At 59.0% G+C, this 50,362-nt stretch carries 45 protein-coding genes and 13 pseudogenes; 35 read left to right on the forward strand and 23 right to left on the reverse strand.

The window, feature by feature from the left end; genetic code table 11:
* Positions 1 to 93 precede the first annotated feature (93 nt).
* Positions 94 to 189 (reverse strand): annotated as a pseudogene (locus FHX05_RS30815) (integrase); the annotation flags it as partial.
* A gap of 262 nt (positions 190 to 451) precedes the next feature.
* A complete protein-coding gene (locus FHX05_RS30820; protein ID WP_183775009.1) occupies positions 452 to 577 on the reverse strand; it encodes an MOFRL family protein in 126 nt (41 codons plus the stop codon).
* 76 nt (positions 578 to 653) lie between these two features.
* Between FHX05_RS30820 and FHX05_RS30590 the strand changes: the two are divergent.
* A pseudogene (locus FHX05_RS30590) lies at positions 654 to 713 on the forward strand (hypothetical protein); the annotation flags it as partial.
* A gap of 60 nt (positions 714 to 773) precedes the next feature.
* On the opposite strand, the gene FHX05_RS30825 reads toward FHX05_RS30590, so the two are convergent.
* The 6 genes from FHX05_RS30825 to FHX05_RS28050 all read right to left on the reverse strand — a co-directional run bounded on the left by FHX05_RS30825 (position 774) and on the right by FHX05_RS28050 (position 7,379).
* Complete coding sequence (locus FHX05_RS30825) at positions 774 to 896, reverse strand: hypothetical protein (protein ID WP_281411900.1); 123 nt, start codon at positions 894 to 896, stop codon at positions 774 to 776.
* A gap of 74 nt (positions 897 to 970) precedes the next feature.
* Positions 971 to 1,951 carry an ABC transporter ATP-binding protein gene (locus FHX05_RS28030; RefSeq protein WP_183875984.1) on the reverse strand — a complete coding sequence of 327 codons (981 nt, stop codon included), beginning with the start codon at positions 1,949 to 1,951 and terminating at the stop codon, positions 971 to 973.
* Between the two features lie 4 nt (positions 1,952 to 1,955).
* Positions 1,956 to 2,780, reverse strand: a complete 825-nt coding sequence (locus FHX05_RS28035) for a carbohydrate ABC transporter permease (protein ID WP_007694516.1) — start codon at positions 2,778 to 2,780, stop codon at positions 1,956 to 1,958.
* On the reverse strand, positions 2,777 to 3,640 hold the full coding sequence (locus FHX05_RS28040; protein WP_183875986.1) for a sugar ABC transporter permease: 864 nt from the start codon (positions 3,638 to 3,640) through the stop codon (positions 2,777 to 2,779). Before FHX05_RS28040 ends, FHX05_RS28035 begins: the two co-directional genes overlap by 4 nt.
* Before the next feature lie 59 nt (positions 3,641 to 3,699).
* Positions 3,700 to 4,974 carry an extracellular solute-binding protein gene (locus FHX05_RS28045; RefSeq protein ID WP_183875988.1) on the reverse strand — a complete coding sequence of 425 codons (1,275 nt, stop codon included), beginning with the start codon at positions 4,972 to 4,974 and terminating at the stop codon, positions 3,700 to 3,702.
* A 68-nt stretch (positions 4,975 to 5,042) separates the two neighbouring features.
* On the reverse strand, positions 5,043 to 7,379 hold the full coding sequence (locus tag FHX05_RS28050) for an alpha-L-rhamnosidase (RefSeq protein ID WP_183875990.1): 2,337 nt from the start codon (positions 7,377 to 7,379) through the stop codon (positions 5,043 to 5,045).
* Between the two features lie 147 nt (positions 7,380 to 7,526).
* Here FHX05_RS28050 and FHX05_RS28055 point away from each other — a divergent pair, with 147 nt between their 5' ends.
* From FHX05_RS28055 to FHX05_RS28075, 7 genes and pseudogenes are all read left to right on the forward strand, one after another.
* Positions 7,527 to 8,552: a LacI family DNA-binding transcriptional regulator gene (locus tag FHX05_RS28055; protein ID WP_183875992.1), complete on the forward strand. Its 1,026-nt coding sequence runs from the start codon at positions 7,527 to 7,529 to the stop codon at positions 8,550 to 8,552.
* A 307-nt stretch (positions 8,553 to 8,859) separates the two neighbouring features.
* Positions 8,860 to 9,220 (forward strand): annotated as a pseudogene (locus tag FHX05_RS28065) (DDE-type integrase/transposase/recombinase); the annotation flags it as partial.
* A gap of 1 nt (position 9,221) precedes the next feature.
* Complete coding sequence (locus FHX05_RS30595; protein ID WP_246699139.1) at positions 9,222 to 9,401, forward strand: hypothetical protein; 180 nt, start codon at positions 9,222 to 9,224, stop codon at positions 9,399 to 9,401.
* A gap of 273 nt (positions 9,402 to 9,674) precedes the next feature.
* Positions 9,675 to 10,250, forward strand: coding sequence for a DUF899 family protein (locus FHX05_RS28070; RefSeq protein ID WP_348648353.1), 576 nt, complete (start codon positions 9,675 to 9,677; stop codon positions 10,248 to 10,250).
* A gap of 149 nt (positions 10,251 to 10,399) precedes the next feature.
* A pseudogene (locus FHX05_RS30600) lies at positions 10,400 to 10,523 on the forward strand (type II toxin-antitoxin system ParD family antitoxin); the annotation flags it as partial.
* Positions 10,520 to 10,653, forward strand: a pseudogene (locus tag FHX05_RS30605) (type II toxin-antitoxin system RelE/ParE family toxin); the annotation flags it as partial. The pseudogenes FHX05_RS30600 and FHX05_RS30605, both read left to right, overlap by 4 nt.
* A gap of 328 nt (positions 10,654 to 10,981) precedes the next feature.
* Complete coding sequence (locus tag FHX05_RS28075; protein WP_183875994.1) at positions 10,982 to 11,269, forward strand: hypothetical protein; 288 nt, start codon at positions 10,982 to 10,984, stop codon at positions 11,267 to 11,269.
* A gap of 269 nt (positions 11,270 to 11,538) precedes the next feature.
* Here the strand turns inward: FHX05_RS28075 and FHX05_RS28080 are convergent, their stop codons facing one another.
* The 8 genes and pseudogenes from FHX05_RS28080 to FHX05_RS28115 form a co-directional block, all read right to left on the reverse strand.
* Positions 11,539 to 12,510 (reverse strand): alpha/beta hydrolase, encoded by a 972-nt coding sequence (locus FHX05_RS28080; RefSeq protein WP_183875996.1) that lies wholly within the window; start codon positions 12,508 to 12,510, stop codon positions 11,539 to 11,541.
* Between the two features lie 345 nt (positions 12,511 to 12,855).
* Positions 12,856 to 13,746 (reverse strand): LysR family transcriptional regulator, encoded by an 891-nt coding sequence (locus FHX05_RS28085; RefSeq protein WP_183875998.1) that lies wholly within the window; start codon positions 13,744 to 13,746, stop codon positions 12,856 to 12,858.
* Between the two features lie 55 nt (positions 13,747 to 13,801).
* Positions 13,802 to 14,134 carry a hypothetical protein gene (locus FHX05_RS28090; RefSeq protein WP_183876000.1) on the reverse strand — a complete coding sequence of 111 codons (333 nt, stop codon included), beginning with the start codon at positions 14,132 to 14,134 and terminating at the stop codon, positions 13,802 to 13,804.
* Positions 14,135 to 14,157: 23 nt separating this feature from the next.
* Positions 14,158 to 14,622 carry a DUF1348 family protein gene (locus FHX05_RS28095; RefSeq protein WP_183876002.1) on the reverse strand — a complete coding sequence of 155 codons (465 nt, stop codon included), beginning with the start codon at positions 14,620 to 14,622 and terminating at the stop codon, positions 14,158 to 14,160.
* 75 nt (positions 14,623 to 14,697) lie between these two features.
* A pseudogene (locus FHX05_RS28100) lies at positions 14,698 to 15,245 on the reverse strand (peroxidase-related enzyme).
* 126 nt (positions 15,246 to 15,371) lie between these two features.
* Positions 15,372 to 17,429, reverse strand: a complete 2,058-nt coding sequence (locus tag FHX05_RS28105) for a pyridoxamine 5'-phosphate oxidase family protein (protein ID WP_183876004.1) — start codon at positions 17,427 to 17,429, stop codon at positions 15,372 to 15,374.
* Positions 17,430 to 17,487: 58 nt separating this feature from the next.
* The gene (locus FHX05_RS28110; protein WP_183876006.1) at positions 17,488 to 18,099 is read right to left on the reverse strand and encodes a glutathione S-transferase; all 612 of its coding nucleotides are present in this window, start codon (positions 18,097 to 18,099) and stop codon (positions 17,488 to 17,490) included.
* 175 nt (positions 18,100 to 18,274) lie between these two features.
* A complete protein-coding gene (locus FHX05_RS28115; protein ID WP_112415732.1) occupies positions 18,275 to 19,195 on the reverse strand; it encodes a LysR family transcriptional regulator in 921 nt (306 codons plus the stop codon).
* 99 nt (positions 19,196 to 19,294) lie between these two features.
* Between FHX05_RS28115 and FHX05_RS28120 the strand changes: the two genes are divergently transcribed.
* The 5 genes and pseudogenes from FHX05_RS28120 to FHX05_RS30610 all read left to right on the forward strand — a co-directional run bounded on the left by FHX05_RS28120 (position 19,295) and on the right by FHX05_RS30610 (position 23,063).
* Positions 19,295 to 20,710: an aldehyde dehydrogenase family protein gene (locus FHX05_RS28120; protein ID WP_183876008.1), complete on the forward strand. Its 1,416-nt coding sequence runs from the start codon at positions 19,295 to 19,297 to the stop codon at positions 20,708 to 20,710.
* Positions 20,711 to 21,087: 377 nt separating this feature from the next.
* Complete coding sequence (locus FHX05_RS28125) at positions 21,088 to 21,351, forward strand: hypothetical protein (RefSeq protein WP_183876010.1); 264 nt, start codon at positions 21,088 to 21,090, stop codon at positions 21,349 to 21,351.
* Positions 21,352 to 21,596: 245 nt separating this feature from the next.
* Positions 21,597 to 22,250: an alpha/beta fold hydrolase gene (locus FHX05_RS28130; protein ID WP_183876011.1), complete on the forward strand. Its 654-nt coding sequence runs from the start codon at positions 21,597 to 21,599 to the stop codon at positions 22,248 to 22,250.
* Between the two features lie 236 nt (positions 22,251 to 22,486).
* Positions 22,487 to 22,685: pseudogene (locus tag FHX05_RS28135) on the forward strand (type II toxin-antitoxin system VapB family antitoxin).
* Positions 22,682 to 23,063: pseudogene (locus FHX05_RS30610) on the forward strand (type II toxin-antitoxin system VapC family toxin). Before FHX05_RS28135 ends, FHX05_RS30610 begins: the two co-directional pseudogenes overlap by 4 nt.
* Before the next feature lie 268 nt (positions 23,064 to 23,331).
* On the opposite strand, the gene FHX05_RS28145 reads toward FHX05_RS30610, so the two are convergent.
* From FHX05_RS28145 to FHX05_RS28155, 3 genes are all read right to left on the reverse strand, one after another.
* On the reverse strand, positions 23,332 to 24,003 hold the full coding sequence (locus FHX05_RS28145) for a GNAT family protein (RefSeq protein ID WP_112400619.1): 672 nt from the start codon (positions 24,001 to 24,003) through the stop codon (positions 23,332 to 23,334).
* 188 nt (positions 24,004 to 24,191) lie between these two features.
* Entirely contained in the window at positions 24,192 to 24,983 is a 792-nt protein-coding gene (locus tag FHX05_RS28150; RefSeq protein ID WP_112411143.1) for an aldolase, read from the reverse strand.
* A 17-nt stretch (positions 24,984 to 25,000) separates the two neighbouring features.
* Positions 25,001 to 25,702: a haloacid dehalogenase type II gene (locus FHX05_RS28155; RefSeq protein WP_112414929.1), complete on the reverse strand. Its 702-nt coding sequence runs from the start codon at positions 25,700 to 25,702 to the stop codon at positions 25,001 to 25,003.
* A gap of 89 nt (positions 25,703 to 25,791) precedes the next feature.
* Between FHX05_RS28155 and FHX05_RS28160 the strand changes: the two genes are divergently transcribed.
* From FHX05_RS28160 to FHX05_RS28170, 3 genes and pseudogenes are all read left to right on the forward strand, one after another.
* Positions 25,792 to 26,667, forward strand: coding sequence for a LysR substrate-binding domain-containing protein (locus FHX05_RS28160; protein ID WP_183876013.1), 876 nt, complete (start codon positions 25,792 to 25,794; stop codon positions 26,665 to 26,667).
* 368 nt (positions 26,668 to 27,035) lie between these two features.
* A pseudogene (locus FHX05_RS30615) lies at positions 27,036 to 27,242 on the forward strand (chromate resistance protein ChrB domain-containing protein); the annotation flags it as partial.
* Between the two features lie 19 nt (positions 27,243 to 27,261).
* A pseudogene (locus FHX05_RS28170) lies at positions 27,262 to 27,606 on the forward strand (chromate transporter); the annotation flags it as partial.
* 138 nt (positions 27,607 to 27,744) lie between these two features.
* Here the strand turns inward: FHX05_RS28170 and FHX05_RS28175 are convergent.
* Positions 27,745 to 28,467 (reverse strand): SDR family oxidoreductase, encoded by a 723-nt coding sequence (locus tag FHX05_RS28175; protein WP_183876015.1) that lies wholly within the window; start codon positions 28,465 to 28,467, stop codon positions 27,745 to 27,747.
* 74 nt (positions 28,468 to 28,541) lie between these two features.
* Here FHX05_RS28175 and FHX05_RS28180 point away from each other — a divergent pair, with 74 nt between their 5' ends.
* From FHX05_RS28180 to cysG, 12 genes and pseudogenes are all read left to right on the forward strand, one after another.
* Positions 28,542 to 29,528: an AraC family transcriptional regulator gene (locus FHX05_RS28180; RefSeq protein ID WP_246699137.1), complete on the forward strand. Its 987-nt coding sequence runs from the start codon at positions 28,542 to 28,544 to the stop codon at positions 29,526 to 29,528.
* Positions 29,529 to 29,558: 30 nt separating this feature from the next.
* Complete coding sequence (locus FHX05_RS28185; protein ID WP_183876017.1) at positions 29,559 to 29,864, forward strand: hypothetical protein; 306 nt, start codon at positions 29,559 to 29,561, stop codon at positions 29,862 to 29,864.
* 515 nt (positions 29,865 to 30,379) lie between these two features.
* Positions 30,380 to 30,682 (forward strand): hypothetical protein, encoded by a 303-nt coding sequence (locus tag FHX05_RS28190; protein WP_112401155.1) that lies wholly within the window; start codon positions 30,380 to 30,382, stop codon positions 30,680 to 30,682.
* Between the two features lie 8 nt (positions 30,683 to 30,690).
* Positions 30,691 to 31,278 (forward strand): ANTAR domain-containing response regulator, encoded by a 588-nt coding sequence (locus tag FHX05_RS28195; RefSeq protein WP_112339246.1) that lies wholly within the window; start codon positions 30,691 to 30,693, stop codon positions 31,276 to 31,278.
* Between the two features lie 35 nt (positions 31,279 to 31,313).
* The gene (locus FHX05_RS28200; RefSeq protein WP_183876020.1) at positions 31,314 to 32,588 is read left to right on the forward strand and encodes a CmpA/NrtA family ABC transporter substrate-binding protein; all 1,275 of its coding nucleotides are present in this window, start codon (positions 31,314 to 31,316) and stop codon (positions 32,586 to 32,588) included.
* A gap of 369 nt (positions 32,589 to 32,957) precedes the next feature.
* Positions 32,958 to 34,256: a CmpA/NrtA family ABC transporter substrate-binding protein gene (locus FHX05_RS28205; RefSeq protein ID WP_183876022.1), complete on the forward strand. Its 1,299-nt coding sequence runs from the start codon at positions 32,958 to 32,960 to the stop codon at positions 34,254 to 34,256.
* Entirely contained in the window at positions 34,256 to 35,149 is an 894-nt protein-coding gene (ntrB, locus tag FHX05_RS28210) for a nitrate ABC transporter permease (protein WP_112611040.1), read from the forward strand. The genes FHX05_RS28205 and ntrB overlap by 1 nt, the downstream gene beginning before the upstream one ends.
* Positions 35,150 to 35,159: 10 nt before the next feature.
* Positions 35,160 to 35,957 (forward strand): ABC transporter ATP-binding protein, encoded by a 798-nt coding sequence (locus FHX05_RS28215; RefSeq protein WP_183876024.1) that lies wholly within the window; start codon positions 35,160 to 35,162, stop codon positions 35,955 to 35,957.
* Between the two features lie 4 nt (positions 35,958 to 35,961).
* Positions 35,962 to 38,412, forward strand: a complete 2,451-nt coding sequence (gene nirB / locus FHX05_RS28220; protein WP_183876026.1) for a nitrite reductase large subunit NirB — start codon at positions 35,962 to 35,964, stop codon at positions 38,410 to 38,412.
* 4 nt (positions 38,413 to 38,416) lie between these two features.
* Positions 38,417 to 38,752 carry a nitrite reductase small subunit NirD gene (gene nirD, locus FHX05_RS28225; protein ID WP_183876028.1) on the forward strand — a complete coding sequence of 112 codons (336 nt, stop codon included), beginning with the start codon at positions 38,417 to 38,419 and terminating at the stop codon, positions 38,750 to 38,752.
* Between the two features lie 249 nt (positions 38,753 to 39,001).
* Positions 39,002 to 41,656 carry a nitrate reductase gene (locus tag FHX05_RS28230; RefSeq protein WP_183876030.1) on the forward strand — a complete coding sequence of 885 codons (2,655 nt, stop codon included), beginning with the start codon at positions 39,002 to 39,004 and terminating at the stop codon, positions 41,654 to 41,656.
* Positions 41,628 to 43,150: pseudogene (gene cysG, locus FHX05_RS28235) on the forward strand (siroheme synthase CysG). The gene FHX05_RS28230 and the pseudogene cysG overlap by 29 nt, the downstream one beginning before the upstream one ends.
* Here cysG and FHX05_RS28240 read toward each other — a convergent pair.
* From FHX05_RS28240 to FHX05_RS28250, 3 genes and pseudogenes are all read right to left on the reverse strand, one after another.
* Positions 43,123 to 43,620: pseudogene (locus FHX05_RS28240) on the reverse strand (CBS domain-containing protein); the annotation flags it as partial. The pseudogenes cysG and FHX05_RS28240 overlap by 28 nt on opposite strands.
* Positions 43,611 to 44,009 (reverse strand): annotated as a pseudogene (locus FHX05_RS28245) (IS6 family transposase); the annotation flags it as partial. The pseudogenes FHX05_RS28245 and FHX05_RS28240, both read right to left, overlap by 10 nt.
* A 148-nt stretch (positions 44,010 to 44,157) precedes the next feature.
* Positions 44,158 to 44,361: a hypothetical protein gene (locus FHX05_RS28250; RefSeq protein ID WP_183876034.1), complete on the reverse strand. Its 204-nt coding sequence runs from the start codon at positions 44,359 to 44,361 to the stop codon at positions 44,158 to 44,160.
* A 254-nt stretch (positions 44,362 to 44,615) separates the two neighbouring features.
* On the opposite strand from FHX05_RS28250, the gene FHX05_RS28255 reads away from it, so the two are divergent.
* From FHX05_RS28255 to FHX05_RS28285, 7 genes are all read left to right on the forward strand, one after another.
* On the forward strand, positions 44,616 to 46,400 hold the full coding sequence (locus FHX05_RS28255) for a thiamine pyrophosphate-requiring protein (RefSeq protein WP_183876036.1): 1,785 nt from the start codon (positions 44,616 to 44,618) through the stop codon (positions 46,398 to 46,400).
* Positions 46,401 to 46,595: 195 nt separating this feature from the next.
* Positions 46,596 to 47,669: a DNA topoisomerase IB gene (locus tag FHX05_RS28260; protein ID WP_112611634.1), complete on the forward strand. Its 1,074-nt coding sequence runs from the start codon at positions 46,596 to 46,598 to the stop codon at positions 47,667 to 47,669.
* Positions 47,670 to 47,746: 77 nt separating this feature from the next.
* On the forward strand, positions 47,747 to 48,604 hold the full coding sequence (locus FHX05_RS28265; protein WP_183876039.1) for an SDR family oxidoreductase: 858 nt from the start codon (positions 47,747 to 47,749) through the stop codon (positions 48,602 to 48,604).
* Positions 48,605 to 48,653: 49 nt separating this feature from the next.
* Positions 48,654 to 48,896 (forward strand): hypothetical protein, encoded by a 243-nt coding sequence (locus FHX05_RS28270; protein WP_183876041.1) that lies wholly within the window; start codon positions 48,654 to 48,656, stop codon positions 48,894 to 48,896.
* Between the two features lie 12 nt (positions 48,897 to 48,908).
* Positions 48,909 to 49,091, forward strand: a complete 183-nt coding sequence (locus FHX05_RS28275) for a hypothetical protein (protein WP_112611630.1) — start codon at positions 48,909 to 48,911, stop codon at positions 49,089 to 49,091.
* Between the two features lie 10 nt (positions 49,092 to 49,101).
* The gene (locus FHX05_RS28280) at positions 49,102 to 49,299 is read left to right on the forward strand and encodes a hypothetical protein (protein ID WP_112611628.1); all 198 of its coding nucleotides are present in this window, start codon (positions 49,102 to 49,104) and stop codon (positions 49,297 to 49,299) included.
* A gap of 81 nt (positions 49,300 to 49,380) precedes the next feature.
* A complete protein-coding gene (locus tag FHX05_RS28285) occupies positions 49,381 to 49,803 on the forward strand; it encodes a metal-dependent phosphohydrolase (protein WP_348648352.1) in 423 nt (140 codons plus the stop codon).
* The last annotated feature ends 559 nt before the right edge of the window (positions 49,804 to 50,362 follow it).

Below are 50,362 nucleotides of genomic sequence, written 5' to 3' on the forward strand. Positions count from 1 at the left end.
CAGCCTACATCATCGCATGGTCATGCTGGAGACGCGCCCATCAGGCTGCCGCTCGACAAGCTCACCTGAAAACCAAAATGCAACTGTAATGGTAGTCGGATAACCCAATTGGCGGATCGTCGCCTTAACCCGCTTGTCGAGCTTGATATAAAGCTCGACCGCGCGAACTCTGTCCGCATGGGAATACATGAACTACCTCCTGGTGGTCCAAGTTTTCGTCCGCATCCCCTCAACAATCTCGCTGTGACATGCGGCCTTACGACCCTTGAAATCGATCAGATCGAGTGCGGCATCGAGACTGACGAACTCAAAGTTCGTCGGATCAGCACAGCTCTCAATGTCGACTGGATGAACTTCGTCTGACTCCTTGTTCGCAAATCGCTCTGCGGGGCCTCATTTCAACAATGCGGCCTTGTTGCGACCTCACTGCCTGGCGGCTCCCGGCGCTTTATCAGCAGACTAGGATCGCCTTAAAGTCGTTGGCGTTCGTCTTTGTGGGCCCCGTGACGACTGAATCTCCTAAATTTTGAAAGAAGCCGTGAGCGTCGTTTCGGCTAAGCGCTTCAAATGGGTTCATTTACAAAACCCAAGCACGTTCAATCGTATTAGGAATCGCTTACGGTAGGCTTACGCTTTCCCATGAAACAATCATCATGACGCGGCTTGTCCTCGGCGAATCCGAACGTTTCCCAGAGATTGCAACGGCGTTTTATGTACGGGCCATTCAAAAGACCAGCAAGACAATGCAAGATTGGCTGCAGACACGTATCGCCTCACGAGAAATCGCGACCGGAATGCTCCGGGAAATGACGGTGATGGAACCTCAGCGCGCTGTCATGCTTGGCCAGGTAGAAGACATAGCCGATGGCGAGATCGTCGCGCGCGCGCCTGCGCACAGCTTTTCCTGGAAGGCACGAGGGCGCGATAACGAAACGGGGTGCCCTTCAGCGCTACTTAGCCTCGCGATCAATCACACGAAGCTGTGCTCCTTGCCTGCGACGGGTGAAGCGAACAACATTTTACCGACGGAGATCGGGCGATCACCATCGGTACGCACCACCAGCGACGGCAGTCCCGAAACATCGAGGTGAAGAATGGTGTCGGCGCCGAGCCGTTCGATATGCTTCACCACGCCCTGCCATTTACCCTGCATGGTGGAGAGTACGATATGCTCGGGACGGATACCATAAGTTCTACATCCCTCGCGTTCGGCGATTTCACCTTCGAAGAGGTTCATCTTGGGCGAGCCTATAAAGCCGGCGACGAATGGCGTTGCCGGATGGTTGTAAAGCGTCATCGGCGCACCGATCTGCTCGATCCTCCCGCCGTTCAGCACAACGATCTTGTCCGCCATGGTCATGGCCTCGACCTGGTCATGGGTCACATAGATCATCGTCGCGCCGAGCTTGGCATGCAATTCCGTGAGCTCGAAGCGCATCTGCGAACGCAAGGAAGCGTCGAGATTGGAAAGCGGCTCGTCGAACAGAAACACTTTCGGATTACGGATGATTGCCCGGCCGATGGCGACGCGCTGCCTTTGACCGCCGGAGAGTGCCTTGGGCTTGCGGTCGAGCAGATGCGAGAGTTGTAGAATATCGGCCGTCTGCTTCACCTTTTCCTCGATCTCAGCCTTCGGGCGCCTGGCAAGCGAGAGACCAAAGCCGATATTCTCGCGTACCGTCAGGTGCGGATAAAGCGCATACGACTGGAACACCATTGCGATACCGCGCGCGGATGGCTCTGCTCCGGTGACTTCCTTTCCATCGATGAAGATCTGACCGGCGCTCGATGTCTCAAGCCCCGAAATCATCCGCAGGAGCGTCGATTTTCCGCAGCCCGAGGGGCCAACGAACACGCAGAATTCGCCCGCCTCCACCGTAAGATCCACGCCCTTCATCACCTCCAGGCTACCAAAACTCTTTCCGATATTGCTGAGAACGACGCTAGACATGCGCTTATCCTTTCACGGCGCCGGCCGTCATGCCCGCCACGATCTGACGATTGAAGAATATGAAAACGATGAGTGGCGGAATGGTCACCAAAAGGATGTTCATGAACAAGAGATTGAACTGCGTCTGGAACTGGCTCTGGAAATTGTAGAGCGTCAGCTGCACGGTGACGTTTTCCCGGCCGGGGAGATAGTAAAGCGGATTGGTGAAATCGTTGAAGATGGCGATGGACTGGACCACGATGACCGTCACCGTCACCGGTTTCAGCAGCGGCAGGATGACCCGGAAAAAGATCTGTAGCGGTTTGGCGCCGTCGATGATCGCCGCTTCATCTAGATCCCTCGGGATAGTGGCGATGAAACTCCTGAACAGCAGGATGGAAAAGGCAAGGCCGTAGGCGATCTGGATGAGGATCATACCGGAGATGGTCTTGAACAGTCCCAGCGATTGCAGCACCCAGATGGTCGGGACCACCGCCGGCGGGATCATCAGGCCGGCGAGAACGCAAGCGTAAATCAGCTTGTTCCAAGCCGAAGAGCGGCGTTGGAGCACATAACCGACCATTGCGCCGAAGAGGACGAGCAGAGCGACGGAAGCGACCGTGATGACGGTGGAATTGAAATAGGCGAGCAACAGCATGTAGTTGCGGGCTTCGACCACTTCCATGAGATTGCCCCAAAGCCGCCACTCCGCCGGCAGGGTGAAGGTAAGCCTTGCGGCATCCTGCTTGGTCTTGGCGGCCGTGATGAAGATGAACAGAAAGGGCAGAATGAAGATCACCGCAGAGGCTGCAAGTGCGGTCACGCCGGTATAGAGCTGTCGACGCGTCACAGATCCACCTCCTTGCGATTGAACCATGCGGTAAGCGGCAACACGATCAGCCCTATAAGGATGAAGAGGATGACGTTGCCAGCGGTGGACAGCCCGTAGAATCCCGCCTGGTATTGCTTGTAGATGACGCTCGCGAGCACGTCGGAGGAAAAGCCGGGGCCGCCACGCGTCATCGCCCAGATCAGATCGAAGCTGCGCAGCCCGCCGATCAGCGACAACGTCACGACTGTGATGGTGGCCGGCTTTACCAGCGGAACCGTGACCCGGAAGAACATCTGCCGACGGGTAGCGCCGTCGATGCGGGCGGCTTCGTAATAATCGGGGCTGATGGAGGCAAGCCCGGCGATATAGATGACGGTGGCAAGCCCGATGCCTTTCCACAGATCGACGAGGACGATGGAATAGAGCGCTAGCGCTGGATCCGTCAACCAGCCGGGGCCATGAATGCCAAGGCGTGCCAAGGCGACGTTGATGAGTCCGCGCGTAGGATGCATGAGCACGGAGAACGTGATGCCGACGCCGATGGTCGACACCAGCACCGGAAAGAAAACCACGGTTCGCAGAAAGCCCTGTGCCCATATGCCCGAGGTCAACAGCACGGCAAGAAGTAGGCCAAGCACGGTCTTCGTACCGGAGGTCAGGACCGCGTAGATGATGGTATTGACGAGGCCCTGGATCAGGAACGGCTCGCGGAAGAACTGGCGATAGTTCTCCACGCCAATGAACTCTGCATTGAAAAGGTCCCATCGGGTTAAACTGAACCAGAGGGACGCGAACGTCGGCACCATGAACAGCACGATGAAGATCACGGCCGCTGGCAGTACAAACCAATAGGGATAGGGTGATTTTCGCGTGGTCATGGAGGCTCCTTGAGCACTCCTCGCCCGGACGACGACCGAGCGGGAGATGGGCTGGGAGGTTACCAATTGGGCAGACCGAGCTGCTTGGCCTGCTTTTCGACATCCCGGTCGTAAAGGGCAGCCGCGTCCTTGGCCGAACGAATGCCTGAGCCGACTTCCACGGTGATTTGCTCGAGCGACGGCCCTTTCACCGGCGACAGGAATTCCAACGCCGGCGCGGTGCGGCCGTCGGTCTCGAAATAGGGCAGCATATCGGCGACAACAGGCGGGATATCTTTCGGCAATTCGCAGCCCTTGACCAGATAGGGACCGGATGGAACGGCTTTCGCCATGATATCGCAGGCCTCCTTGCTGCCGACCCAATCGAGGAATTTCTTGGCCTCTTCAAGATGCTCGGCCTTGGCGGGAATATAGAGAGCTGCCGGCATCCATATCGTCAGCCCGTTTTTCTGGGCATCCGTGCCGGGTTCCGCGAAGAAGCCGATATCCCGGAGATGGTCGGGCAGGTTCTGCTGCACATTGCCGATACCGAAGGTCAGCATCGGGTAATGGGCCGCCTCGCCAGTTGCGACCATGCGCATGCCGTCATCCAACGTAGCAGCACCGAAATCGGCGTTGAAGAGACCGGCTTTCGCCACCTCTTCGAGATGCTCGAAGCCACGCACGGCCACCGGTGTCGTCGCATATTTCGCCTTATTCGCTGTGTAGTCGGCCGCAAAGTTCGGCGCGTCGGCTTGCAGGTTGTAGTAGTCGGCAAGAATGAAGAGCTGCGAGGTCCAGGTATCGCCGTAGGTCTGTACAACAGCCACCTTGCCGGCGGCCTTGAGCTTCGCATTGTTCGCCATGAACTCCGCCCAGGTTTTGGGTGGCGTGAGGCCTAGATCTGCGTAGATCTTTCGGTTGTAGAAAATTCCGCCGCCCATGGCCGGGCCGAATGGTATTCCGCGCACATGTCCATCGGCGCTGGTGACGACCTTCTTGAAGCTGTCCAGAATGCCGGCCTGCGAAGGCAGATCGGAAAGATCCGCGAGTGTCTGCTCGGGCTTCAGTGCCCGGAACAACGAACCGGTATTGTACTGGAAGATGTCGGCCATCTCACCGGTCGCCAGCCGTGTCTTGATGATATTGTCGCCTTCGGAACCGCCGACCCGCTGCTCCACATCGAAGCTCACATCGGGATGCTTTGCCGTATAGGCCTTGGAAAGCGCGCCGAACGAGGCGCTGGTTTCCGGGTTGGTGTCGATCACGATGCTGAGCTTCACATCGGCATGGGCGACACCGGCTGCAAGCACGCTGATGGCTGCGGCCAGAATGCTGCACGTCGTCATTCTCATGGTCGTCTCCTCCTCTGAAAGACCGGAATGATTGGGCTGCTCGCGCCTGCGAACCGCAGGCGCCTTCATCACATGACGAAAGTGATCGTATGCTCTCCCCTTCCGAGCCTGATCTGCTGCCCGGAAGCGACTGCAATCCCGTCTGCCGCCAGAGATTTACGACCCGTGCCCCCCTCCAGCCGCGCCGTCACCCCCTCCGGCAGCGTCAGCCGGCATGTCACTTCCCCCCTCTCGTCTATGCTCCAGCCTGCCTGTATGCGTCCGAAACGGGTATCGTGCCAGGCCGATACCGACGACAGGCCGGGCAGGATCGCCGGGTCGAAAGCGATCTCCTCGAAGCCAGGCTTGTCTTCGAGCGGCCTGATGCCGGCAACATCCTCGAACAGCCATTGGCACACGGCGCCGTAAGCATAGTGGTTGTAGCTGTTCATCTCGGGATCGTAGATCGTGCCGTCCTCCGCCAGTGCGTCCCAGCGTTCCCAGATCGAGGTCGCCCCGCGCTCCACCTGATAGAGCCAGCCGGGAACCTTGCGATTGAGGAACGTCTTTTCCGCCAGATCAAGCATGCCGAGGCGCGTCATCGCCGGCAGCAGAGCGGGTGTTCCGATGAAGCCGGTCCCGATGACGCCATCGGTCTCCTCCACAACCTGCCGGAAGTAGCCTCGCGCTGCAGCCTCGTACTCCTGCGGAACCAGGCCATAGAGGAACGCCAGAGACCATGATGTCTGGTCGTTATGGGCTATGCGGCCAGACGGGGCGAAGAATTCATGGCTGAAGGCCGTCCTAATATCTTCGGTGCGGGTATCGAGGCGCGCGGCCTCGTCATGCTTGCCGAGAATGCGAGCTATCTTTGCTGTCAGCTGCGTCGAGATGAAATGATAGAGCGTGGCAGCGCAATCGTCGGCGACGGTCGGGCGGGGCTTGCGATTGTCGCCGACCGGCTGCAGCCAGTCGCCGAAGGTGAAGCCTCGTTCGCCCCATACCGCCGGCGGGCGAATGATCGGCCCGTCGGAAATACCCCAGAGGTAGTCAAGCCAGCGCAACATGGCCGGGAAGCATTCCTGCAGGACCGAGACATCGCCATAATGCAGGTAGAGCTGCCAGGGTATGATGACGATGGCGTCACCCCAGCCGGTGGAACCTGCCCAATCGCCGCGGCTGTCGATCGGATGCAGACGCGTGGGATCGGGCGAGAAATGCGGAACCGCGCCATTCGCGCGCTGGTCATGCATTACGTCGCGCAGGTATTTGGTGAGAAAAGTCCGGCTGTCGGCCAACCAGCAGGCAGCACCGGCAAACACCTGCGCGTCGCCGGTCCAGCCCAATCGCTCATCACGCTGCGGGCAATCCGTCGGCACCTCGATGAAATTGGAGCGTTGCGACCAGATGGTGTTCTCGACCAACCGGTTCACCGCATCGACGCCGCAGGTGAAGCCTGCAGCCCTGACCGGCACGGATGTCACCGGGATCATGGTGATGGAAATGAGCTCCGCCTTTCCCGTCACGGTCACCCGCGCATAGCGGAAGCCCATGAAGGTGAAGAGCGGCGCATAGACTTCCTCGCCCTCACCCTTCAGCGTATAGACGAGCTCGGCGCGGGCGCTTCGGTAGTTGCGATTGTCGAAGAGGCGGCCGGGACCGAGCACTTCGGAATGCTCGACGCGAACGCGGGCCCCCGCTTCGCCCTTGACGCAGATACGGATATAAGCGCCCGCGTTCTGCCCGAAATCATAGACGATCCCTCCATCGCTCTCAGCCCAGCTTTCAATGGATGGGAGAGCATCGAGTTCCTTGACCGCCCCGGTCTCGTGGGGCACGAGAAGTGTCTTGTCAAAGGCCAGAACCTCGACGCCGTCGCTGTCTTCCACCTCGATACGGGCGTCATAGTCCTCACCGAAATAGATACCGTTGCGGACTATAGGCGTATAGCCGCTCTTCCAGCTTTCATCGGTCTTCACAAGGATCGGTCCGCCCGCACTCAACTCGGCGATCGCGCCGACCCGGTCGCCCCAACAATCATAGATCGGACTGGCTGCCCACATGAGCTGGCTCCTGTACCAACCATCGCCAAGCCAGATCTCGATGCGGTTCTCTCCCGGCTGCAGCAGATCCGTGACCTGATAGATTTGATAAGCGATGCGGTCGTCATAGCAGGTCCAGCCCGGCGTCAGCAGATCATCGCCAACCCGGCGACCGTTGATGAACGCGCGATAAAGGCCGAGCGCTGAGATGCGCAAGGTCGCTCCGGAAGGCACATGCTCCAGCGAAAAGCGACGCGAAACGAAAGTTCCGGCAGTTCCCTGTCCCGCATCACAGACGGGCGCAATCATGAATGCGGAAAACGCGAAACTAGAATCGATAAGGTCTTCGGCCACGGCGACGCCGTGGCGCTGGACAATGCTCATAATGCAACCTCCCCTGGCCACCTTATCCTCCAGCGGCCGAAAAACGAATTTGTGTGTATCGTTCTATGTATATCATTCTACATTGCCGTTTGCCACGCAAGAGTTTCATGCGTATAATTTGAAAAAATTGATGAGCGTGAATTTTAGATGAAATATCAAATCGTTAACACACCCAAAGAGCGAATTACGATCCGCCATGTCGCTGAGGACGCCGGGGTGTCGGTGGCGGCCGTATCCAAAGTTCTTCGCAATGCCTATGGCGTCAGCGACCTTCTGCGACAGAAGGTGGAAACCTCGATCGAGAAGCTGAACTACCGCCCATCCGTGGCGGCGCGCGCCATGCGAGGCCGCACTAATACGATCGGCGTCCTGGTGGTCGAATTATCGAACCCGTTTCTTGCCGGCGTGATCGAGGCGGCTAACGCCACTTTTTCGCACAGCAACTATAAGGCGCTGGTTGGGATCGGTCGCTCCAAGAGCCCGATCGAAGCCTCGATGATCGAATCCATGATCGATAACCGCATGGACGGTGTGCTCATCATTGCTCCCCGTATCCCCCGCAAGATGGTCGAACGCTATTCCCAGCAGATCCCGATCGTGGCAATCGCCCATCACGAGCCGCATGCTTTGACCTACGACACGGCCAATTCCGATGACCACAAGGGGGCGGCGCTCGCTGTCGAAACCCTTCTTAGCCGCGGGTATGAGGATATTGCCATGCTGAGCTATACGTTATCGGACCCACGCCCATCGGAGGTCGCCGCCCAGCGAGAAATTGGCTATCGCGAGCGAATGGAACAGGCGGGGTTGGAAGCCAAGGCCCGGATCATACGACTACCGGCGCCGGGTGCCGACAGGAGTGAAGGCATCGCGGACTTCCTGCGCGCGAAGGATCGGCCCCGCGCTGTTTTCGTCTGGTCAGACCTGGACGCGGTGCCGCTGCTGAACGCTGCGCGCATGAGCGGTATCCGCGTGCCGGAGGATCTCGCCATCATCGGATATGACAACTCCCCACCGGCGGCCATTCCACTGGTCGGACTGACCAGCATCGACCAAAATCCTCCCCGGCTTGGCGGAACTGCAGGACAAATGCTGCTCAGCCGGATCGATGGCCGAGAGGAGGCTCAGCACATTCTGATCGAACCCGCCGTGGCGATACGGGATAGTATTTGACTAGCTTACGTCTCCGCGACGATCCGGGGCACGATCCGTAGTTGGTCCTTGCACCTTCGCAGTGACAAGGCTCTCGATGATCTGGCACAGATGTTCAACTCGTACATCCGCGGCTGGATCAATTGCTATGGTCGGTTCTGTCCTTCAGCTCTCCAACCTACGCTCTGGAGCATCGAACGATACTTGGTTCGATGAGCTTCGGGAAAGTACAAGTCCTTGCGTAGGCACAAGCGGCGATCCCGACATTGGCTTTTACGCATCGCGCAGCGCCAACCTCGGTTGTTCGCCCATTGGCCTCTGCTTCATGGATACGGTCGAACAATGGGAGCCGGATGATGCGAGAGTATCACGTCCGGTTCTGAGAGAGCGTGGGGGTGAAACTCCCCCGCGCCACTCGCCTCATGATGGCCATCCGCGGGCGAACACATTGGCTTTGGCGCGCGGTTGACCAGGATGGTTATGGTCTCGATGAGATCGTTCAAACCCGCAGGAACACAAAGGTCGCCAAGCGGTTGCTGGTCCGGCTGCTGAAGAAACAAGGTCTCGCACCCACGCGCATCATTACCGACAAACTGCGCTCATATGGTGCGGCCAAGCGCGACGTCATACCAGCCGTCGAGCACCGATCCCACAAGGGATTGAACAATCGAGCGGAGAACTCGCATCTGAATGGGTGGAGGAGGGCTGACGTCGATCTGCTCGTTCACCGGCATGCTACGCGAGAACAAGCTCCAGACGGTCTGGCACGTCGTGACCAGCGCGAAAGCCGGTCATTCGGGCCAAATTGAGAAGCTGGGATGGGCTCATTCTGTCCAGACGAACGCCGATACCTTCGAGCCGGTCGCCTAACAGAGCTCGTCGACGACAGGAAGTCGTGGGTGTGAAATAGTCCGCCATCCTGCCCCGTTGCGCGTTTCCGACTCGATTGAGCAGATCGACTAGATTAATAATCGTGTCCACCTCTCCTCCTAATCTGCTCGCATAATCGAAAGATCAAACTGAGAACTGGAGACAGGCATGCTTGCGGAGCAAATTTCCTCGGCGATAAGTCAGAGCTTCAAACTCTCAACCGTCCTACGATTGCTGTGCGAGTGACAGGCGCTCGAGAGATCGCTTTTTCACATTTTAAAAACACAAACCCAAAGCCCGGCATATCCCCCCGACGCAAGAGGAAGCTTTCTCTCACTCGGAAAGTCTGAGCGCACCGATGACGAGGTCGGTCTCGCGGACATGTTCGGTCATCACGATACGCTGGTGACGTACTTCTGGATGTTCGGCCCGCAGCGCGAACGGCCCTGCCCCATGTGCACGAACTTCCTTGGCGGAGCGAACGGCAACGGCGCCGATGTCAAGCAGCGGGTTGCTTTCAAGATCATCGGTCGCAGCCCGGTGGCACGGCAACGCGCCTTCGCCATCGAACGCGGCTGGCGCGACCTGGACTTCGTCCAGACCGTCGGCGACGACTACGCCCGTGACCTAGGCCTGCTGAATGACAACGGATCTGAAAACCCCGGATTCACCGTCTACCAGAAGGATGGGAAAGATGTCCGCGTCTTTTACAATGGCGAGATGCCGACCGCAGCGGCGGACCCGGGCCAGGATCCAAGGGGAGCGGTCGACATCGCGCCACTCTGGAACATTCTTGACATGACGCCTGCCGGGCGCGGTGCGGACTGGTACCCGAAGCTCAGTTACTGAGCACGATCATTGTAGTCGTCGGTCTGGACGTGATGAGTCAGAGGTCATGCGGAGCGACAGCGGCACCAACTCCTCCTTTCAACCTTGGCGAGCTGCATACCGGTCCTGAGGGCGAGGTCTCCGTAGGCTGTAGCTTGCCGCGCGCTGGTGCTTCAATCATGCGCGGCATTGCCGATGGGGATTACTGGCCGAACGAAGCCGGCGAGCGATGTCTTCGATCGGCTTGAGGCCAAATACAACGCGATGGCTGACAAGGCCGAAAAATCGGCATGATCCTCGAGTTGTCCTACGAGGCGGAAAACGACCTTGAGCAAATCGCCGATTATATCGCGAGGGACAATCCCCCGCGCGCTCCGTCATTCATCGAGAGCTGCGCAGCAAGTGCGAGGATCTCGTCGATAGTGGTTATCATTCATCATCGACCAGGCTCTCGAACGCGCCGAGACGTCGTCGTTCTCATTGGCTCAGCCACTACCGCTTCTCGCCACGCAATCTCTAAGGGCTCTAGCTATCTGAGCTCCACGTTTGGAAGGTCTCGGGTTTGACGCCATCCGTCAGTGCCTTCTCGAGCAGCGGTCTGAAGGTTTCTTTGACGAAGGCTTCCATTGTCGTAGGCAGCGCGGGACGATCATCGCGGAACTTTACACGCCCGTCGTCAAGAGCCGCCGAAGTGTTCTTGTCATAGACCCACCGATCGAGCGTTCCGAACCTCTCCCGGAATACAGTTTCATATGTTCGGGCGGGAAAACGGCTGCCCCTCAGCTGCGCTATTGCCCGAAATCGGAAGACAGCCAGAAACGACCCGTGAGGCTTATGAGGTTGAATTGGGCAAGTATACCGCTCTTCTGGCATCGAAGCTTCCCGCTTCGCCTTCATTCTCAGCCCATGACAGGGCGATAGCGATTTTTGGAATGATGGTCGGCATTCTCCAGATTGCCCGGGTTATGTCCGACCCATCAAAAGCGTCAGCCCTGTTGGAAGATGGTGTCCAAGCTGCGCTCGCTCTGGCAAAAGCATAATGCGGGCAACGCCTGCCCGTTCGTTTAGCAACTGCTGGGAGGATCGTGCGGCATGAAGGGAGCTCGACCGCTGGGCTTCGACTTACTTTAGCTAGGTATCTGATTCACATGCTTATTGCCTGACACAAGACTGTATTATGGTAAAACAGTTACCTGCGGTTCCAGAGCCGACGGGGCAGGCTTTTTGAACAGCTATCTTTGGCGGGCATTGAAGGCTACTATCGGGCTTCCTGCAACCAGTTCGGCAGTTGCAGGAAGCCTGTGCTTATTCATTTCGCGATATTGCGATCGAGGAAACTCCGGATCAGCGGTGCCATCTCGTCCAGCTTGTCTTCAAGCGCAAAGTGGCCTGTATCAAGGAGATGGAACTCTGCTTCGGGAAGATCGCGAAGATAGGGATGCGCGCCCTCTTCCGGGAAGATCTTGTCGTTCTTGCCCCAGACGATCAGCGTCGGCGGCTTGCGGTCGCGGAAGAACGCCTGGAACTGCGGATAGAGCGGCAGGTTGGTGCGGTAGTCGTAGAACAGGTCGAGCTGGATATCCTTGTTCCCCGGTCGGTCGAGCAGCGCTTGGTCGTGAATCCAATTGTCGGGGCTGATGCGGGTCAGATCCTTGACGCCATCGGTATACTGGAATTTGGTCGTCTCAGGTGCGACGAGCACGGAGAGTGCCGCCCGGTCCTTCTTCGTTCCTGACTTCCAGTAGGCGCGGATCGGGTTCCAGAAATCGCGGATGCCTTCGTCATAGGCATTGCCGTTCTGGACAATCAGTCCCGTGACGCGATCCGGATGCTTGAGCGCCAGCCGGTAGCCGACAGGTGCGCCATAATCCATGACATACATCGAATACTTGGCGGCGCCGAGCTTGGTCAGCAACGTATCGACGATATCGGCATAGTGGCCGAAGGAATATTCGAACTTGGTGTGATCGGGTGCGTCGCTCTGACCGAAACCCGGATAGTCAGGGGCGATGACGCGGTAGCGGTCAGCGAGCAGCGGGATCAGGTTGCGGAACATGTGAGACGATGTCGGAAAGCCGTGAAGCAGGACGACGACAGGGCCGTCGGCGGGGCCTGCTTCCCGATAAAACACGTTCACGCCATCGATCTTTACGGAGCGATAGAGGATCGTCGCAGGTACTTGCTGCGCGATCGCAGGTGTTTCGGCGAAGACTATGCTTGCGGGGGCGGTAACAAAGATGCTGGCGGATGCGAGAAGCAGGGCGGCAAGAGTGCGAGACATTGTGGTTCTCCTCAGGACTGGTTGCGGGCGGCTTGTTGCCTGCAACAACCATCGCTCTTTCGGCGTGGAAAAAGAATGTTCGTATTGGACAAGGGATTATTACGTCTGGTGATATGAGTGGCCGGATAGAGCGGCCGTTTGGATGAACCGTGACAGTTGCGTCGGCGTTTGTGAACGTCCCTTCCGCCAGATCGCAGCCAACGCGATCGGCTTGCCCATGCAACAATTGCGCTTAGTAACAACCGGGCTCTTGTGTCTGCTTCAACGTTGATCCAGCACAAATCGGCGGTGAGACCGAGCATTCAGCTCAGTTGGATTTGGGTCTATTTCCGGTGACTTAAAGGGCTAATTGAGAAGCCTATTCTCACGGAGGCTGGCCGAAGCCATATCAACAAACGTTCGAACCTTCGCAGGAGCATGCCGGCCCTCGGGATGCAGTATGTGAATGGGCATGGGCGGCTCTTCGTACTCGCCGAGCACGATCTGTAACTCTCCCGCCATCAATGCGGGTCCAATTTGGTAATGAAGCACTCTTGTGAGGCCCCATCCCTCGCGTGCTGAATGTATGACAGCTTCGTTGGTATTGCATTGCAGAACCGGCTCAACCGTCACACGCTGATCATCGGCAAACCGCCACTCAGGCGATGCCCAAGCTGCAGTCGATGCAGCAATGCGGTGGTATTTGAGATCGGCCGGCGATTTCGGAACACCGTAGCGTTCGAAGTATTTGGGCGAGCCACACATCACGCGACGAACAGTTCCCACCTTGATAGCGGTAAGGCCTGAATCCGGGAGATGACCAATGCGAATGGCCACATCAATGCCTTCATCCACGATGTTAACTGGCCGATCGACGAAAAGCGTTTTCGCCTTCACCGTGGAGTATGTGTCGAGATAGCGCGTCACGATCGGAAGCACGTACATCTGACCAAATAAAACTGATGCTGTGATGTAGAGAGTTCCTGTCGGAGTGGCGTACGAACCACGGGCCGCCGCTTCCGCCTCTGCTATATCTGCCAGGATCCGGCGGCAATCGTCAAAATAACGCGCTCCGGCCTCGGTCATCTTCACTGAGCGAGTTGTTCGGACAAAGAGACGAGCCCCGATCAGGTCTTCCAAAGACGCGACTGCACGAGTGACAGCCGGGGCGCTCATGAACATCTGGCGAGCGGTATCTGCGAAACTTTCGGTTTCAGCAACCTTCACGAAAATCCGCATTGCCTGCCAACGGTCCATCCACTCCCCCAAAGCACTCGGTTTTCCAATACTTTAAGTGCTCGAAACCGAAGCCTCAAGGGGCATCACGCCAAATATCAAGGTTGATTGGGTTAGCGCGGATGGCTTGCGCAATGCGTTCTATTTCCGCACAGGCTTCTACGGAAAGGCCAGCGTATAATGCGCGCTGGCGGCTTTCCTGGCAGGCATCCAGCGCAAGCGAGATCGCCACCGAGATCTTGAAATCGAAGCTGGAACCGCGCCTTGCAACGTCCATCTCAGCGCCGGTCATGCCGAGGGCACGACCGGCTTCCTCCTGCTTCGCGAGTAAGGGCTGGCCCGCACTGGTTCCGGCAAGAGCAAGCTCTATTGAAAGCCTCACCCGTGGATCAATTGACAAGCCAACCATTTTCAATCTCCCCGATGTGCGGGCTAAAATCCAAAGTCGCTCAACCCCGGCTGGTCGTCCGGCCGGCGGCCCAGCGGCCAACGGAACTTGCGATCGGCTTCGGCGATCGGGTGTTCGTTGATGCTTGCATGGCGCTCCCGCATCAGGCCATCCTCGGCAAATTCCCAGTTCTCGTTGCCATAGGCGCGGAACCACTGGCCGCTGTCGTCGCGATATTCATAGGCATATCGGACGGCGATATGGTTACCGGTGAAGGCCCACAATTCCTTGATCAGGCGATAGTCGAGCTCCTTGTTCCACTTGCGGGTCAAGAAGGCCTCGGCCTCGGCACGGTTCTTTGCGAACTCGGCGCGGTTGCGCCAACGTGTATCGAGCGTATAGGCAAGCGCCACCTTGGCGGGGTCGCGGCTATTCCAGCCGTCTTCTGCCAGACGGACCTTTTCGATTGCGCTCTGTTCAGTGAATGGGGGAAGCGGGGGACGGGACATGTTCAAGTTCCTCTGAGGTTAATGTTTGACTTGGGGCGGGAGGCGGTACGTCTTGCACCGCCTCCAGGCCAATCGTCAGGCAGCCGTGCGATCAATGCGGGGGAAGTCGATCTCGGTATCGAGGGCCTCGTTCACGTAGTTCGTGAAGGTGTTGAGGGCGACATGGGCGATGATCTCGACGATCTCAGCGTCGCTGTAGCCGGTATCACGGGCCTTGGTGATTTCGGCTACAGCGACGGAACCGCGAGCCACTGTCAGTGCCCGGGTGAATTCGACTCGGCAGCTGCCTTGGGATCGTTCGACGTGCCGTTGCGGTTGGCAGCGATTTCACTCTCGTCGAGCTTGGCAAACTTCGTGCCGGTGAAGGTGTGGGCCGAGAGGCAGTAATCACAGCCGTTGGCTTCAGCCATGGCGAGCGCGATGCGTTCGCGGGTGGCCGACGGCAGCTTGCCTTTGCCGAGTGCGCCCTGGAGCGATGTCAGACCCGTCAATGCGGCGGGGCTGTTGGACACCAGCCTGAAGATGTTCGGAACGGAACCGATCTGCTTCTGGATGGTATCGAGGATCGGACGGGAGGCTTCGGGTGCTTCGTCGATGGTTGCCGGGATAGGAATGCGTGACATTGTATTCTCCTTTTTTGGTTGAGAGAGATGTCGCTCTCTTGAGATTGAATATGACCCCGCGGCGCCGATCGCTGAAGATCGAAAGGGAACAAGGGCCTGTTACGCTGGACGGCAGCAATCGCGATGTCATAGGGCGAGCTGCAGACCGCCTTCCTGGTCGGCAGGAACGGCGCAGCACAGAAGCACTTCGTCGGCGTCGATCTTCGCGGTGGGCTGCTTGACGTAAGCGACGGCACCCTTGATGAGCTTCGTCCGACACGTCCCGCAGTTTCCTTCCCGACAACTGAACTCGGGCTCGAGGCCGCGTGCCTCGGCAAGTTCCAGAAGGGTGCCGGAACCAGGGGTCCACCGCGCTTCTTTCAGGGAATTCGTGAATATGACCGGCACAGGCTTTTCCGACGGCTGCGTGGTGGAAGACACAGCTGCCGGTGTGGGCTGCCCTGTGCGAATGAGCGACGACGGACCGAAGGCTTCCGCATGGATACGATCGTCAGCAATGTTGAAACCCCGCAGCCCGTCATAAAGACCTTGGGTAAACTGGGCAGGTCCGCAGAGATAGAAATCATAGTCGTTGAAGGGAAGAAACCGCGTCAGCATGGCCGTGTCGATCCGCCCGGCCGCGTCGAAGTCGCTACCCTCTTCAGCATCCGTGGTGTCACTGAGGATCCTGACCAAGCGCACGACGCCCTTTGTCGCACCGACAAGGTCGGCGATCTCCTTGTCAAACGGTCGATCGGCCTTGGAGCGAGCCGCGTAGAACAACGTGACCGGACGGACACGTTGCTTGCGGAGCCCCTCGTAAACGATATGATGGAGCATCGCGAGCAGCGGCGTGATGCCGACGCCGCCTGCCAGAAGAACCGCTGGGCGTGACGAGCGGGCATCGATGCTAAAGTCGCCGGCCGGCGCGCGCGCCTCGATGACATCGCCGACGGCAATAGTATCGTGCAGGAATTGCGACACCTGGCCGTCTCGCTTGACGCTGATGCGGTAGATACCGTCGGACGGCGCGACCGAGAGCGTGTAGGTGCGAATGACCGACTTTCCTTCGCCGGGCAGCTTGATGCGTATGGGGAGATGCTGACCCGCGTTGTGAGGGAGTAGCCCCGCGTCATCGCCAGGCTGCAGATGGAAAGATTTGATCGTCGCGCTTTCATCGACAATGGCGGTAACGGTCATTGGCCGCCAGCTTTTGGCAATCTCTGTAGCGAGAAGACGGTCCGCCGCTTGCTGCCAGCTCCCCGTCATCAGGGAACTCGGCGACCAGCCGTCTTTCTGAAAAGCCCATCTCGAAGCCAGTGCATTGCGGCGACGAACGAGACGTGTCGGCTTGAATGTCCAAAAGCGCTCAGCGCCCTGGAAGGCGGCGATCTCGGGCGAGTCGAAAATGACTTCGGCTTTCCCCATCATCTGCAGCATATCGCCGGTGTTGAAATCCACGAACAGAAGTCCTGCCTTTCCGTTCATCAGGATGTTGCCAAGCGTCGCGAAGAAGAGATTTCCGTCGAAATCGGGGATTGTCAGGACCCCATCGTCACCGATGCGAACAAACCCGGCGTTCCCGCCGCGATGTGAGACGTCCACCTGGCGCCGGTCTTCGCGATCGACGTAGGAGGCAACGAAAAACGCGTCAGCTTCTCGAATAATCGTGCGTGCCTGATCATCAAGTGCAGGCAGTTCCTCAACCTCACCTTTAAACAAGGTTCCCGGCTGGCGTTCGAACGCGAAGTCGCGCAGCTGAATGTAGCGCGGGCAATTTCCGAAGCTCTGGTCAACATCGACGCGGAAACCGCCATCGATCGTCGAGACAAAACCATTCATGCGGTTGCGGCGACGCGTGTGCATCTCGATACCGAGAAGACCAATCGGCAAGCCGTCGGCCAGTCCTTCGCTTGCTGGGTCGCTCGGATCTCGGGTCGCGGCAATGTCCAAAACGACGGGAGAGGGTGACGACATGAAACCAGGCTGGCCTTCGACAAAAGTCGCCCAGGCTTCGCCAGATTGATCGACGCTGCCAAGAACGATGAAAGGCAATTGGGCGTAGAAGTCCCGGTGCTGGTCGGGCATGAAATCGCGAACGACACGCTGGCCGACCGAGGCCATGCGTTCCTTTACGCCGAGCTTTTCCTGGATAAAGGTCTCGCCTTCATGCCACGTCGGCAGTTTCGTAAGGTTCATAGACATCGGCGTTCTCCAGAGAAGGAAGCGGGGGCGTGCGAGGCGTCGCACGCCCTATCGAGGCTTAGGCGGCAAGGCCAACGGGCGTTTTCACGAAGTCGACGAAGCCTGGAAGTTGTTCGACGCGGGCAAGGAGGGCATTGACGGACGGATAGGCGCTAAGGTCGACATTGCCTTCCGGCGCGCGCGCGACATAGCTGTAGATCGCGACGTCGGCGATCGTCGGGCGATTGCCCACCAGCCATTCACGCCCTTGCAGCTGGCTCTCGATCCTGCCGAGGATGGTATGGGCACGCCCGATCACCTCTTCCGGATTGAACTTGGCGCCGAACACCGTGACCAGACGCGCAGCTGCCGGACCGTATGCGATCTCACCGGCTGCAACAGAGAGCCACCGCTGAACGTCGGCCGCTCCTTTTGCATCTTCAGGAAGCCATGCCGTCTGACCTGCCTTCTTGGCGACGTAGACTAGGATCGCGTTGGAATCCGAAATGAAGACATCGCCATCCGCCAGCACCGGCACTTGGCCGAAGGGGTTCATCTTGAGGAAGTCGGGCTGCTTGTGGGCGCCAGCTTGCAAATCGACCTCGACCAGCTCGTGGGGAAGCCCGATCAGGGAAAGGAAAAGCCGGGCGCGGTGAGAGTGACCGGACAGCGGATGGTGATAGAGTTTCATGTGATCGCTCCTGCTTGAAGGCCGGGTTCGTTCCCGATCCGTGGGCACAGGATGCAATGCGCGATCGCGCGGCTGAATACTCATGTTTGACATTGGACTGTTACGCTGCATGAAACAGTGCCGTAACCGCCGAGAATAACAGGTGAGCTTCCCATCTGCACGGTTGAGCAATCCTCTAAATTGAAGAACGGCTCTCAACGTTCAGGTTTGCCCTCAAAGCCTTGATCAAGTCGATGAACCGGCGCAGCTTTGCCGGGATATTGCGCCTTCCGGGATAGTAGAGACATAACCCCGGATATGGCGGGGTCCAATCGGAGAGGACCTGCTCCAGCCTTCCGGCGGCCACATCGTCGGCGATCTGCCATTCGTTCAGATAGGCAAGTCCGGCTCCATCGCGGGCCGCCCGGAGCATCAGATCGCTGTCATCAAGCGTGAGCTTGCCCGGAACGTCGAGCGCGAAAGCCTCTCCCCTTCGCTCGAACTCCCAGCGGTAGATCGCGCCGCTCGCCATTCGGGCGCGGATACAATGGTGATCGTGAAGGTCAGCCGGAACCTGTGGCTTTCCATAGCGTCGGAAGTATTCGACCGATCCGACGATGGCAGGGCGGATGCTGTCGTCGATCGGGACAACCACCATGTCAGGGGGAACGGCCTCCCGGATCCTTATTCCGGCATCGAAGCCCTTTGCGTTGACGTCGACCAGCGCGCCCTCGGTGACGATCTCCACCGACATCAGCGGGTTCCGGCGCATGTATTCCAGGATCAGCGGCGTCAGGATCATCCGCGTTGCGCCGAGCGAGGTGTTGATGCGCAAGGTGCCCGTCGCTTCTGCCCGATGTTCATCGACATGCTCGACGGCGCTACGGATCGCCTCCAGCGCCGGACCGACGCTTGCTACGAACTGTTCGCCTGCTGCTGAAAGGACCACGCTCCGCGTCGAGCGATTGAACAGTCTGACACCCATGCGGGTCTCCAGCGTGGCGATCTGCTGGCTGAGGGATGATGAGGAAATTCCCAGTTCTCGAGCCGCCGCCCGAAACCCACCTTGGGAAGAAACGGCGAGAACCGCCTCGAGTTCAGCAAGCGAGCCACGCATCATTGTCCGTAATTTCCTATCAGCCTGAGCACTTTTGGCCAACTTATCAGGACAATCCCGAAATGCCAGATATGCCTCAACAGCCAAAAGGAGTTAGAAATGTACGACATCGACAAAATCTACATCGACGGGCAGTTCGTCACGCCTCGCGCGACAGAGACGGCCGATCTCCACAATCCGTCAACGGAGGAGAAGATCGGCACGGCCAGACTGGGCAGCGTCGAAGATGCGCGAGAGGCGGTTGCGGCGGCGAAACGTGCTTTCCCCGCGTTTTCGCGCACCACGAAAGCTGAGCGCATCGACATGCTAAAGCGGTTGAACGCTGCCGTCGCCGCGCGCGTCTCCGATCTGACGGAAGCTATGGCGCTTGAGTACGGTGCTCCGCAGACCTTCACGCGGTTCGCCATTCGCCATGCCGCCTCAAGCTTCCTGACCATGGCGAAGGTTCTAGAGAACTATGACTTCGAGCGCCGTATAGGTCGAGCGCGCGTGGTCATGCAGCCGGTCGGTGTCGCCGCCGCCATCACGCCGTGGAACAGTAACATCGGCTTCATCACCTCGAAGCTCGCAACTGCCATCGCCGCCGGCTCGACCATCGTCATCAAACCGAGCGAGATGAGCGCGATGCAAACGCAGGTCCTGGCCGAATGCCTGCATGGAGCGGGGTTGCCGAAAGGTGTGTTCAACATTGTCAACGGGCTCGGCAATGTCGTCGGCGCGGAACTCAGCCGGCATCCGGATATCGCGAAGGTGACCTTCACCGGATCCACCGCGGTCGGCAGGGAAATCCTGCGTAGCGCGGCCGACACCTTCAAGCGCGTCACGCTGGAGCTTGGCGGCAAGGGTCCGAACATCATTCTCGACGACGCCGATCTGGATGTGGCCATCCCCGCCGTACTGCGGATGGGCTTCATCAACAGCGGCCAGTCCTGCATCGCCGGCACCCGCGTTCTGGTTCCGAACCGTCGGCTAGATGAAGTGCTGGCCAGGCTGAAGCAGGAGACTGAGAGGTTCAAGGTCGGCGCTCCCGATGATCCGGACGCGATGATCGGACCGATGGTCAGTCAGAAGCAGTACGACCGCGTCCAGTCCTATATCGGGCTGGGGACACGAGAGGGCGCCAGCCTCCTGACGGGCGGTCTCGGACGGCCTACCGGACTGGATCGTGGCTGGTTCGCGAAGCCGACCATATTTACCGGCGTCAACAACCAGATGCGCATCGCGCGCGAGGAGATATTCGGGCCGGTGCTGTCGGTCATTGGCTATCGTGACGACGACGAAGCCGTGTCCATCGCCAACGATACTTCCTACGGACTTCAGTCCTATCTGCATGGCAGCGCCGCCTCGCGCATGCAAGCACTTGCGGATCGATTGGACAGCGGTCGTGTTGTCATCAATGCTGCGCCCCATGAGCCGCTTGCTCCCTTCGGTGGCTTCAAGCAGTCGGGCATCGGCCGCGAGTATGGCGTGTTCGGCCTAGAGGCGTTTCTGGAGCCAAAGGCTATCATCGCTTGAGGATAGCCACGACGAGCGGAGCTCGAACTCCGCGCGTCACCCGCTCTCCTATCTTACGAATCTTGGACCTGCTCTTAAAAGGATCTGAACTTGCGCCGCCCACTCTGGTAGGTAAGCATTTGATTGTACTTGTCAAAGCTGGTTAGAGACGCGGCGCCGCCGCCAGCAACGGGCCTCTGGGCTTTGAGAACATTCAGGACTACTGGGCAGGTGACGCAAAACCAACACCTGCCCAATTGCCGGGTATTCAACTGCGTGGCGCGGTAAAGCTCGCAAGTCATGGTGAATATTTGATTACAGCCACTCGATCGTCGTCTTCCCTTTGACATTGGCCATGGCGGCTCCCATCTCTCTGCCGCTTGTTTTCGGGAGAGACAATGAGAGACTTTGTGAATGCGACGTTCGGGTCCGTTGAACTCGACATCATCAGCCAGGCACTCGAGGAGTGGCGAACTTCAATCGGTATCGACCGTGCCGCCCCGGAATACGAAATCGCGGCCGCCACCGTTGTCACCTTGTTCAGGGAAGGCAACCGCACGCTTCCGGAACTTCAGGCTGCAATTTCGGCCCACCAATGGCTTTCTCGGGATGCCGTGGAAATGGCGAAGGTCTCCGTGCATTCCGCAGGTAAGGCCTCATAGGTCGACTAGGTCACTACTTCAAATGTGCAGGACCGTTTGAGGGAACGGTGCGACTACGTTCGCAGGTCTTTCAAAAGTGCTTTCCTTCTGGAACGTCGAAGAGACTACGGAAATGCGCGACGGATACGGGAGATGGCTGTTAGGGACAAGACGGCACCTGCTGCTGTTGTGGATCGCGGCCGGCTCTCTTACAGCGGCTCCCGCATCGGTATGACAGTGGTATCACGAACGAAGAGAAAATCTGAATGCCCGATGACTTTCTCGTTACCGGCCCTGAAGACGCCAAGATCACGATCGTTCTCGCTCATGGAGCGGGCGGTGCAATGGACACGATGTGGATGGAAAACATGTCGTCCGCATTTGCCGATCAGGGCCTGCGGGTCGTCCGGTTCGAGTTCGATTACATGGCAGCACGACGTTCCACCGGAAAACGGTCGCCGCCCCCACGCGCCGAACTCCTGAAGCAGGAATATGAAGCTGTGATCGATGGACTCGGTGCGCGAGGAACCCTCGTCATCGCGGGCAAATCCATGGGCGGTCGCGTGGCCAGCATGATCGCGGATGACCTCTACGATACTGGAAAGATCTCCGGACTGCTCTGCCTGGGTTACCCGTTCCATCCCATCGGAAAACCTGACGGCTTGCGGACAGACCATCTCGCGGAAATGAAGACCCCGACCCTCATCTGCCAGGGCACACGTGATCTATTCGGATCGCGAGAGGAGGTTTCGGGCTACACGCTTTCCAAAATGATCGAAATTCTCTGGCTAGAGGATGGAGATCACGACTTTCGGCCTAGAAAGGCCGTCTCCGGTCTCACGATCGCCGAACATGTCACCGTCGTCGCCGATCACGTCACCAGATGGGCGGCTTCATTGCGTACGCCGGGGTCGCGGTGAAGAGTGCACTGTTAATCCTTTGGGCCGGCGGGCTCGAAGTCGTTCCGTTAAGCTACGGGCGCGGCCAAAAGCGCTTGATGTGAAGGGATACGAATTGCGGCTCCAGCGGTTTTTCAACAAACTGATGTGTTATCTACTTCCGTTACAGGACTGCTTCCAACAATGGGAACGAAAACCAGGCGTAGATTTTATCACCAAATGGTGCTGATAATCGCAGCCAATAAGGGAGCTGATCAATGCGATCGACTATCAACCTCGATGACACGCTTATCGAAAGGGCTAGGTCCTTAACCGGCACTAAAGAAACCGCAGTTCTCGTCCGTCAAGCGTTAGACACTCGTTCGTGTGGAGTCCGGAAAGCGCCTGATCGCGCTCGGAGGAACCATGCCTGATGCCGAGGCAGCGCCGCGCCGCCGGAGCGCAGCGGCCAAGTGATACTGGCCGACACCTCGATCTGGATCGATCATTTCCGCCATGCCGATGCCGAGCTCCGCAGGATTGTTGAGGACGATCGCCACTTTGCCACCCGTGTGTGATTGGTGAGTTGGCGCTTGGCAGCCGTCGCGATCGCGGCAGCGTAATAGCTTTTCTGTCGGCTCAACGCGTAGCGGTCGTGGCCACACACGACGAAGTCATGGCGATGATCGATCGCCATGGCATTTTCAGCACGGGCATTGGCTACACGGATGCCCATTTGCTCGCATCGGTCCTTCTTGACAAGCGAGCGCTCTATGGACCAGAGACAAGCGCCTGCGGGTAGCGGCCGAAAAGGTGGGCGCCGCACTGCACCTACGAGCCAGCATGCCCAACTGAATGCTGAAATGGTACTCCTTCAGGGTCTCGGACAAGTTTTGGATATCTCGCCTTGAACGGATTCGAATCAGTGATTCCGAATAGCAAGAATGTGGACGCCCGACGTCGCAGGCGATGAAGGACTGCCGGTGGCATCGGGTCAAGATCCGATATTTGTGCTTTGTTGCAATTCGGCGAGCAGAACTCGCCTGCCCGGTTATTACTCCGATATGAAATGGGTCAGCTTCGAAACGCTCCCTGAAACATAATGCGCATCGGGAACTCGCCCCTAGAGTTGAAATGCCTGGCGAAGCGTTATTCTTTGCCCGCCGTCCTGTTCAAAATTTTCGGGATCTAGCCATTTGAGATACCCCTCGCGCAACGTTTCCCATTCAGAGTCGATGATTGAAAACCAAGCTGTGTCGCGATTCTCGCCTTTGACGATCATGTTCTGTCGAAATATGCCTTCAAATTTGTATCCAAATCGTTCGGCGGCCTTTCGAGACGGAGCATTTCGCGAATTGCAGCGCCACTGATAACGACGGTATCCCAGCTGAAAGACATAGTCCGCAAACAGAAAGAAAGCTTCTGTAGCGAGGCGCGTGCCGGCCATTCCCGGGCCCCATAAAATATGCCCGATCTCTGCACAGCCATGCGCGGTGCTAATATCCATCAAAGCTTGCCGCCCCACCACCCGGCCGGTAGCCTTATCAAGGACGACGAAAAAGAGTGGGTCGATAGATGCCGCCTTTTCTGCTAACCACCCCTGAAAGGCGTTCCTATCTTCCGGCACTTTGTCTGGAAGCCAGCGATGGAGCCGTTCAGCATCAGGCCCACAGACGGCCTCGAACAAATGGTCACCATGTTTGTCGGCATTCAGCGGCTCGAGACGCACATAGCGCCCATCGATAGCTACTCTTTCCGGAGCAGGCACACCATGCCAGTTTGTTAGGTCAGTCATTGTTTGAACCTCCAAACGCGGACCGGCTCTATCCACAAGCATTACGGCCGCATACTTTCGTTTTCTTCTTAAGATTGCGAGTAGCATGCCGGCACTTGCTCTTGAACCGCATCCTCGAAGCGCCAGACACTGAAACGATCAGATCGGCTTGAGGAATTTGCATCTGCCGGACGGCTTGAATTGACCAATCACTCTCGGTAGCCCGGCTCCTGCCTGTCAAGAACTCGGCGAATGCTTTCGAGATGCATGCGCGCGCTTTCCGGATCGCCTTCCCGCATCTGGCGGGCGGTGGCCGTGGCTATGTCGGCGGATACCGCGAGCAGGCGGCGGCCGGTGCTCATGGCTTTTAGTTGTACCTCTGCCGCACGCTCCAGGTAGTAGAGGTCGTCCCATGCCTCGGCAATGTTCGGGGCGCAGACCATGACGCCGTGGTTCTTCATGAACAGGATGTCGTTATCGCCGAGCGTTGCAGCAATCCTGTCACCTTCGCGCTCGTCCAGTGCGAGACCATTGTAGTGCTCGTCGACACCGGTGCGGCCATAGAATTTCAGAGCCGTCTGACCGGCCCACACCAGCGGTTCGCCCTCGACCATGCTGAGCGCCGTGGCGTTCGGCATATGGGTATGGAAGGCGGCGCCGACGCGGGGCAGCATCTTGTGCAGGCGTGCGTGAATGAAGAAGGCGGTTGCCTCCGGCACGCCGTCACCGGCAACGACATTTCCTTCAAAATCACAGATCAGCAGCGATGAGGCCGTGGCTTCCTGAAAAGCCCAGCCCAGTCGGTTGACCAGGAAGAGGTCCGGATGCCCGGGCACAACGGCCGAGAAATGGTTGCAGATACCCTCTTCGAGCCCTAGCCTGGCCGCTGTGCGCAGACAGGCCGCGAGATCTCGCCGCGCATTCCAGATCTCCTCGGTGTCGAGCGAAGCGTTTCGCAGGATGGCCGGCCTTGCGCCGGCAATGTTCAATTCATGGGCCATCTGTGTTTTTCTCCGCATTACATCCAGCCGGCGGCCTTCAGCACGCCGGGCACATGATCGAGTGCGGCAACCACCGCGCCCGGTCGATAATCGTCGAGCGGCTTGCGGCCGGTTCCACGATCCACCCAGATCGTACGAAATCCGAGTTCGCGTGCCGCCGCAAGGTCGAGATGCGGGCTGGCGCAGACATGCACCAGATCATCGATCCCGGTCCCAAGACCGTCCCAGGCATGATGGAAGATCTGCGACGACGGCTTGTAGGCGCCGGCCTGTTCAGCCGTAATAACTCGATCGATGTGGCCACCCAGCTGGGCGACATTGCCGGCAATGATGCCATCGTCGGTATTCGAGATGATCGCGAGGCGAAAGCCGGCACCCTTCAACCGACCAAGCGTCTCGACCACTTCTGGAAACGGTGGCATCCGGCTGATCGAACTGGTTAGGATATCGGCGTCGCCAGGATCGAAGCGCAGGGCGAACTCAGCCATTGCCCGCTCGAGCGCCTTCGCACTCACCGTCTTGAACGACCGGTGCGGCCGCTTCTCCTCCAGCTGGTGCTCGTGGCGATCATAGACGCCGATGAAGGCAACCGGATCGATCGTGCCGCCCTTTCTAGACAGGATTTTATCAACGGCGGCCAGCAGCCCTTCATCCCATTGAATGAGAGTGCCATAGCAGTCGAAGGTCAGCCAGTTAGGGCGTTTTCCGTTAAAGGTCATGTCAGGGTATCTCCTTTACCACTTGATTTTGACAAGGATCACCTTCATTGAGAAATTAAATGTTCTAATGTCATAAAGTTGGTATTCGAATGAGCGATATCGTCGATCTTGACCTGTTACGGACCTTTATGGCTGTGGTTGACTGCGGCAGCTTCACCCGGGCCGGCGCACGCGTGCATCTGACACAATCGACCGTCAGCCAGCAGATCAAGAAACTGGAGGCGAATGTCGGCCATGTGCTGCTCGTACGCAACAAATCGACCGGCAGTGTACAGACCACCGAGCAAGGCGAGCTTCTACTCGGCTACGCACGCCGGTTGCTGGCCACGGCAGCCGAGGCGATGGACATCATGCGCAAGCCCATGGCACCGAAGACAGTGCGCCTCGGTGTCCCCGAAGATTTCGCCGGTCGACGGCTTATCGATCTGCTCTCCAGTTTCTCCGTTGCGTCGCCGCAGATCCGGCTCGACACGACGAGTGGCTGGAGCGTCGAGTTGCGCAGACTGCTCGATGCAGGCGAGATCGATCTAGCATTGATCAAGCGAGAGGCCGGCGACGGCGCCTGCCTGGTGAGCTGGAAAGAGGAGCTGGTCTGGGTTGGTGGCGGCAGCTGCAAGGTTGATCCCGATCCGGTGTCGCTTGCGGTCTTTCCGGTCGGCTGCATCTACCGCGAGCGCGCGATCCGCGCGATCGAAGCGCAGGGTCGCCGCTGGCGGATCGCCTACACAAGCCAGGGCCTGATGGGCGTTCAGGCGGCCGTCGCCTCCGGGCTGGGGGTCAGCCTGCTTCCGTCAAATGCGTTGCTACCGGAACACCGCAAGCTGTCGCCGGCGGATGGCTTCCGAGCTGAGCGTGGATCCGAAATGGCCCTGGTTAAGGGTCGCATGCGGCTTTCGAGGGAAGCCAAGCTCCTTGCAGAGTTTCTTTCCGAGCGACTTACCCCGGCGGCCGCAGAATTGGCATGAGGCGGACAGATTAAGCGGAGCCGCTTTGCAGTCCTGGGCGCAACTCGCTGCCACGCTGGCCGAAACTCTGGGGTCAGCGACATCCCGCAGTTCGCGGTCACTTATGCCTCCCGCTTCGGGACGACTGGCAGGGGTTCCGCCCGTGCCATTATAAGTGAAGACATTAGCCAGGATAGGTTCGGCCATTTTGCTTTCCGGCCTTCCCTGTCGTTCTGTCGAAAGGCTCAATTTGGGACGCCTCAACCCTTCATCCGGTCTTCAAGCGGCGTCGCTCCCCCTTCCACAAGCAGACCGGTGTATTTGACACCATTCTGCCGGTGCGTACGGATCTCGACATAGGCCGGGGCTGTCGTACCACTCCGGCCTCTCTTCTGCGCCTCGCGACGATCGTCCGAGGCGCGGATACGGGACGACCGGAGCTTGCCCCGGAAGTGGCAGGGCTGCTTGCAGCGTCGCTCGGGTTGTCCCGGATGTTCAGCGACGACCTCGAGCAGTTGGAGGCGGGCCTGACGCTCTACGACGCTTTCTATCGCTGGTGTCGCGACGCCACCGGGGAGACCCACAACTGGCCGAACGCCGAGGCGGGCCAGCGATATGGCAACCGTGGAAAAGGAAGAAACCGCCGCGCGCGAAGCGGTCGAACACAGTCTGCCGTTCTCGGAGGCCTTGAAGGTCTGGGCGCGGATGGCCGCGCTGAGCTTCGGCGGACCTGCCGGCCAGATCACGGTCATGCATAGGATCATCGTCGAGGAGAAGCGTTGGATCGGCGAGGAACGCTTCCTCCATGCCCTGTTCTTCGGCCTGAAGTCTGCCGCTCTTGCCATCGTTCTCGGGGCGGTTCTCCGCATTGGCAGCCGCTCCCTGAAAAACAAAGTCATGATCGGACTGACCGCGGCCGCATTTGTCGCCCTGTCGCTCTTCCAGTCGCCGTTTCCTCTGGCAGCGTGCCCCCCACGTTTTTTCCGCTCCCGCTGGCACCGCGGCAGATATGGCCGTTGGCACGGCGCGGCGCACGTCTCCTCTCCGGGTTTCGCGCCATCCATAGAGGGGCGATGCTCCCCTTCTGAGGCGACGTGTCTACACAAGGGTTCCGCCTCCGTCCGCAACCACTGATTGTCCAGTCGTATAGTCGCTCCGCAGGAACGAGAGGTAGGCTTCGGCCACGTCGGCAGGTGTTCCTACACGGCCGACGGGGAGCTTCGCCGCAGTCTCGCGGAATATGTGCTCGCGCGCGTCCGAGGGGATGCCAGACCAGAGATCCGTGACGACCATGCCCGGGAGCACCGCGTTAACCCGGATCGGCGCTAGCTCGATCGCCAGTGCACGCGTCAGGGACTCGATCGCTCCGCAGATGCTCGCCGCGAAGGCAAACCCTGCGGGTGGGCGCCTAGCCGATGTTCCGCTTGTTAGAACAATTGATCCGCCGCTTCGGATGTACGGCCGGGCCACCTGGATAGCGGCAACCGCGCCCCAATAGCGCAATTCGAAGAAACCGCGTGCGATCGTGAGATCGGTGTCGGCGACACGCGGACCAAACGGAAGCGGCTCCCCAGCCGTATAGACCAGATGATCGAATGCGCCAATTTCCTCAAAGAGCGCCCTTACGGCGTCGGTCGATCTGAGATCGACAGCTCTGCCCGTGGCCGTGCCTTGGGGTAGCCTGGCCACAGCATCGGTGACGCCCTTCTCCTGGCTGGAGACGATAACGACGCTGGCCCCTTCTCGCACGGCCTGCTCGGCCACGGCAAAGCCGATGCCTCGGGATCCACCGAGAACGACGACACGCTTTTCCTGCAACATCGATAAACTCCTTGATGAGATGCGCAGCAGGCCGATCTGAGCCTGCCGGTTGCCAAACACTTGATTGCCGGCCAATGATAGATCGCGCTTCTGCACGGTCGATAGCTGACAAGCCGGAAGAGTTTATCTATCGTCCAAATATGGACCCGCTTCTCGATCTCATCAACTTGCTTCGACCGCGCGCCACTCTCTGGGGAGGCATTGATGGCGTTGGGCGGTGGGGGGTTTCTTTCCGACCGAGAAACGACCTGCTGTTCTGCTGGCTCGAGCAAGGCGAATGCCTATTGACGCAGCCGTCCCCCCTGCCGCCGATCCGGCTGGCCCCAAGCGATTTCCTTCTCATCCGCGCGACGGTTCCGTTCGCTCTCACCACGGACGCGGCCATCGAGCCGATGGACAGCGAGACGGTAACCGCGGCCACGAACGATCCGAGGATTAGAATAGGTTCAGGTGGCGGCCCGATCAGCACTTTGCACGCCGGCAAGTTTGTCTTTGACTCTGCCAACGAGGAGCTACTCGTCGAGTTGCTGCCATCGCTGGTCCACATCCCGGCAGGTCAGACATCATCGTCGCGCGTTCGCGCTCTGTTGACCATGAACGAGGACGAGTCCCGCTGTCCGAGACCGGGAGGAGATTACGTCGTGGGGCGATTGATGGAACTGGTTCTTGTGGAAATCCTGCGGTCCGGCGCTACCGGGGAGATCAGCCAGCAGCGCCGAGGGCTCGTGGCCGGTCTCCGCGATCCGGTGACGGCGCGCGCGCTCTCGGCCATGCATGCCGACATAGCACACGACTGGACGGTTTCCGCCTTGGCTCGTCTCTGTGGCGTATCACGATCCAAGTTCGCGACGCGATTTCGCAAAACAGTGGGACTAGCGCCTATAGAATACCTTCAACGCTGGCGGATCGCGCGCGCAAAGGATGAGCTGCGCCTTGGATCGAAGAGCGTTGGTGAGATTGCTCTAGCTGTGGGATTCCAATCTTCAAGCGCCTTCAGCACAGCCTTCACGCGAATTGTCGGATCTTCGCCGAGGCATTTCGCGAGCTCTTTGCGGGCCTAACGCAAACCGGCGCGGCTCGGTGAAGCGCGCTTGAGCGCCGTCGCCGCGGAGGGTGCCGTCAGACGATGGCTCCGCCGGCAGGACGCAGACCAGCATCGGGCGGCGCGGCCGGCCGAGATCGTCGCGGCCAATGCCGCGCAATCCGCCCTTGATGGCGTTTTCCTGCACCACGTTCCAGACCGTCCACAGATCGTCGGCGCGGTCGTCACGATCGCGGGGGAACCAGCAACTGTTCGGCCTTGGCGTCGTCGTTTCGCCTTCGCTGTCACCAGATCGGAGAACATGGGCCGCATCCGCGAGAATATCGGCCTCATCATGGTTCAGCCGCAAGGTTGACTAGTCCTGTGGAGCAACAAGGGTCGCTCCGCTTCGCCAAGAATGCGATAGGTGCTCTCGATGACCTTGTGCTGCACGTCACCGGAATGGCGTACCTTGATGGCATTGATGGTGCTGGTCCGAGGTCGGTGCTTCCGCCACGAAGGCAGGCTTCGTCACCCAGGCACCTCTGGGAGAGGTTCGCGCGCATGAGGGAGATCGTGGACCACGCAGTGAGCATGTGGAGTTGAGCCAACTTCAGGGCCGATCGATCAGGCTTGAGCGAAGCAGAAACGACCGAAAGCCGAAGCAGCCACCGTTCGCGACTTTAGAGACCTCCTATAGGCTGGCACCTGCCCCCGTAACGGCTAAGTGCGCCTATCCCGGATTGCCCAGCATTCCGCGTTGGATGCCTATCAAACAGGCACTCACTTCGAGTCTCCATCGGCCACGACGGGATGATCCCCTGAATTTCCAATGCGTTAGCTCATGGCACGCCAATTGCTTGGCACAGTGAGTTCAAAAAGGGATCTCAGGTGGGACCGTTTCTGCCGTTCTTGTGCATTGCCATCGGCTTCAGCTGGGCGGATTGCTCGTCGATCTTCGTCTCGGGGCCGGAGAAGTCGCGCATCCGCCTCGCGCTCGTGACGGTTTCGACCAGCATATTCCTCTGCGCGATCGGCTTGTCATTCGCCGATCACAGCCTCCTCGCCGGCGCAGTACTGGTCGCTTGCGGCATGACGATTGCCCTCGCGCTCGGCAGAAATCTGTCCTCGTTCTGGTCCTTGTTAATATCTGTTGGAGGCTTCGCGATCTATCTGCATGGCGTCATCGATTGAAGGTGGCAATGCTTCATTCCGAACTGACAATTTTGGTCATCGACGAAAACGTCATCCGCGCCTCGATCATAGAGGAAGGGTTGCGCGAGGCCGGGCATGGCAAGGTCACCGTCATTCACGAAGTCAATGGTGTTGCCCGCATCATCGAGGCACTCAAGCCCGATGTGATCGTCATCGATATCGAGAATCCAAATCGCGACATGATGGAGCACCTATTTCAGTTGACCCGCACCGTCGGCCGGCCAATTGCGATGTTCGTCGACAGATCCGATACAGCGCAGATTGAGGCAGCCATGGACGCAGGTGTTTCGGCCTATGTCGTTGACGGATTGAAGAAGGAGCGTGTCAAATCTATCCTCGACATGGCGGTCAGCCGCTTCAACGCTTTCTCCCGCCTTCAAAGAGAGCTTGCCGAAGCAAAATCCGCTCTGGAGGAGCGCAAGATCGTCGAGCGCGCAAAGGGCATTCTGATGAAGATGCGCGGCCTGTCGGAGGAGGATGCCTTTGCACTCCTGCGTCAGACAGCCATGAACGAGAAGAAGAAGATCTCCGAAATCGCCCAGAGTGTGGTGACGGCCGCCGGGTTGCTGATGTGATCGCGACACGGGGAGAAAGCCCGAGGTAAGAAAAGATGACGATAATCGAACGCTCCAGTAGCAAGCTTGTCGCCCCCAAACGGGTCAGCGGCAGGGAGCAGAAGGTTCTGCGCGCCGGCTTTATTCCACTCGTCGATGCTTCCGTCCTGATCGCTGCGGCCGAATTCGGTTTTGCCGCCAGGGAGGGACTTGCACTCGAACTGGTCAAGGATGTCTCATGGGCCAATGTCCGCGACCGATTGGCCTTCCGCCAATTCGACATCGCACATATGCTGTCGCCGATGCCGGTGGCCTCGATGCTTGGCCTTGGCTCCAATCCTTCGTCGACGATCACCCCCTTCTCACTCGGCCTGGGTGGCAGCGCGATCACTCTTTCCGTCGGGCTGTTTGATCGCATGCGCGATCATGCAGGGATTGCTGAACAGGCGAGCGCACTCGAAAACGCCAGGGCGTTGGCGGTCGTGCTTTCGCATGGGAAGGACCGTGGCGAGGCACCTCCGACGTTCGGAATGACCTATCCGTTCTCGTCTCATAATTACGAGTTCCGATATTGGCTAGCCGCCGGTGGTATCGACCCTGACCGGGACGTGAAGCTTGTCGTCGTTCCACCGCCTCTGACATCCGACGCACTTGCAGCCGGCGCCATCGACGGCTTCTGCGTCGGCGCTCCCTGGAACATGGTTGCGTCCGAGCGCGGCGTCGGGCGCATTGTCGCCGCTAAGCAGGACATATGGCCCTCCGCTCCGGAGAAAGTGATCGGAATGCGCCCGGAATGGGCCGAGAGCCATCCCGAAACGGTTTCACGCCTGATCGTTGCGCTTGATGCTGCCGCCCGCTGGTGCGACCGGTCGGAAAATCACGATGCGCTCGCCGAGGCGCTTGCCGATCCCCGCTACATCGCGGCGCCCGCCGCCATCATCCGCCGCGTGCTATCAGGCGAATTCAACCTGGATGCCAAGGGCAATCGGCGGTTGATCGACCGATATTTTTCCTTTCATGGTAACTTTGCCAATTATCCGCGCCCGAGCCAGGCTCTATGGATATTCAGCCAGATGATCCGCTGGGGCCAGATTGCCCTATCCAAACAGAACATGAAAATCGCCGCCTCGGCCTATCGCCCGGATCTTTACAGGCTCGCACTCGGCGCCGGAGCGGGGCCGGACGAGGCCGATATCCGCATTGAGGGCGATAAGGAGGGCGATCGCTTCATGGACGGACATGTCTTCGATCCCGACGAAATGGCCGATTATGTCGGAGGATTTGCCGTAAAGGCAGCAAGCGCAGCACAGCTCTCGACGGACGACATTTAAGACGCGACAGCGTTCGCTGCATGCACAGAATTGGCGCAAGGCCTTCGATCGCAGAGCAGCAACCGCCTAAAACGTCAGCAATTGCCGCATCCACGCACAAAACCGGCAAACCTGGCCAAGTTCGAAATAACTCAGTATTTTCATAGAGCTACGCATCCCCTTAGAAAATGGCACGCGGATTGCTTAGTTAAGGCTGCCTCGATCAACGGCGATCCAGGCACGCAATGCGCTGATTACGCGCTCGCAAAGACATTGACGTCGCACGGTTCATGCCCCGGGACTCCCATTCCATCCCCGGCCGCATCGATCGAGCGGCGTTTTTTTATGTCCAAAATTCTTCCGTCGTGAGCCAACAAGGGGAAACTGCACGTGAAAGAGATCCTGACCAATGGTGTTACACGCCGAAACCTTTTGAAGACGTCTGCCGCCGCGGCTCTGATCGGTGCGGTCAGAGCCACCTTCCCTTCCGGCGCCTTTGCGGCCACGGGCGGAGCTGAAGTGACGGGCGTCAAGCTCGGCTACATTGCCCTCACCGACGCAGCGCCGTTGGTTATCGCCAAGGAAAAGGGCTTCTTCGAAAAACACGGCCTGCCCGATGTCGATGTCGCCAAGCAGGCGTCCTGGGGTGCGACGCGCGACAACCTCGTGCTTGGTGGGGCGGCAAACGGCATCGACGGCGCCCATATTCTCTCGCCGCTCCCCTACCTGATGCACACAGGCAAGGTAACGCAGAACAACCAGCCTGTGCCGATGGCGATCCTTGCACGCCTCAACTACGACAGCCAGGGCATTTCGGTTGCCAAGGAATATGCGGCAACGGGCGTCCAGCTTGATGCCTCCAAACTGAAGGCCGCCTTTGACGCGAAAAGAGCCGCGGGCAAGGAAATCAAGGCGGCCATGACCTTCCCCGGTGGCACGCATGATCTGTGGATGCGCTATTGGCTGGCCGCCGGCGGCATCGATCCCGACAAGGATGTCTCGACCATCGTCGTCCCGCCGCCGCAGATGGTGGCGAACATGAAGGTCGGTAACATGGACGTCTTCTGTGTCGGCGAACCGTGGAACGAACAGCTCGTCAACCAGGGTATAGGCTTTACCGCCTGTACGACTGGCGAGATCTGGAAGGGCCACCCGGAGAAAGCTCTCGGCATGCGCGCCGACTGGATCGAAAAGAACCCGAAGGCGGCCAAAGCCCTGCTGATGGCCGTGATGGAAGCCCAGCAATGGTGCGACGGCATGGACAACAAGGAGGAGATGGCGGCCGTTCTCGGCAAACGGCAATGGTTTAACGTGCCGCCGAAGGACGTGCTTGGCCGTTTGAAGGGCGACATCAACTACGGCAACGGCCGCCTTGCCAAGGGCACAGATCTCTACATGAAGTTCTGGAAGGGTGGCGTGTCCTATCCATTCCAGAGCCACGATGCCTGGTTCATCACCGAAAATATCCGTTGGGGCAAGTTCGCGCCCAATACCGACATCAAGGCGCTAGTCGGGCAGGTAAACCGGCAGGATATCTGGCAAGATGCTGCCAAGGATCTCGGCGTTGCCGCCTCGGATGTTCCAGCATCGACCTCCCGCGGCAAGGAAATCTTCTTCGACGGCAAAGTCTTCGATCCGGAGAACCCCTCTGCCTATCTCGAAAGCCTCTTGATCAAGGTGGCATCATAATGTCGGCTCTCGCACGCAAACACACACCCGGACCGACGGCGCCTGAAGCGCTCAAGGGCCAAGTCGTTACCCTCTCAACTCGCCCCGCCCGCGGGATCGACATACGTCAAATCGGGCTTGCCATCCTGCGCAACACCCTGCCGCCTCTTGTGGTTCTGGTGCTTCTGCTCGGCACCTGGCAGCTGCTTTGCGAGCAGCCGGGCGCAAGCCTGCCGCCGCCATCGCAGGTCTGGCAGGAGAGTTATGACCTCATCATCAATCCGTTTTTTTATAATGGGCCGCAGGATATCGGGCTTGCCTGGCGCGTGCTCGTCTCCTTGCAGCGCGTCGCATATGGCTTCGGCCTTGCCGCTGTCGCCGGCGTGTTGATGGGCGCGCTGATCGGACAATCGGTCTGGGCGATGCGCGGCCTTGATCCGATCTTCCAGGTGTTGCGCACGGTGCCGCCGCTTGCGTGGCTGCCACTCTCTCTCGCCGCCTTCCAGAATTCCAATCCCTCGGCGATCTTCGTGATCTTCATCACCTCCATCTGGCCCGTCATCATCAACACCGCGACCGGCGTTCGCAACATTCCGCAGGATTATCGCAACGTCGCCAAGGTCCTGCGTCTCAACCAGATCGAATTCTTCTTCCGCATCATGGTGCCGGCGGCCGCTCCCTACATCTTCACGGGTCTCCGCATCGGTGCCGGGCTTTCCTGGCTTGCGATCGTTGCTGCTGAAATGCTGACCGGCGGCGTCGGCATCGGCTTCTTCATCTGGGACGCGTGGAACTCGTCGCGCCTGCCCGACATCATCGTGGCGCTGGCCTATATCGGCATCACCGGCTTTGTCCTCGACCGTCTAGTCGCCGGCCTTGGCGCCGTCGTGACCCGCGGCACGACTGGCAATTGAGGAGCACAGGATGAACGCCTATCTGAAGCTCGATCATATCGACAAGTATTTCGATCGCGGTGGCCAGCGCGCCGAGGTGCTGAAAGGCATCGAACTCGTGATCGACAAGGGGGAGTTCGTGTCGATCATCGGCCATTCCGGCTGCGGCAAGTCAACCCTGCTCAATCTCATTGCCGGCCTTACCCCGGTCTCCGCCGGTGCGGTGCTCCTTGAAAATCGTGAGGTCAACGAACCCGGCCCGGATCGCGCCGTGGTGTTTCAGAACCACAGCTTGCTGCCGTGGCTCAGCGTCTACGAAAACGTCAATCTTGCCGTCTCGAAAGTGTTTCGCGGCACGAAGTCCAAGGCCGAGCGCCATGACTGGGTGATGCGCAACCTCGACCTCGTTCAGATGGCACATGCCAAAGACAAGCGTCCCGCGGAAATCTCCGGCGGTATGAAACAGCGCGTCGGCATCGCACGCGCACTCGCCATGCAGCCGAAGATCCTTTTGCTCGACGAACCCTTCGGGGCGCTGGATGCACTCACTCGCGCCCATCTGCAAGATGCGGTGATGGAAATCCACACCCGCCTCGGTAGCACGATGGTAATGATTACCCACGACGTCGATGAAGCCGTATTGCTCTCCGACCGCATCGTCATGATGACAAACGGCCCGGCCGCCCATATCGGCGATATCCTCGAAGTGCCGATCGCGCGGCCGCGCAACCGCATCGAGCTTGCGTCCGACAGAACCTACCTCAAATGCCGCGAGGCCGTGCTGAAGTTCCTCTACGAACGCCACCGCTTCGTTGAAGCCGCGGAGTGACACCATGACCCAGAAACTCGTCATCATCGGCAATGGCATGGCCCCAGGGCGCATGCTGGAGCACCTGCTGGAAAAAGCGCCGGATCTCTATCAGGTCACGATCTTCAATGCCGAACCGCGCGTCAATTATGACCGCATCATGCTGTCGCCGGTTCTCTCGGGCGAAAAGGACTTCGAGCAGATCATCATCCACGGCGACGGCTGGTACATCAAGCACGGCATCACGCTTTACAAGGGACACAAGATCGTCGCCATCGACCGGGAGGCAAAGACGGTCACCTCGGACCACGGCGTGACGGAGAGCTATGACAAGCTTGTCATAGCGACCGGCTCTGTCCCCTTCATCATTCCGGTTCCGGGCAAGGAGCTGCCTGGTGTCATTACCTATCGCGATCTCGACGACGTGCAGGCGATGCTGCTCGCGGCTCAGTCGCGCGAAAAGGCCGTTGTCATCGGCGGCGGCCTGCTTGGTCTCGAAGCCGCTGCCGGTCTCAGCCTGCGTGGTATGGATGTCACCGTTCTCCATGTACAGCCGACGCTGATGGAACGTCAGCTCGATCCCGCCGCCGGCTATCTCCTGCAAAAGGCCGTCGAGGAGCGCGGCATCAAGGTCATCACCAAGGCCAATACCAAGGCGATCATCGGCGACGGCAAGGTCGAGGGGATCGAACTCGACGATGGACGCGTGATCCCTGCCACGCTCGTCGTCATGGCCGTCGGCATCCGTCCAAATGTCAGCCTTGCCAAGGAAGCCGGCATTGCCGTCAACCGCGGCATCGTTGTCGATGACGGCATGCAGACCTCGGATGGCTCAATCATGGCGCTGGGCGAATGCGCCGAGGTCGGCGGCATGGTCTATGGCCTCGTCGCCCCCCTCTACGAAATGGCGCGTGTGGCCGCCTCGCATTTGGCCGGTGACACGAGCGCCGCCTTCGTGCACTCGGACACGCCGACGAAACTGAAAGTGACCGGCATCGATCTGTTTTCGCTTGGCGACTTCGCCGATGGCGACGACCGCGAGGAGATCGTCCTGCGCGACGCGGCAGCCGGGGTCTACAAGCGCCTGGTCTTGAAGGACAACAAGATCATCGGCACCGTGCTTTACGGCGAGACGGCCGACGGCGCCTGGTTCAACGACCTGAAGAAGAAGGCGACCGATATCTCGCAGATGCGCGAAACCCTGATTTTCGGCCAGGCCTATCAGGGAGGGTCGCCGCTGGACCCTATGGCGGCCGTTGCAGCCTTGCCGGATGATGCTGAGATCTGCGGCTGCAACGGCGTCTGCAAGGGCAAGATCACCTCAACCATATCAGCCAAGGGCCTGACATCGCTCGACGATGTGCGCGCTCACACGAAGGCTTCGGCTTCCTGTGGCTCCTGCACCGGCCTCGTCGAACAACTGATGTCGATCACCCTTGGCGCTGCCTATAATCCCAAAGCCGTCCAGCCGATGTGCACCTGCACCGAACTCGGCCACGACGATGTCAGAAGACTGATAAAAGCCAAGGGGTTGAAGACCATTCCTGCCGTCATGCAGGAGCTTGAATGGAAGACTTCCTGCGGCTGCGCCAAGTGCCGCCCGGCTCTGAACTATTACCTCGTCTGCGATTGGCCGGACGAATATGCAGACGACTATCAGTCGCGGTTCATCAATGAACGCGTGCATGCCAACATCCAGAAGGACGGCACCTATTCCGTGGTGCCGCGAATGTGGGGCGGAGTTACGAGTTCGAACGAGCTGCGGGCGATTGCCGACGTCGTCGACAAGTTCGAGATCCCGATGGTGAAGGTGACCGGCGGCCAGCGCATCGACCTTCTCGGCGTGCAGAAGGAGGATCTACCCGCCGTCTGGGCCGATCTCGGCAAGGCGGGCTTCATCTCTGGGCAAGCCTATGCCAAGGGCCTGCGCACGGTAAAGACATGCGTCGGCTCGGACTGGTGCCGCTTCGGCACGCAGGATTCGACCGGCCTCGGCATCCGCATCGAGAAATTCATGTGGGGCTCGTGGACGCCGGCAAAACTCAAGATGGCCGTCTCCGGCTGTCCGCGAAATTGTGCCGAGGCGACCTGCAAGGACATCGGCGTCATCTGCGTGGATAGTGGCTTTGAGATCCATTTCGCCGGCGCTGCCGGCCTCGACATCAAGGGCACGGAAGTCCTGGGCCTCGTCAAGACAGAGGACGAAGCGCTCGAACATATCGTGGCGTTGACGCAGATGTATCGCGAACAGGGCCGCTATCTCGAACGCATCTACAAATGGGCCAAGCGCATCGGTCTCGACGAGATCCGCCGCCAGATCATGCAGGATCATGAAAAGCGCAAGGCATATTACGAGCGCTTCGTCTTCAGCCAGAAATTCGCACAGGTCGATCCCTGGTCGGAGCGCGTCTCCGGTAAGGACAAGCATGAGTTCAAACCGATGGCGACCGTCGGCTTCCCGCAGGCCGCCGAGTGAGGAGATGGATATGAACTGGATTGAAATTGGCGACATCTCCGACATCCCTCCTCGGGGCGCACGCTGCGTGAAAACCCCGCAGGGCAAGATCGCCGTGTTCCGGACCACCGAAAACGAGGTCTTCGCCATCGAGGATCACTGCCCACACAAAGGCGGCCCGCTCTCCCAGGGCATCGTTCACGGCAAAGCCGTGACCTGCCCGCTGCACAACTGGGTGATCTCGCTCGAAACCGGCAAGGCGCTTGGAGCCGATGAGGGCGAGGTGCGGACCATTCCCGTCCGCAATGAGAACGGAGTGCTGTCGATCGCTCTCGAAAGCATGATGATGGCGGCGGAGTAGGTCATGTCCGTGTGTGTGGCGATATCCTCCTCTGTCCGTTCGAGACATCTCCCCCTTAAGGGAGGAGATCGATTTGAGTTTGCTACGCCCCGTTTGGACAAGAAAGTGTCTATCGTTCTTGTCCAGTGGGTGGAGACCAGTGGCATGGCGAGCTCTCGATCCCTCCCCTTGAGGGGGAGATGTCAATGAAGCTGCGAGACGGGCGCGCAAACCATCAGCGACTAAGCATAAGCATCGGGGAGACCATGGGTGTCCATTGAAACCAAAACCACCTGCCCCTATTGCGGCGTCGGCTGCGGCGTCATCGCCACGGTCGATGATGATGGCAAGGTTTCCGTCAGAGGCGATCCGGAGCATCCGGCCAATTTCGGCCGGCTCTGTTCCAAGGGCTCGGCGCTGGCCGAAACGATCGATCTCGATGGCCGTGTCCTCTATCCGGAAATCCAGACCCAGCGTGCAAGCTGGAACGACGCGCTCGATCTCGTGGCCTCAAAGTTCCGAGAAGCCGTCGATGAACATGGGCCGAACTCGGTCGCCTTCTATGTCTCCGGTCAATGCCTGACGGAGGACTATTACGTTGCCAACAAGCTGATGAAAGGTTTCATCGGCTCGGCCAATATCGACACGAATTCACGGCTTTGCATGGCCTCCTCCGTCGCTGGTCATCGCCGCGCCTTCGGTTCGGACACCGTGCCGGGCACTTACGAGGATCTCGAACTTGCTGACTTGATCGTCCTCGTTGGTTCGAACCTCGCATGGTGCCATCCCGTGCTGAACCAAAGGATTGAAGCGGCGAGACAAAGCCGGCCGGACATGAAAATTGTCACGATCGACCCGCGACGCTCAGTCAGCGCCGATCTCGCGGACATGCATTTGATGATCAAAAGCGACGGCGATGTTGCCCTCTTCAATGGGTTGTTTGCCCATCTCGCGGGAACGTCGGCTTTCGACCACGATTATGTATTGGCGCATACGATCGGCTTTAACGGTGCGCTGGAAGCCGCACAAGCCAGCAGCAGGTTGGATATCTCGGAGGAAACAGGTCTATCACCTGCCGAACTACATGCCTTTTATCGTCTGTTCGAAGCGACGGAAAAGGTGGTGACTTGCTACAGCCAGGGCGTCAACCAATCCTCCACTGGCACGGACAAGGTCAACGCGATCATCAATTGTCATCTCGCCACCGGCCGCATCGGCCGGCCCGGCATGGGACCGTTCTCGCTGACCGGACAGCCGAACGCCATGGGCGGACGCGAAGTCGGTGGGCTCGCCAACATGCTGGCAGCACATATGAATATTGAGGATGAAGCCGCGCGCGACCGCGTGCAGCGCTTCTGGAACTCGCCAACCATTGCAGCAAGACCTGGTCTCAAGGCGGTCGACATGTTCGAGGCCGTGGCGGACGGGCGCATCAAGGCGCTGTGGATTATGGCGACCAACCCGGTCGTTTCGATGCCGGATGCCGACCGGGTGCGTGAAGCCATCCGCAACTGTCCTTTCGTCGTAGTTTCCGATATCCAAAAGAACACCGACACCGCCGCGCTCGCCCATGTGCTGTTGCCAGCCGCCGGCTGGGGTGAGAAGAACGGAACCGTCACCAACTCCGAGCGGCGCATTTCCCGCCAGCGCAACTTCCTGGATCTGCCCGGCGACGCTAAGCCCGACTGGTGGCATATGGCCGAAGTTGCCAAGCGGATGGGCTTCAACGGCTTCGAATACGACAGTCCCGCCAAAATCTTCGCCGAACACGCGGCTCTTTCTGGATTCGAAAATGGCGGCATGCGCGACTTTGACATAGGCGCGAAAGCCGATATCTCACCTGAAGATTTCGAAGCTATGTCACCGTTTCAATGGCCGCATCGAAATGGCATCCCCGAACGCGCCACGCGGTTCTTCGCCGATGGTGCATTCTACACCGCGGACCGCAAGGCCAGGTTCATCCCGGTGAAATCCGAGCGCGATGCTCGTACGAGCAAGGATACACCCTTCATTCTCAACACCGGCCGCATTCGCGACCAGTGGCATACGATGACGCGCACCGGCAAGGCGGCGCGGCTCTCATCGCATCTCGCCGAACCTTTCGCCGAAATCAACCCGGCGGACGCCGCAGAATTCGGTATCGACAAGGCAGGCTTGGTGCGGGTGGAAAATGCCTTCGGGTCCGTGGTGCTGCGCGCGTTGCTCACCGAGCGACAGCCACGCGGCGGCGTCTTCGTGCCGATGCATTGGAATGACGAATATTCGGCAAATGCGCGCGTGGCAGCTTTGCTAGCGCCGCGCACGGACCCCATCTCCGGCCAGCCTGCGCTTAAGAACATCGGCGTCAAGCTGCAGCCAGCCGAAATTGCGTATTACGGTTTCGCAGTCGCCGCCTCTCGCCCCGCACGATTTGAGGCGCCGTATTGGGCAATCGCGAAGACTGAGGCCGGCTGGCGCATGGAATTCGGCTTCGACAAGGAGCCTGACGATATCGAAACGTGGTGTCGCGATACGTTCGGACTTTTTGATCGTGGCGAGCATCTCGCCTATGTCGACAACCCGACGCGGCAGCAACGTCACGGCTTCTTCGATGGAGATCGACTGTTGCTCGTCTTTTATGCCGCACCCGAACCGGTCGCCGTATCGCGTGACTGGGCCGTCAAGCAACTCAGCACACCACTAGAGTTTGCGCGAACGCGCTTTGCGGTGCTCGCCGGTCGGCCGGGTGCCGATCAGATGGATCCTGGCGCAACCGTGTGCTCCTGTTTTTCGGTCGGCTTCAAGCAGATCGTAGGCGCCGTCGCGGGCGGTTGTCACACGGTCGAAGCTGTCGGCAAACAGCTTAATGCCGGAACCAATTGCGGCTCTTGCCGCATGGAAATCAAAGGGATTATCGATGGTTGCCTCCGTCAAGCCGCGGAATGATAGGCTGGAGCGGATCGCTTCGCTCGCCTCACTGCCAGTGTTCTTCGACCTCAAAGGGAAATCCGTACTGGTCGCCGGCGGCAGTGACGGAGCGGCGTGGAAGGCCGAGCTTTTGGCCGCAGCGGGTGCTGAAGTCCATGTCTACTGTCCCATGGACGAGCTTTCCGGGGCTTTTCAGGAGACACTCGATCACTTTGTCCATCACGATACATTTTGGCGGGCGGCATATTTCAAGAGCTTTGCTTTGGCGATAGGCGACTGCAAAACCGAAGAGGAGGCGCGGTGCTTCCACGATCACGCCGTAGCTGCCGGAGTTCCCGTCAACGTCATCGACAAGCCGACGTTCTGTCAGTTCAAGTTCGGCTCGATCGTTAACCGCTCGCCGGTGGTGATTGGAATCTCGACCGACGGTGCAGCTCCTATCCTCGGCCAGGCTATCCGCCGGCGCATCGAAACGCTCCTCCCGCAGTCGCTTAAAGCCTGGGCTCTGCTCGCCCAGGCTATCCGCGCCCATGTGACGGACGCCCTGACGTCGGTTCAACGACGCAATTTCTGGGAACGTTTCGTTGATCGCGCCTTCGCCGGCGAGGAGCCCGACGCAGATGCAGTGCCGGCCCTGATCACAGAGGCCGACCGAATTCGTAGTAATGCTAACCCTGCCGGCCACGTGACGCTCGTAGGCGCCGGCCCAGGCGACGCCGAACTGTTGACTCTGAAGGCCGTGCGCGCCCTGCAAGCCGCAGACGTGATCCTGTTCGACGATCTTGTTTCCGGGGAGGTGTTGGAACTTGCCCGCCGCGAGGCCAAGCGCATGCTGGTAGGCAAACGCGGCGGTCGCGAAAGCTGCAGGCAGGAGGATATCAACGCGACGATGTTGGCCTTTGCAAAGGCCGGCAAACGCGTCGTTCGTCTCAAGTCAGGCGACCCGATGATCTTCGGCCGTGCCGGCGAAGAGATTGCCCATCTCGATAGAGAGAACATCCCCGTCGACGTTATCCCCGGCATCACCGCAGCAAGCTCCATGGCCTCATGCCTCGGCATATCGCTGACGCACCGCGATCACGCCCAGTCCGAGCGCTTCATCACTGGCCACTCCCGCCATGGCGGACTGCCAGCTGATGTCGACTGGGCATCCGTCGCCGATCCGCATACGACAACCGTGTTCTACATGGGCGGCCGGACGGCCTCGCTCATCGCCGATCGGCTAATTGCCGGGGTCTTCAGCCGTCCACCCCTGCCGTCATCATGAGCGACGTCAGCCGCGCCACACAACGGCAATGGCACGGCAGCCTCATGAATCTTGCTGTGGGCATGAAGGAGGTCGGCTACGAAAATCCTGTCCTGATCGCAGTGGGCAGCGCTGTTTCGGCCCGCCAAAACACGACCGCAAATGCCTACGGCCCTGCGGAAAACCCCATCAAGGCCGCAGGCGCGATCTCTCCGAAAAATTCGCGTCTGCTCAACGATCATTGGTCAGTGACCGCTTTCGGATGAGCTCTAAAATAAGGACGCCGCTCGAGTTCGGCAGATTTCAAGGAGCTCCTGAGCCGCAACAAGTCCTTACGCGCGATCAGGCCAACAAGTTTGCCGGTCGATCGATCTACGATAGGGATTCGGCCGGTGTCTGCGGCAAGCATGAGATCGGCAATGAATCCAACGGTGTCGTTGGGATGACCGACGGGGAGCGAACCGTCGGTAATGTTTTCCTTGAGAATTTGGCCAGCAAGATCTTCGTCATCCTGCCAACGCAGCACGTCGGCGCGAGAGACCATGCCTGTAAGCAGGCCACTATCTTCGACAACCGGATAGACGCGATGGCTCTTTTCTTGAGATGAGAAGAAGCTACAGGCTTCTCCGACGCTTATGTTTGCAGACAAAGTATCAACTTGCCGAATCATAATCTCGGATGCACGTGTAAGCTCGAAGGGATCGATGCCGTATTCGCGAGTAATATGCTGCCATCGATGACAATGCGCTCCGGCCGGCCGTGCCGGGCGAAAGCCTTTCTGAAGAAACGTTTGGCGGCGGTAAGATCACGATGCTCGCTGAGCCGAAACTCGACCGTGTCGCCGTTGCTGTCGATGGCGCGATAGAGATACGTCCATCGGCCGCGAACCTTGATATAGGTCTCGTCGGCGTGCCGCTTGCCAGTGACGGCGCGCTTGCGCCGATTGAACCGATCCGCCAACGGGGGCGCAAAGTGGACGACCCAGCGATGGATCGTCGAATGATCGACGCTGATGCCGCGTTCGGCCATCATTTCCTTCAGGTCGCGCAGGCTCAGGCCATAGCTCAGATACCAGCGCACGCACAGCAAGATCACCGACTGCTCGAAATGCCGACCTTTGAACATTGCCAATCTCCGCGACTTCCGGAGATCAATGCCATGCCACCAGTAACCAGGAAGTTTGGAACAGAACCTTAACGATGAGCAAAAGCTTGTGCTGCTGGCGAAGGCTGCTCATGGGGCTGTGTGATCGAACACGCGTCCTGAACAGATCCTAATCATCACCCTTCTGCTTCAGCGCGTCGGAAACTCGACGCTTGCGGGAATGATCAATGTTTTCGCCATGTGCGTCCCGGGCCTTCTCTCCACCGTCCTTTGCCGGCAGGTAGCCGGCGGGCTTCGATCCGCTGGGTCCTTCCCAACTCGGCGACTGATCGGTCGTTCCTGGGGCACCATCCTGGGGTTGCTGATGTTTCATTCTCGGCCTCCGTGGAGTGTCTGATATTGCGCCGCGATGTCGCGTCCGCCATGGAACCGCGGACGAAGCCTATTGTTCCGATTCTGCCCCTGCCGCAGCCGCCTGACCCTTCATATCGCCAGCTTCTGTCGCATCGACCGCTGGAAGTGCGCTCGTCTGACGGTGCCTGCCCGGATCGGGAACATAAGCACATCTCGCTTGTTGGGCCGGGGGATTTCTCAGCACTACCGATGCGCAGCAAGCGGAGATGGATCATGGCAAAGACTGTTGGCGATTTTATTGTCGAGCGGCTGTACGACTGGGGCGTGCGGCGGATGTTCGGCTATCCTGGCGATGGCATCAACGGCTTCTTCGGAGCCTTGAACCGGGCCGGTGGAAAAATAGAATTCATCCAGGCTCGCCACGAGGAAATGGCTGCATTCATGGCCTCTGCCTACGCCAAATTCTCGGGCGAGCTTGGCGTGTGCATTGCGACATCGGGGCCGGGTGCCACGCATTTGGTGACCGGGCTCTATGATGCGCGGCTGGACCACCAACCGGTGCTGGCGCTGGTCGGCCAGCAAGCGCGTCGGGCGCTCGGCGGCCATTATCAGCAGGAAGTCGATCTCCCATCGCTTTTCAAGGATGTCGCAGGCGATTTCGTCCATCAGGCATCGGCGCCCTCGCAGGTGCGCCATCTGGTCGATCGGGCCGCCCGCATCGCTCTGGCGAACAAGACGGTCACCGCGATCATCCTGCCAAACGACTTGCAGGAGATGCCTTATGAGACGCCGCCCCGCAAACATGGCTCCGTCATGTCGGGCGTCGGTTATGTTGCACCGAGGACAGTGCCGCATGAGATCGATCTGAAGCGTGCCGCTTCGGTCCTGAATGCGGGCAAGAAAGTTGCGATCCTGGTCGGTGCCGGCGCGCTGGGCGCAACCGAGGAGGTGATCGCGGTCGCAGACCGACTGGGAGCAGGGGCAGCAAAGGCATTGCTCGGCAAGGCTGCTTTACCGGACGATTTGACCTGGGTAACCGGCTCCATCGGCCTTCTGGGTACCGAACCATCCTGGGACCTGATGCGAGATTGCGATACGCTACTGGTTGTCGGATCCGGCTTTCCCTATTCGGAATTCCTGCCCGAAGAGGGTGACGCGAAAGGGGTCCAGATCGATATCCGGCCCGACATGTTATCCTTGCGTTATCCGATGGAGGTCAACCTTGCCGGCGATGCCCGGGAAACCTTGCAGGCGCTCCTGCCGCTTCTCAAGCAAAAGGATGATCTCTCCTGGCGCAAGCAGATCGAGGCGAGGGTCGGCGAATGGTGGCGAACGCTGGAAACAAGGGCGCATGCCGAAGCCAATCCCGTCAACCCGCAGCGCGTCACCTGGGAGCTTTCCCCGCGTCTGCCCGACGGCGTCATCGTGACAAGCGATTCCGGCTCATGCGCCAACTGGTATGCACGCGATCTGCGCATGCGGCGTGGCATGATGGCATCGCTGTCAGGTGGTCTCGCATCAATGGGAGCGGCGGTGCCCTACGCGATCGCCGCGAAAGTCGCGCATCCCGATCGGCCGGTCGTTGCACTGGTTGGTGACGGCGCCATGCAGATGAACAACATGGCCGAACTAATTACCGTCGCCAAGTATTGGCGCAATTGGTCCGATCCCCGCATGGTCGTCTGTGTCTTCAACAATGAGGACCTCAACCAGGTGACTTGGGAGCAGCGTGTCATGGAAGGCGATCCTAAATTCGATGCGTCGCAACGCATTCCCGATGTTCCCTATCATCGCTTTGCCGAAATGATCGGCTTGCGGGGCATCTTCGTCGATCGGCCAGAGACGCTTGGCGCGGCCTGGGACGAGGCACTTGCTGCCCAGCAGCCCGTGGTCCTCGAAGTCAAGACCGATCCGGAAGTGCCGCCGATACCGCCGCACATCACCTTCGAGCAGATGCGCAACTTGAGCGCCGCCCTATTGAAAGGAGACCCCGAGGAAAGCGGCGTGGTCAAGGGTACCTTGAAACAGGCGCTGAGTGCCGTCTTTGGTCGCCGCTAGAGAACCGGGATAACTTCGAGTCAGAAATCGGCATACTTGTTTCCAGCCAAAGGAGTGGCTGCCGCGGCGCAAAGATCCGCGGCAGGCGGGCATCCGGAACGAGAGCTTCAGCCGCGCCGAGCGGGCTCCGTTGCTGCAAAATATCACCTGAATCAATGCGATGGAACCGGCAGGCTAAAACCGAGTTATGCGGACATGAACCAGATGCTCCCCAAAGTCGGCGTTGCCGCGGCTGCCGCAGAGGCCAAGCTTACCTCCGGATTGATCTACATTCCCAGCCTCAATGTTGGAATTACCCGAAAGCAGGGAAAGAACGGTTTCCTCTACTACTCGCCCACGGGAAAGCGGATCACGGAACCTTCGGAGATCAATCGCCTGAATGCATTGGCAATTCCTCCAGCCTATACGAACGTGGTGATCTCCACCAATCCTCTTTCACACCTTCAGGCCATTGGAACGGACGCGCGTGGCCGCAAACAATACCGCTATCACCCCGATTGGCAGTCAGAACGGGAGCGCACGAAGTTCGATCGCCTCGTCGATTTCGCGGCCCGCTTGCCAGACATTCGCCAACGGGTCGATCGGGATCTGCGCTCGCGAGGTCTGACCATGGAAAAGGCATTGGCGACAGTCGTCTGGATGCTGGACAATCTCTACATTCGCGTGGGTAACGCAGCCTATGCGGAAATGAACCGATCCTACGGCTTGACCACGCTCAGGAACCGGCACGTGCAGGTCGAGGGTGGAAGCGTCAAGTTTCGTTTCACTGGCAAATCCGGCAAGGAATGGAACCTCGTTCACTATGACCGCCGCATCGCCAACATCGTGCGCCGCCTGCAGGAACTGCCGGGACAGCAACTGTTCAAATATGTCTGTGATGATAGCGGATGCCGTCAGATCTCATCGGAGGATGTAAATGCTTACATCCGGGAAACGGCCGGAGGCGATTTCAGCTCGCGTCAGTTCAGGACCTGGGGCGCGACCTGCATGGCAGTGTCTGCGCTGGCTCCGCTTAAGGTCGAGAAAACCGAGCGGGCTATCGCCCGCCAAATCAACAGCGTGATCGACCCAATAGCATCACGGCTCGTGAACACCCGCTCAGTTTGCAAGTCCTCTTACATCCACCCGGCGGTTTTCGAGGATTTCCGGGCAGGAGTGCTTGCCGATGTCCTCAAGACCCGGACGAGAAGCAACCGGCTTCTGGAATGGATGGAATTGGAGGAAATTCGCGTTCAGCGCTGGCTCAAGAGGCGCGCTCAGAAGCAGTAATCTTCTGAGTAAATTCAGGGAACCATAGTCTCCAAAGATGGTTCGAGATGAAGATCTCATCAGGACAGGAGAACGTCATGGTTATGCATCCGAAGCCTCCATTTCCAGCGCAGCAACAGGCGATGCCGGGCTATACAGCCGCCATGCGGCCGGTGCCGGATCATGGCGAGGAGAGCTATCGCGGATCCGGCAAGCTCGCGGGCAAAAAGGCGATTATCACGGGCGGTGACAGCGGTATCGGCCGCGCCGTCGCCATCGCGTTTGCGCGGGAGGGCGCCGACGTCTTGATTTCCTTTTTGAAGGAAGAAGTGGATGCCCAGGAAACCAAACGCTGGATAGAAGACGCTGGGCAAAAGGCAGTCCTCGTCCCCGGAGATATTCAGGATTCGCAGCATTGCCGGATGATCGTCGAAAAAGCGGTGGCGGAGCTTGGCGGAATCGACATCCTCGTCAACAATGCTGCGCACCAGGCGAGTTTTCATGAGATTGGCGATATCACCGATCAGGAATGGGAGACGACATTCAAGGTCAACATCCATGCCATGTTCTATCTGACCAAGGCGGCGGTCCCTCACATGAAGCCGGGGAGTGCCATCATCAATACGGCTTCGATCAATTCCGATACTCCGAACCCGACCCTTCTTGCCTATGCAACGACGAAAGGCGCTATTCAGAACTTCACGGCCGGCCTGGCGCAGCTGCTCGCCGACAAGGGAATCCGTGCCAATGCCGTTGCTCCCGGACCGATCTGGACGCCGTTGATCCCATCCACGATGCCGGCGGAGGCCGTCGAGAATTTCGGTATGCAAGTGCCCATGAAGCGTCCCGGTCAGCCGGTCGAGCTTGCAACCACCTATGTCATGCTCGCCGATCCGCTCTCCAGCTATGTTTCCGGCGCCACCATCGCGGTCACGGGCGGCAAGCCGATCCTATAGCGGCTGACCGAATATAGACGGCGGTCGCCCTTGTTTCGGAACATTCGGAATGGCAAACGGTTTGAATATTTATCCGGCATTTCAGTCCGGGACGTCGCGCCATTTGGCGCGATCGCAATGCTCGCAAGGCGGCAAAATGGAACGCAACCCGCAAGCACGTCACCGCATGATGATTTTCGTAGCGGCAATCTTCATGATTGCTTGCGGCATCGCAGTCTATTTTGCCTTCGAGTTTCATCCAGGCGAACCCGCTTTGCCGGCTACGGGCGTTGTGTCGACTAGCGGCCAATGACAGGAGCAAGCCATGAACAGCAAATTGCCACCAGTTCCCGCAGACAATCGAAGCTATAAGGGTGTTGGAGACCATTCCAGGCCCGCCGTTGCCGATCCGCACAAACCTGATGTCGCACGCGATCCCGATAAAATGGGCCAGCAAGGCAACAGCAGGATCAACACCAGCCATCAAGGTCATCAACAGGATCGATAGGGAGGAGCCAATGTCCACGTCGACCAAGACTCCCGCCAGCATTCGCCAAGGCGGCCCGGGCGCGTCCCACGAAAATGCCAAGGCGCCTCTGAACATTCCCAAGCCAGCCGCCGACCCCGATCAGCGCGACCGCAGCAAGGTTTCCGGCGGTGGCGGCGAACCCGATCGCCATCACAGCCACGACCCCAAGCGAAAAGGCGGGCATTAGCGGGAAGGTGCTGTGCATTGACGGCCAAAATGAAAGCGATCCTGGCATTATCGGCGCGTTTTCAACGCGATGGGAGAAATCGTGAAACCGCTTGATAGGGCCATACGCATTGCGGTTGCCGCACATGAAGGCCAGACCGACAAAACGGGCAGCCCTTATTTCGAGCACTGCGAACGGGTCGAGAGGCTCATTTCAGATGAAGACGGCAAGGTCGTCGCTTATCTCCATGACGTCGTCGAGAAAGGTGCCGGCTGGAGCATCGAGAGGTTGAGAAAGGAAGGTTTTTCATCCTCGGTGCTGTCGGCCGTCGACGCATTGACGATGCGGCGGGACGAGCCGGAGACCGCCTTTATAGACCGGCTGGCCATCAATCCCTTGGCTGTTTCAATCAAGCAGATCGATCTTGCGGACAATATCTGGCAGGCCGGACGGAAAAATGTGGATCCCGAAAAATACTGCCAGGCCCTTCAAATGCTGTTTAGGGCAACAGGCCGATCTCGATAGGGCAGCCATTAATCTCCCACTCTCAGGACATCTTTGTCGCGAATGCGATCTTCCTTAAGGGGTGTCTGGGCTGCTGCGGCGCCGGCTGTCCGTTTCATCGTCACACCAGGTTCTGTTGGTGGCTGATTGGATCTTGACAATTCGCCAACGCTGCTTGGGGTTTTGTTCCTGTATTTCAACGCCGATAACTATTCCTGCAAGCGTTCGAACAGCTGGCGTTTGCGCTATCACCGCCGGCAGGACTGCGAAGGCAACTTTCTTCGGTGGTGTTCACAGACGGTAATTGGAAGGTTAAGTGAGACGACTGACGAAGGAGTAGAACGCATCCTGACAACGAGCAAGTCGCTGACCTATTCGCTTCCTTGCATCGGATCGAGCGACATCGATCACCGACACCAATTATGTGATTGACGGTTGGACCATACCGATCGCCTGATGAACCGACTTGATCTCACCATGCCACAGGCTTTCGGTCAGCAGCACCCAAACCTCTTACCCAGCCATTCTGTCTGAGCAGGATCGACTTGCCGCGCACGCCACGTCAACGCGACCGGCCGCC

This window comes from Rhizobium sp. BK491 (genome assembly GCF_014194925.1).
GTDB lineage: Bacteria > Pseudomonadota > Alphaproteobacteria > Rhizobiales > Rhizobiaceae > Rhizobium.

Coding starts and splice junctions, on each gene's coding strand:
- FHX05_RS30820 (WP_183775009.1), bottom strand. CDS start 577: ATGAACCCATTTGAAGCGCTTAGCCGAAACGACGCTCACGGCTTCTTT.
- FHX05_RS28030 (WP_183875984.1), bottom strand. CDS start 1,951: ATGTCTAGCGTCGTTCTCAGCAATATCGGAAAGAGTTTTGGTAGCCTG.
- FHX05_RS28040 (WP_183875986.1), bottom strand. CDS start 3,640: ATGACCACGCGAAAATCACCCTATCCCTATTGGTTTGTACTGCCAGCG.
- FHX05_RS28045 (WP_183875988.1), bottom strand. CDS start 4,974: ATGAGAATGACGACGTGCAGCATTCTGGCCGCAGCCATCAGCGTGCTT.
- FHX05_RS28050 (WP_183875990.1), bottom strand. CDS start 7,379: ATGAGCATTGTCCAGCGCCACGGCGTCGCCGTGGCCGAAGACCTTATC.
- FHX05_RS28055 (WP_183875992.1), top strand. CDS start 7,527: ATGAAATATCAAATCGTTAACACACCCAAAGAGCGAATTACGATCCGC.
- FHX05_RS30595 (WP_246699139.1), top strand. CDS start 9,222: ATGGGTGGAGGAGGGCTGACGTCGATCTGCTCGTTCACCGGCATGCTA.
- FHX05_RS28075 (WP_183875994.1), top strand. CDS start 10,982: ATGTTCGGGCGGGAAAACGGCTGCCCCTCAGCTGCGCTATTGCCCGAA.
- FHX05_RS28080 (WP_183875996.1), bottom strand. CDS start 12,510: ATGTCTCGCACTCTTGCCGCCCTGCTTCTCGCATCCGCCAGCATCTTT.
- FHX05_RS28085 (WP_183875998.1), bottom strand. CDS start 13,746: ATGGACCGTTGGCAGGCAATGCGGATTTTCGTGAAGGTTGCTGAAACC.
- FHX05_RS28090 (WP_183876000.1), bottom strand. CDS start 14,134: ATGGTTGGCTTGTCAATTGATCCACGGGTGAGGCTTTCAATAGAGCTT.
- FHX05_RS28095 (WP_183876002.1), bottom strand. CDS start 14,622: ATGTCCCGTCCCCCGCTTCCCCCATTCACTGAACAGAGCGCAATCGAA.
- FHX05_RS28105 (WP_183876004.1), bottom strand. CDS start 17,429: ATGTCTATGAACCTTACGAAACTGCCGACGTGGCATGAAGGCGAGACC.
- FHX05_RS28110 (WP_183876006.1), bottom strand. CDS start 18,099: ATGAAACTCTATCACCATCCGCTGTCCGGTCACTCTCACCGCGCCCGG.
- FHX05_RS28115 (WP_112415732.1), bottom strand. CDS start 19,195: ATGCGTGGCTCGCTTGCTGAACTCGAGGCGGTTCTCGCCGTTTCTTCC.
- FHX05_RS28120 (WP_183876008.1), top strand. CDS start 19,295: ATGTACGACATCGACAAAATCTACATCGACGGGCAGTTCGTCACGCCT.
- FHX05_RS28125 (WP_183876010.1), top strand. CDS start 21,088: ATGAGAGACTTTGTGAATGCGACGTTCGGGTCCGTTGAACTCGACATC.
- FHX05_RS28130 (WP_183876011.1), top strand. CDS start 21,597: ATGCCCGATGACTTTCTCGTTACCGGCCCTGAAGACGCCAAGATCACG.
- FHX05_RS28145 (WP_112400619.1), bottom strand. CDS start 24,003: ATGACTGACCTAACAAACTGGCATGGTGTGCCTGCTCCGGAAAGAGTA.
- FHX05_RS28150 (WP_112411143.1), bottom strand. CDS start 24,983: ATGGCCCATGAATTGAACATTGCCGGCGCAAGGCCGGCCATCCTGCGA.
- FHX05_RS28155 (WP_112414929.1), bottom strand. CDS start 25,702: ATGACCTTTAACGGAAAACGCCCTAACTGGCTGACCTTCGACTGCTAT.
- FHX05_RS28160 (WP_183876013.1), top strand. CDS start 25,792: ATGAGCGATATCGTCGATCTTGACCTGTTACGGACCTTTATGGCTGTG.
- FHX05_RS28175 (WP_183876015.1), bottom strand. CDS start 28,467: ATGTTGCAGGAAAAGCGTGTCGTCGTTCTCGGTGGATCCCGAGGCATC.
- FHX05_RS28180 (WP_246699137.1), top strand. CDS start 28,542: ATGATAGATCGCGCTTCTGCACGGTCGATAGCTGACAAGCCGGAAGAG.
- FHX05_RS28195 (WP_112339246.1), top strand. CDS start 30,691: ATGCTTCATTCCGAACTGACAATTTTGGTCATCGACGAAAACGTCATC.
- FHX05_RS28200 (WP_183876020.1), top strand. CDS start 31,314: ATGACGATAATCGAACGCTCCAGTAGCAAGCTTGTCGCCCCCAAACGG.
- ntrB (WP_112611040.1), top strand. CDS start 34,256: ATGTCGGCTCTCGCACGCAAACACACACCCGGACCGACGGCGCCTGAA.
- FHX05_RS28215 (WP_183876024.1), top strand. CDS start 35,160: ATGAACGCCTATCTGAAGCTCGATCATATCGACAAGTATTTCGATCGC.
- nirB (WP_183876026.1), top strand. CDS start 35,962: ATGACCCAGAAACTCGTCATCATCGGCAATGGCATGGCCCCAGGGCGC.
- nirD (WP_183876028.1), top strand. CDS start 38,417: ATGGATATGAACTGGATTGAAATTGGCGACATCTCCGACATCCCTCCT.
- FHX05_RS28250 (WP_183876034.1), bottom strand. CDS start 44,361: ATGAAACATCAGCAACCCCAGGATGGTGCCCCAGGAACGACCGATCAG.
- FHX05_RS28255 (WP_183876036.1), top strand. CDS start 44,616: ATGGCAAAGACTGTTGGCGATTTTATTGTCGAGCGGCTGTACGACTGG.
- FHX05_RS28260 (WP_112611634.1), top strand. CDS start 46,596: ATGAACCAGATGCTCCCCAAAGTCGGCGTTGCCGCGGCTGCCGCAGAG.
- FHX05_RS28265 (WP_183876039.1), top strand. CDS start 47,747: ATGGTTATGCATCCGAAGCCTCCATTTCCAGCGCAGCAACAGGCGATG.
- FHX05_RS28270 (WP_183876041.1), top strand. CDS start 48,654: ATGGCAAACGGTTTGAATATTTATCCGGCATTTCAGTCCGGGACGTCG.
- FHX05_RS28275 (WP_112611630.1), top strand. CDS start 48,909: ATGAACAGCAAATTGCCACCAGTTCCCGCAGACAATCGAAGCTATAAG.
- FHX05_RS28280 (WP_112611628.1), top strand. CDS start 49,102: ATGTCCACGTCGACCAAGACTCCCGCCAGCATTCGCCAAGGCGGCCCG.